This window comes from Flavobacterium poyangense (assembly GCF_011751075.1).
In the GTDB taxonomy this organism is placed as follows: Bacteria; Bacteroidota; Bacteroidia; order Flavobacteriales; family Flavobacteriaceae; genus Flavobacterium; species Flavobacterium poyangense.
This window is the reverse complement of sequence record NZ_JAALLN010000016.1, coordinates 57672-110874: the sequence shown is the minus strand read 5'-3', so window position 1 is coordinate 110874 and position 53203 is coordinate 57672. Positions and strand designations below refer to the sequence as shown.

Sequence of the window (53203 nt, the reverse complement as noted above, 5' to 3'; positions counted from 1 at the left end):
CCAACTCCTGCGACACCTACAATAAGTTCTACTGTACCAACTTGTTTGGCAGCAGGAACCAGTACCATCAGCAATTATAGCGCAGTTAATACTTATACTTTCACACCAACAGGACCTACAGTTGGAGGATCAGGACTCGTATCTGGGATGACAATCGGTACTTCTTATACTGTAACCGCATCTAATGGAGGTTGTATCTCTGGAGTTTCTGCTTCTTTTAGTAATTCTGATATACTGCCAACTCCTGCGACACCTACAATCAGCGCAACTATACCGACTTGTTTGGCAACAGGAACCAGCACCATTAGCAATTATAGCGCAGTTAATACTTATACTTTCACGCCAACAGGGCCTACAGTGGGTGGATCAGGACTCGTATCCGGGATGACAATCGGTACTTCTTATACCGTGACTGCATCTAATGGAGGTTGTATCTCAGGAGTTTCTACTTCTTTTAGTAATTCCGATATACTGCCAACTCCTGCGACACCTACAATCAGCGCAACTGTACCGACTTGTTTGGCAGCAGGAACAAGCACCATTAGCAATTATAGCGCAGCGAATACTTATACTTTCACCCCAACAGGACCTACAGTGGGTGGATCAGGGCTGATATCAAACATGACAATCGGTACTTCTTATACTGTGACAGCATCTAATGGAGGTTGTATCTCTGGAGTTTCTGCTTCTTTTAGCAATTCCGATATATTGTCAACTCCTGCGACACCTACAATCAGCGCAACTGTACCGACTTGTCTGGCAGCAGGAACAAGCACCATTAGCAATTATAGCGCAGCGAATACTTATACTTTCACGCCAACAGGACCTACAGTGGGTGGATCTGGACTGATATCCGGGATGACAATCGGTACTTCTTATACTGTGACCGCATCTAATAGAGGTTGTATCTCTGGAGTTTCTGCTTCTTTTAGTAATTCTGATATACTGCCAACTCCTGCGACACCTACAATCAGTTCTACTGTACCAACTTGTTTGGCAGCAGGAACTAGCACCATTAGCAATTATAGCGCCGTTAATACTTATACTTTCACGCCAACAGGACCTACAGTTGGAGGATCAGGACTAATAGCAAACATGACAATCGGTACTTCTTATACTGTGACTGCATCTAATGGAGGTTGTATCTCCGGAGTTTCTGCTTCTTTTAGCAATTCTGATATACTGCCAACTCCTGCGACACCTACAATCAGTTCTACTGTACCAACTTGTTTGGCAGCAGGAACAAGCACCATTAGCAATTATAGCGCAGCGAATACTTATACTTTCACGCCAACAGGGCCTACAGTGGGTGGATCTGGATTAATCACTGGGATGACAATTGGTACTTCTTATACTGTGACAGCATCTAATGGAGGTTGCATTTCAGGAGTTTCTGCTTCTTTTAGCAATTCCGATATATTGCCAACTCCTGCGACACCAACTATAAGTTCTACTGTACCAACTTGTTTGGCGGCAGGAACAAGCACCATTAGCAATTACAGCGCAGCGAATACTTATACTTTCACGCCAACAGGGCCTACAGTTGGAGGATCAGGACTCGTATCTGGGATGACAATCGGTACTTCTTACACCGTAACCGCATCTAATGGAGGTTGTATCTCTGGAGTTTCTGCTTCTTTTAGTAATTCTGATATATTACCAACTCCTGCGACACCAACTATAAGTTCTACTGTACCGACTTGTTTGGCAGCAGGAACAAGCACCATTAACAATTACAGCGCAGCGAATACTTATACTTTCACACCAACAGGACCTACAGTTGGAGGATCAGGACTCGTATCTGGGATGACAATTGGTACTTCTTATACCGTAACTGCATCCAATGGAGGCTGTATCTCAGGAGTTTCTGCTTCTTTTAGCAATTCTGATATACTGCCAACTCCTGCGACACCAACTATAAGTTCTACTGTACCGACTTGTTTGGCAGCAGGAACCAGCACCATTAGCAATTACAGCGCAGCCAATACTTATACTTTCACACCAACAGGACCTACAGTGGGTGGATCAGGACTAATCTCTGGGATGACAATCGGTACTTCTTACACTGTAACCGCATCTAATGGAGGTTGTATCTCTGGAGTTTCTGCTTCTTTTAGCAATTCTGATATACTGCCAACTCCTGCGACGCCTACAATAAGTTCTACTGTACCAACTTGTTTGGCGGCAGGAACTAGCACCATTAGCAATTACAGCGCCGTTAATACATATACTTTCACACCAACAGGACCTACAGTAGGTGGATCTGGACTGATATCCGGGATGACAATCGGTACTTCTTACACCGTAACCGCATCTAATGGAGGTTGTATTTCTGGAGTTTCTGCTTCTTTTAGCAATTCTGATATACTGCCAACTCCTGCGACACCTACAATCAGTTCTACTGTACCAACTTGTTTGGCGGCAGGAACAAGTACAATCAGCAATTACAGCGCCGTTAATACATATGTCTTTACTCCAACAGGGCCTACAGTTGGAGGATCAGGACTGATATCCGGGATGACAATTGGTACTTCTTACACCGTAACCGCATCTAATGGAGGTTGTATCTCAGGAGTTTCTACTTCTTTTAGCAATTCCGATATATTGCCAACTCCTGCGACACCTACAATCAGCGCAACTGTACCGACTTGTTTGGCGGCAGGAACAAGCACCATTAGCAATTACAGCGCAGTTAATACTTATACTTTCACCCCAACAGGACCAACAGTGGGTGGATCAGGACTGATATCCGGGATGACAATTGGTACTTCTTATACTGTGACCGCATCTAATGGAGGTTGTATCTCCGGAGTTTCTACTTCTTTTAGCAATTCCGATATATTGCCAACTCCTGCGACACCTACAATCAGCGCAACTGTACCGACTTGTTTGGCGGCAGGAACAAGCACCATTAGCAATTACAGCGCAGTTAATACTTATACTTTCACCCCAACAGGGCCTACAGTTGGAGGATCAGGACTCGTATCTGGGATGACAATCGGTACTTCTTATACCGTGACTGCATCTAATGGAGGTTGTATCTCTGGAGTTTCTGCTTCTTTTAGCAATTCTGATATACTGCCAACTCCTGCGACACCAACTATAAGTTCTACTGTACCGACTTGTTTGGCAGCAGGAACCAGTACCATCAGCAATTATAGCGCAGTTAATACTTATACTTTCACGCCAACAGGACCTACAGTTGGAGGATCAGGACTAATAGCAAACATGACAATCGGTACTTCTTATACCGTGACTGCATCTAATGGAGGTTGTATCTCTGGAGCTTCTGCTTCTTTTAGCAATTCTGATATACTGCCAACTCCTGCGACGCCTACAATCAGCGCAACTGTACCAACTTGTTTGGCGGCAGGAACCAGTACCATTAGCAATTATAGCGCAGCGAATACTTATACTTTCACGCCAACAGGACCTACAGTTGGAGGATCAGGACTAATAGCAAACATGACAATTGGTACTTCTTATACTGTGACAGCATCTAATGGAGGTTGTATCTCTGGAGTTTCTGCTTCTTTTAGTAATTCTGATATACTGCCAACTCCTGCGACACCAACTATAAGTTCTACTGTACCGACTTGTTTGGCAGCAGGAACCAGTACTATCAGCAATTATAGCGCAGTTAATACTTATACTTTCACGCCAACAGGGCCTACAGTTGGAGGATCAGGACTAATATCCGGGATGACAATTGGTACTTCTTACACCGTAACCGCATCCAATGGAGGTTGTATCTCTGGAGTTTCTGCTTCTTTTAGCAATTCTGATATACTGCCAACTCCTGCGACACCTACAATCAGTTCTACTGTACCAACTTGTTTGGCAGCAGGAACCAGTACCATTAGCAATTATAGCGCCGTTAATACTTATACTTTCACACCAACAGGGCCTACAGTTGGAGGATCAGGACTCGTATCTGGGATGACAATCGGTACTTCTTACACCGTAACCGCATCCAATGGAGGTTGCATTTCAGGAGTTTCTACTTCTTTTAGCAATTCTGATATACTGCCAACTCCTGCGACGCCAACTATAAGTTCTACTGTACCGACTTGTTTGGCAGCAGGAACAAGCACCATTAGCAATTACAGCGCAGTTAATACTTATACTTTCAGGCCAACAGGGCCTACAGTGGGCGGCTCAGGACTAATAGCAAACATGACAATTGGTACTTCTTATACTGTGACCGCATCTAATGGAGGTTGTATCTCTGGAGTTTCTGCTTCTTTTAGCAATTCTGATATACTGCCAACTCCTGCGACACCAACTATAAGTTCTACTGTACCAACTTGTTTGGCAGCAGGAACCAGTACCATTAGCAATTACAGCGCAGTTAATACTTATACTTTCACCCCAACAGGGCCTACAGTTGGAGGATCAGGACTCGTATCTGGGATGACAATCGGTACTTCTTATACCGTGACTGCATCTAATGGAGGTTGTATCTCTGGAGTTTCTGCTTCTTTTAGCAATTCTGATATACTGCCAACTCCTGCGACACCAACTATAAGTTCTACTGTACCGACTTGTTTGGCAGCAGGAACCAGTACCATCAGCAATTACAGCGCAGTTAATACTTATACTTTCACACCAACAGGACCTACAGTTGGAGGATCTGGACTGATATCCGGGATGACAATCGGTACTTCTTATACCGTGACTGCATCTAATGGAGGTTGTATCTCAGGAGCTTCTGCTTCTTTTAGCAATTCTGATATACTGCCAACTCCTGCGACACCAACAATAAGTTCTACTGTACCAACTTGTTTGGCAACAGGAACTAGTACCATCAGCAATTATAGCGCAGTTAATACTTATACTTTCACGCCAACAGGACCTACAGTGGGTGCATCTGGACTGATATCCGGGATGACAATCGGTACTTCTTACACCGTAACCGCATCCAATGGAGGTTGCATTTCAGGAGTTTCTGCTTCTTTTAGCAATTCTGATATATTACCAACTCCTGCGACACCTACAATCAGCGCAACTGTACCAACTTGTTTGGCGGCAGGAACTAGTACCATTGGCAATTACAGCGCCGTTAATACTTATACTTTCACACCAACAGGGCCTACAGTTGGAGGATCAGGACTAATATCCGGGATGACAATTGGTACTTCTTACACCGTAACCGCATCCAATGGAGGTTGTATCTCCGGAGTTTCTGCTTCTTTTAGCAATTCCGATATATTGCCAACTCCTGCGACACCAACTATAAGTTCTACTGTACCGACTTGTTTGGCGGCAGGAACCAGTACCATTAGCAATTACAGCGCAGCGAATACTTATACTTTCACGCCAACAGGACCTACAGTGGGTGCATCTGGACTGATATCCGGGATGACAATCGGTACTTCTTACACCGTAACCGCATCCAATGGAGGTTGTATCTCTGGAGTTTCTGCTTCTTTTAGCAATTCCGATATATTACCAACTCCTGCGACACCTACAATCAGCGCAACTGTACCGACTTGTTTGGCGGCAGGAACTAGTACCATCAGCAATTACAGCGCAGCGAATACTTATACTTTCACACCAACAGGGCCTACAGTTGGAGGATCAGGACTAATAGCAAACATGACAATTGGTACTTCTTATACTGTGACAGCATCTAATGGAGGTTGCATTTCAGGAGTTTCTGCTTCTTTTAGCAATTCCGATATATTGCCAACTCCTGCGACACCAACTATAAGTTCTACTGTACCAACTTGTTTGGCGGCAGGAACTAGTACCATCAGCAATTACAGCGCAGTTAATACATATGTCTTTACTCCAACAGGGCCTACAATAGGCGCATCAGGACTGATATCCGGGATAACAATCGGTACTTCTTACACCGTAACCGCATCTAATGGAGGTTGTATCTCCGGAGTTTCTACTTCTTTTAGTAATTCTGATATATTACCAACTCCTGCGACACCAACTATAAGTTCTACTGTACCGACTTGTTTGGCGGCAGGAACTAGTACCATCAGCAATTACAGCGCAGCGAATACATATGTCTTTACTCCAACAGGGCCTACAGTTGGAGGATCAGGACTCGTATCTGGGATGACAATCGGTACTTCTTATACTGTGACCGCATCTAATGGAGGTTGTATCTCCGGAATTTCTGCTTCTTTTAGCAATTCTGATATATTACCAACTCCTGCGACACCAACTATAAGTTCTACTGTACCAACTTGTTTGGCGGCAGGAACTAGTACCATCAGCAATTACAGCGCAGCGAATACTTATACTTTCACGCCAACAGGACCTACAGTGGGTGCATCTGGACTGATATCCGGGATGACAATCGGTACTTCTTACACCGTAACCGCATCTAATGGAGGTTGCATTTCAGGAGTTTCTGCTTCTTTTAGCAATTCCGATATATTGCCAACTCCTGCGACACCAACTATAAGTTCTACTGTACCAACTTGTTTGGCGGCAGGAACTAGTACCATCAGCAATTACAGCGCAGCGAATACATATGTCTTTACTCCAACAGGGCCTACAGTTGGAGGATCAGGACTCGTATCTGGGATGACAATCGGTACTTCTTACACCGTAACCGCATCCAATGGAGGTTGCATTTCAGGAGTTTCTACTTCTTTTAGCAATTCCGATATATTGCCAACTCCTGCGACACCAACTATAAGTTCTACTGTACCAACTTGTTTGGCGGCAGGAACTAGTACCATCAGCAATTACAGCGCAGCGAATACTTATACTTTCACACCAACAGGGCCTACAGTTGGAGGATCAGGACTAATAGCAAACATGACAATTGGTACTTCTTACACCGTAACCGCATCTAATGGAGGTTGCATTTCAGGAGTTTCTGCTTCTTTTAGCAATTCCGATATATTGCCAACTCCTGCGACACCAACTATAAGTTCTACTGTACCAACTTGTTTGGCAGCAGGAACCAGTACTATCAGCAATTATAGCGCAGTTAATACTTATACTTTCACCCCAACAGGGCCTACAGTTGGAGGATCAGGACTGATATCCGGGATGACAATTGGTACTTCTTACACCGTAACCGCATCTAATGGAGGTTGTATCTCAGGAGTTTCTGCTTCTTTTAGCAATTCTGATATACTGCCAACTCCTGCGACACCTACAATAAGTTCTACTGTACCAACTTGTTTGGCAGCAGGAACAAGCACCATTAGCAATTATAGCGCCGTTAATACTTATACTTTCACCCCAACAGGGCCTACAGTTGGAGGATCAGGACTGATATCCGGGATGACAATTGGTACTTCTTATACTGTGACCGCATCTAATGGAGGTTGTATTTCTGGAATTTCTGCTTCTTTTAGCAATTCTGATATACTAGTTAGTCCTGGAGCGCCAATAGCTGCCATTCCTGTTCAACCACAGTGCCCTTTAACCACAGGAAGTGTTGTGTTAAGCAATTTACCATTAGGAAGTTGGACTATTAATCCGGGAGGAATACAAGGTAATACAGCAACAGCTCAAGTTACAGGCTTAAATCCAGGCACGTACAACTTTACAGTTACCAATGAAGATGGTTGTATCTCATTGCCTACAACAGATGTTATTATCATTAACACTGTGTGTTCTGAATGTTCTGAAACTAATCCGATAAAAGTATTCAATGCGGTATCCCCAGGAATCATAGATGGAATAAATGATTTCTTCTTTGTCAAAGCTTTAGATGATTTCGACTGCTACCCAAACAATACGGTTCAGATTTACAATCGCTGGGGTGTATTAGTTTTTGAACGCAATCAGTATACAAATGATATGGATAAAGGATTTGTTGGAATGTCTGAAGGACGAACAACAGTTAACCGAAACGAAAAATTACCTGAAGGGACCTATTACTATATAATCAATTACACAGACAAAAAAACAAACGCTTATAGTTTAACAGGTTTCCTCGAATTGAAGTGGAATTAAGATGTAAATAAAATAGATTCTTCCATGCTTCTTGTCTTCGATAGAGATTACTTAAAAAGTATGAATTAATATGTTTTACACTTAAATAAAATCGTTGAGATGTTACACAGCCTTAAATGAAAGATAAAAAAAACTTCACATGAAAACAAGAATTATAGTATTAGTAAATATGTTTATATCCGTTATAACATATGCGCAGAATAGAGAGCAATTCACTCAATATATGTACAACACAGCACTTGTTAATCCTGCTTATGCAGGTTCCAGGCCAGCAATAAACTTTTTTGGATTGCATAGAAATCAGTGGATTGGACTTGAAGGAGCACCAGTAACAAATTCATTTTCTGTAAATGCTCCAATCACAGGGAGTAATATAGGTCTGGGATTGTCAGTAGTAAATGATAAAATTGGAGTTTCGGAAGAAAATGATATTTCTCTTGATTTTTCTTTTACTATTCCAGCTGGTGACAATTACAAATTAGCCTTTGGTCTTAAAGGAACCATCAATATGCTGAATGCTGATTTCACCAAACTTACGCAACAATCCGGAGATCCTGTTTTTCAGAATAATATTAACAATAGGGTTTCTCCAAACGTAGGTTTGGGATTTTATCTGTATTCTGATAAAGGCTATTTAGGATTATCAGCTCCCTATCTTATAAAAACCGATCATTATGTACAGGGAACATCCACAAGTAAAATTGTTACGTCAAAAATTAACTACTTGCTTATCGCAGGTTATGTATTTGAGATCAGCTCAGATGTAGATTTTAAGCCTTCTTTATTAACTAAGTATGTACCGGGAGCACCGTTACAGGTCGATATATCAACCAATTTCCTGGTCAATGAAAAATTTGCTGCTGGTTTATCTTACCGATGGAGCGCAGCTTTGAGTGCCATGGTTGGTTTTCAAATCAATAAATCCTGGTTTATAGGTTACAGTTATGATTTTGACACTACATCATTAGGGAATTACAATTCCGGATCTCATGAAATCTTTCTGCGTTACGAGTTATTTACCAGATACAACAGAATAATATCACCTAGATTCTTCTAAATCCAGTACAAACTATGAAAGCAAAAATCCTCCTATGCAGTATCTTTTTCAGCATTTTGACTTCACAAAGTTATGCGCAAAAAAACAGAGTAGAAGCAGCTGATAAAAAGTATGAACGATACGATTATATTGACGCCATCGCGACCTATGAGCATGTTGCCAAAAAAGGGTATAAAGATGAAAAGATGTTTCAGAAACTGGCCAATGCCTACTACTTTAATGCTGAATTTGACAAGGCCGAAAAATGGTACAAGGAACTTTTCGTAATGAATCAGGAACAAGAACCGGAATATTATTACCGCTATGCACAGACTCTAAAATCGATAGGGGACTATCAAAAAGCTGATAAACTGATGGAGGAGTTCAACAAAAAATCCGGCAATGATCAAAGAGCAAAGCTATATACGGAGCAAAAAAACTACCTCAATGAAATCAAAGCCAATTCCCGACGTTATGATGTAGCTGACGCAGGAATCAACTCAGAGTATTCAGATTATGGAAGTTCATTTTTAAATAACAAATTGATATTTGCATCAGCAAGAGATACTACCGGAGCCTTCAAAAAGGTATTTAAATGGACGAATCAATCCTATACCAATCTATACAGTTCAGAAATAAGCCCAACTGGTCAAATGGGAAAACCGGAACGTTTGAGTACCGTCATTAACTCCAGATTTCACGAATCGACGCCGGTCTTTACCAGAGACGGTCAAACCATGTATTTTACAAGAAATAATTATTCTAATGGAAAAAAAGGAAAAGATTCTAAAAATTCAACTTTACTAAAACTCTACAAAGCAGTATTGCAGGAAGGGAAGTGGGGCAATGTAACCGAATTGCCTTTTAACAGCAACGAGTATAGCATTGCGCATCCGGCATTGAGTATAGACGAAAAAACGCTTTATTTTGCTTCAGACATGCCTGGCACATTGGGGCAATCTGATTTATTCAGTGTTAAAATTAATGATGACGGAAGCTTTGGAAATCCAATAAACTTAGGAGCGATTATCAATACTGAAGGCCGGGAAACCTTCCCATCCATATCCGCTGATAATGAGCTTTACTTTGCCAGTGATGGCAGACCGGGACTAGGAGGGTTAGATATATTTGTTTCTAAAATAAGAAGTGATGGCCGTTTTGAAGAAGTAAAAAATATCGGAGAGCCCATAAATGGGCCACAGGACGATTTCGCTTTTTTAATAGACACTAAAACTAAGAGCGGTTTTTTTACTTCAAATCGAAATGGCGGCAAGGGATACGATGACATCTACCGCTTTAAAGAAATAAGTATATGTGAACAAGAATTATCTGGAATAATCAGTGATTTGGAGACAGGGGCACCGTTGAACACTTCGAAAGTAAGCTTGTTTAACGAACATTTTGAGTTGATAAAAGAAACAATTACTAATATAAAGGGAGTCTATGTTTTTGAAATAGACTGCGGAAAAACCTATTATGTAAGAGCCGAAAAAGCAGAATACGAAACCAAAGAAGGCAAAATTACTTCGGAGAACACTACAGGAAAATCAAACTTACCTTTACAGTTAGAACAACGCATAAAACATATCGGAAAAGGAACTGACTTAGCAAAAACCTTAAACATTCCGATCATTTACTTTGATTTAGATAAATCAGTTATCCGTGAAGATGCGGCTTTTCAATTAGAGAAAATATTAGCAGTAATGCAACAAAATCCAAAAATAAAAATTGATATACGCTCACATACAGATAGTAGACAAACTCATTTATATAATGAAAAATTATCCGACAGAAGAGCTAAATCCACTATGGCATGGCTTGTAAAAAACGGCATAGCTGCAAGTAGATTAACCGCAAAAGGTTATGGAGAAACAAAGTTAGTGAATCATTGTTCTGATGGTGTAATATGTAGCGAAAGTGAGCATCAAGCCAACAGACGAAGCGAATTTATAATTATTAGTATGGAATAATTTAATAAATCAATCCCTGTTTTAAAAAAGTTAGGACGAAAAGTTAAATAGATTTATTTGCTTTATAAAGTTATAAAATCTAAAACTGATAAGCCCAAACTCAAATTCGACAAACCTTGTCAATGCAGGTCTTTTTTAAGTTCTTCCATTAATTTAGCAAAATTAAACTCTTTTTTAGCTGACAAAAACAGATCAATGAAATAAACATAGAAGTAAAAAAAGCTAAAACTTTCGTTTTAGCTTTTTTTTAAGAGTAATCTCGATTTTACTTTCTACGCTTCTTCTGCAATCTCTCCGGATAAAAAACAAGCTGAATCAAATTATACTCCAATTGTTTGAAACTAAAATTTTGCCCATCGACATCAAATTCTGAAAGCGGATACCATCTGAGACTGGTTCTTAAAATTAAGGCTTCATCCGTTTTCCCGGGAACAATATCCCAACCAACGGTTAGACCCGGTTCTAACTTTCCTTTATATTTGATAGTACTAGTTAAGTCATCCGTTTTTAGTTTGTAGCTAAGTTTATCATACGCAAGGTTAACTCCAATATAGGGCGCAAAACCATTATAATCTGTTATGAATTTATTTACTTCTAATGCTAAAGAAGTTTTTTGGATAGTTTGTTCCGTGCCATATCCTTTGGTTTGAAACTTCGGATTTCGGAATGAAAGTGCTGTAAACAGATTGGCTTTATTAAAATGATATCCTACAGCAATATCAAAATAATTTTTAGAAACTAGTCTGTCTTTTAAATAGGGGAGATTCATCTTATTGTAATCTGATTTACTTAGCGAAAAAGACAAAGAAGGACCAACACCTATAAAAAAGTCACCTGTCCTGGTTGCGTGGTCGGATAATCTACTTACAGTAGGATAACTATTCCATTTATCAATGTTTTCTTTTGCAGTATCTTTTGAGGAATCAAAAGAATACAGTAAACCTAAAGAAGCGCTGATTGGTGGAGTTTTAATTTTTGCTTTTTGGACTTTGTCTAAAGGGTATTCCCACTGATTATCGGCATTGTAAAGCACTGCAAAGCGTAATCCGAAGTTTTTATAGTTATATAACAGACCGGTTTCAAGGTTTAAAAGAAAATCTTTTGCCAATTTAGTGCTACTTTCATCAGAATCGATACTTTGTTTAAACTCTAATGATTCCCAACCAATGCCTATAAAAGGTCTTAATTTTCCTTCCTCTATTGCCCAGGGATATATTCTTGCTCCGGTAACAACGGATTGCTCCAGTTTATAGGTGTCTTTTGGTTTTTCCTTCAGATAGAACTGGTTGAGCGGAAAAGTCACATAAAATTCGGCATGACCCCAAAAATGGAATCCTCCCCAGGTAAGATATTGATTAATAGTCGCAGCATGATCAAACGTTACAATTGTATTATCCTGATTTTTTTTCCCTTTAAACGGACTTACATAAGTACCACCAACCTCAAAATAAGTCTTTGCGAAATTCAATCGCTGTCTGTTAGTCTTTGCTGGAATGGAATCTTGAGCTAATATCTTTGAAGTGTACGATATTAGTAAACTGAGTAGAATTTTTTTAAACATACTTTTGCTTTTATCTTTAATTGTTCCCGACAAAAGTATTGACCTGAAAACACAGAAGAAATCAGCAATTGGTATGAAAAATAAGCGATTTTAAATTTCATACAAAAGTATGAGCCTTGATTATTAACAGAATACGATTTTAATGAGCCCGTATTGTAAAAATTATATTTAACACATAGAAACATAGATTTCGCTTCTTAAAAAGTTTTCACGCAGATTTAGCAGATTGTTTTTATCTGTACACAAAACAAATATCGGCTTAATCTGCAAAATCTGCGTGAAAAAGACTTTGCTTTGTGCTAATACTTTACTGGCTTTGCAATCAAAACAAGCAAAAATCCTTGTGATCTATGTGTTAAAAAACAAATGCACCAAACAGGTTTGATTATTAATAAAAAACAATTTTCATGAGCTCGTATTTGCTTTTTATATTGCATTTTCGGTAGATATTACTCGTATGCGTTTTTACAGTTGGGATAGAGATAAACAATTGCTCTGAAATAGACTGATAACTCAATCCCTGTGATAATAATTGTGCCACTTCCGTTTCACGATCACTAAGTCCATAACCGGTTAGATTCTGTTCCAAATTTCCTGTATTATTCTTTAAAATGGATAAGCGATTAACATCATCAATTATTTTATTAATTGCAATAATTGAAAACAATAGAGGAAGCAGGAAACCTATTGAAGGATCCGGGCAAGAGACACAAAATTTAAACTGCAAAATTAAATAAAGAGGCACGGTCACTAACAATACTATTGCAAACAAGCGATCAGAGTCTGTTTTTGGATTCAGTTTAATTTTTGGTTCAGAGGTTCTGGTGATAAGCATTGAAACCAGGATAGAAAAGATCAGATAACCTACAGCAAGCCACTCAGCATATTTTGTTATATGAAAAAATGAAACAACATTAACAATGAAAAGTATAGCTATCCCCAATCCCAAACAGAGCTCTTTAACAATATTGCGAAGTTTATGCTGACGCTCTTTTAAAGTATTTAAAAGTGTGGTAGTACCCACTATAACCATAGCCGAAATCGTAAAGAGATTGGAAAAAAAACCGTGCCCCGACCTTTTTAATAATGGAGAAACTGATATCGAAATAATGAGAAGTAACAAAGAGATAATAAGAGCGAGAGTCTCCTGTGTTTCCATATTACGTTTGTAACAAATAAAAGCAAACGTTAAGGAAATACTTAGGGTAGTATAGGCTATAATGAATAAAATGATTTCTAATTCAAACATGGCTTGTTAGTAGTAAATTAATATTATTTCTCAAAAATGGGTATGTAATTAGACCAAAAATACAGAACAAGATCATATATAACTAATTAAAATTCAATTAAATAACACTATTCAAAATAGGTAGAAACACTTATAATTAGTTGCTTTTTTTTCTGTAAACTTGTTATAGTCTAACTTTTAAATAACTGGTTATGAGATATTATGCTATTAAAAATGACATACCGGAAAGCAGACGAAAGTTTGTTGTAGACAACCTAATTACGCTGAAAAATGATTTAGGCACAAAAACCCCTCCGAAAAAAACAGACAAAAACCTGCTGATTGCCACCTGGAATATTAGAGATTTTGATTCGAACAAATTCGGATACGGGTACAGATTAGATGAATCGTACTTTTATATCGCTCAGATTCTATCTTCTTTTGATCTTATAGCGGTTCAGGAAGTCAATAAAAATCTGGCGGGACTGAGTCGACTAATGTACGTGTTAGGTGAGGAGTGGGACTATATCTGCACAGATGTCACAGAAGGACCGAGTGGGAACGGGGAGCGAATGACCTTTATTTATGATACAAGAAGGGTTAGTTTTAAAAAAATTGCCGGAGAGATTGTGCTTCCAAAGACGAGTCAAATTCAGGGAGATGTACAGTTTGCACGGTCGCCATTTTTAGTTTCGTTTCAGTCGGGTTGGAGCAAATTCAGTTTATGTACGGTTCATATTTATTATGGTGCCGATAGCGGAGCCCAGTTAGAAAGGAGAAAAAATGAAATTGCAGCCATAGCTAAGTTTCTAAAAAAACGTGCAGATTCTGATTTAGAGAACTTAATTGTTTTGGGGGATTTTAATATAATAGACCGCCAGCACGAAACCATGCAAGCCCTTGAAAAAAATGGTTTTGAAATTCCCGCAGTACTTAAACAAAAGCCCGAAAGCGAAACAGCAACAAATGTTTCAAAAACCAAGCATTACGACCAGATTGGAATTCGTTCAAAGGGTAAAAACTTTTTACTGGGGGATGAAGCAAACAGCGCAGGTGCTTACGATTACTATGAACATGTATTTAGTAATTCTGATTTCAGTTCCTATGAGAGCATAATTACTGCCTATTTACAAAAACAGATTGCAGAATTATCACAGGATATGGCATTAGAAACCAGCGATGAAAAAAGAAATGACTATCAGAAACAAATTACTATCCTGCAAAAGACCCTAGCAACACAAGATAACCTGAAAAAATACTATGACGATTGGAGGACTTTCCAGATGTCAGACCATCTTCCAATGTGGGCAGAACTAATGATCGATCACAGCGAATTGTACCTCAAAGGCTTATCAATGTAATTGGCAGTTACCAATTGCAATTGACAAACAACTCCCTTGCCTATTCGTGATAAGAAGACAAAGTTTTTCACGCAGATTTAGCAGATCAAGCAGATAATTTTATAAAAAAACACAACAAGAATATCAGCTTAATCTGCTAAATCTGCGTGAAAAAGACCTTTCTTTTGCGGTTAAACAAACGCATAAAACAGCTTTAAATCATTCTGTAAATTGACAATCCAACTTTTAAAACTTAATTTTTTATACTTGACTCTTACAGCTGCGACAGAATGATACTTTGTAAGATTCCTTTTTTAACTTATCTTCGCTCATTATACATTTCTAAATACATCTAACTCTTTTAAAATCGAATCTGTGAAAAAAAATCATGATGCTGTAGAAGACAATCAGCTTAAACGTGGACTAACTAACCGTCACATTCAGTTAATTGCCTTAGGCGGATCTATAGGAACTGGTCTTTTCCTCGGCATTGGTCCAGCGGCCGTATTAGCAGGACCTTCTGTTATTTTAGGTTATGCTATCGCCGGAATTATCGCTTTTTTTATTATGAGACAACTTGGCGAAATGGTGGTTGAAGAACCCGTTTCAGGAAGTTTTAGCTATTTTGCCTATAAGTATTGTGGTCCATTTGCAGGTTTTGCATCAGGTTGGAATTATTGGATTTTGTATATTTTAGTCAGCATGGCCGAACTTACAGCCATTGGAGTTTATGTACAGTTTTGGTGGCCTGAAATTCCGCTTTGGGCATCCAGTTTATTTTTCTTTCTGGTTATTAATGCTTTAAATTTTGCCTCAGTAAAAGTCTACGGAGAAACCGAATTTTGGTTTTCAATCATAAAAGTGGTTGCCATTATCGCCATGATTCTTTTCGGTACTTATCTATTGGTAAGTGGAACAGGAGGAGAGCACGCTACGATTCATAATTTATATAACGATGGAGGTTTCTTTCCAAAAGGTTTCTTTGAAAAAACGGCTACTGGCAGCTACCAAGGTTTATTATCTGCAATGGCACTAATTATGTTCTCCTTTGGTGGTTTAGAACTCATTGGAATTACCGCTGCAGAAGCAGAAAATCCGGAAAAAAACATTCCAAAAGCAACCAATCAGGTTATTTACAGAATCCTTATATTTTATGTGGGTGCCTTAGTCATTTTATTTGCTTTATCGCCTTGGCAGCAAATTACTACAGACAGCAGCCCGTTTGTAATGGTTTTCCAGAATTTAAACGGAATGGAATTTGAGCTCTTTGGTCACAAAATATTTTTCACAAGCCTTATAGCCAATGTACTTAATTTAATTGTATTAACCGCCGCTTTATCCGTATACAATAGCAGTGTGTACAGCAACTCACGCATGTTGTTTGGTTTAGCAGATCAGGGTAGTGCCCCTAAGTTTTTAAAGAAACTGAACAAACAATCAGTACCCGTTAATGCCATTTTAATTTCTTCCTGTTTTGCCGCTATCTGTATTTTAATAAATAAAGTAATTCCCGAAGAAGCTTTTAGTATTCTAATGTCTTTGGTAGTGTCTTGCTTAATTATTAACTGGGTCATGATTTCGTATACACATCTACAATTTAGACGTGCAAAAGACAGGGAAAACACAAAAACTAAGTTTGCCTCTATATTTTATCCGGTTAGCAATTACATCTGTTTCGTATTTTTATTGGGTATTTTAGCCATCATGTGGATTACTAATATGAAGATATCTGTGGAGTTAATTCCTATTTGGCTTGGGATTCTTTTTGGGTTTTATAGAGTTTTTAAAACGAAAAATTAGATAGGTTTTACTGTATTATTTTATAACAAAGATATTGCCTTGTATCCATAGAGCATCAATAGAAAATTAAGAGGAACTATCGGTTGTTGTTGATTTGTTAATAAAATCGCTAGGAGAATCCACTTAAGGAAAGTTTTTTTTAACCCTTAAACACTAAATTGATTTAAACATTTAAAATAAAAATAACATACATGGAACCAATTACTTCAATTACGATTGCAAGTTATGTCAGTCTAAAATTTCTTGACCAGTTCACAAAAGAAGAAGGATATGGGAGAATCAAGAACTTTCTTTTCCCAAAAAGGAAATATAAGAATCAATTAATAAAAATTATTCTTGAAACTATAAAGGAATTCCACCAGCATTATCCAGAAAGAAATGACCGTTCTAAATTTTACTTTTTTCAGTCTCAAATTATATTTGAAGAGTTGAATAAATATCTTTTGTTTGCAAAACAAACCATTAATTATGAAGATTTGCTTTGTAGGTTTCAAGAAAATCATAGCATAATAGTTCCTACTAATGAAGAATTGGAATTCTTTTACGACAGATTTACTTCCAAAATAAAAGAAGACAAAAAACTGAAGTCTTTGTTTTTTGATGAAAACTACAAAGCCAAAATATTTAAGATTACTGAAAAGTTAAATGATATTGAAGTAAAAGTTGATGATATTCTCGAAAAAGTCACGGTCTTAAAATCCTCATTGAGTTTTATTCCAGATGAAGCTTGGTTCAAAAATCAGTGCGAAAAATCAATCCTAGTTTTAGGAAAACGATATACTCCCAAGCTTAATTTCATTCTTGAAGTGTCAAGAATTTTTGATGCACTTGGTCGCACTTCTAATTTTAAAAAATCTATAGCTGATAACGTCGATGAATTGTTAATTAAAGGACGAAAAGTATTAAAAAAGAAAGAGGAAGTAAAAGCCGAGATTGAATTATTAGAACAGAAGTTTGATGAAATTTATCAGCTATTCTCTACAATAGATTTAGAAAATAATGAAAAAATTGCATTTACTGATTTTATAATCATTTTGGATTCAATTGAAGAAATTACGCATAAATTAAAACAATATTATAATCATGAAGAGCATAAACTGCAAAAGGAAAAAAATGATTTTTCGCATTATCATAAATATGGAACGGAGCTGAGAAATCTTAGAGATTTTGAAAGCAATATTTATAATTTTAGAGATTTCATTGAGGATGGTTTATGTGAAACAGCTAATAATCCATATTTAATTTTAGAAGGCGAGGCAGGGATTGGGAAATCTCATATGCTAGGAGATATAGTGACTAAAAGGATTAAAAATAATTACGAAAGTGTCTTCCTTCTAGGACAACAATTTACAACAGAGGACAACCAATGGAGTCAAATTTTTAACTGGTTGCAGATAAAAAACACAACCTCAGAAGAATTTTTAAACATTATTAATGACAGAGCAAAAAAAACAAAAAAAAGAATTATAATTTTTATTGATGCAGTTAATGAAGGAAGAGGAAAATACATTTGGCCAGAGAATATAAAGAGCTTTATTTCTGAAGTAAAAAAATATGAATACTTAGGTTTGGTTCTAAGCGTGCGCTCTTCTTATAAGGATTTAATATTCCCAAAAGAAAGCATAAAAGAATTAGAACTCATCGAGAATAAGCTCCATGGATTTAGAAATGATGCATATGATGCTTGTAAATTGTTTTTTTCTAATTATAAAATCCAACTTCCTAATATACCACTCTTACATCCAGAGTTTCATAATCCATTATTCCTAAAACTTTTTTGTGAAGGTATATCTAAATCTGGTCAGAATAAAATACCTGATGGGGTTCAAGGGATTAGCTCAATAATTAATTTTTTCATAAAGAATGTGAACGCTGTATTGGCAGATTCTAAAAGATTTGACTACTCAACCGGTATTAATTTAGTTGATAGATGCGTAGAAGCTGTTGTACGTTACAAATTAGATAATGAATTACGATATGTCAATTATGAAAAAGCAATAGAAATTGTTGAAGATATTGTTTCAAAGTTTGTTACGAAAAAAGGTACTTTTTTGGATGAATTAATTTCGGAAGGAATCTTTGCTAAAAATCTTTTCTGGATTGACAAAGATACTTATGAAGAAGGTATTTATTTGGCTTATGAAAGGTTTGAAGATCATCTAACATGCAAATATTTATTGAACACAGATTTAGATTTGGAAGCTGAATTTAAAGAAGGTGGAAGTTTCTATAAATATATTGAAGACGAAGATGCTTTATATTTTAATAAAGGTTTAATCGATGCGTTTTCTATTCAGATTCCTGAAAAAATTAACCGAGAATTTTATGAGTTAATTCCTCATTTAACAAATGAATACACAATAGCTGATTCATTTGTAGAAAGTCTTCTTTGGCGAAAACATGAAACTATAAATGAAAATTCAGCGGGTTACATCAATGAAGTTGTGTTTTCTTACGATGAGACTCATGATTTATTTTGGGAAACAACTATCTCGATAACCTCGGTTCCAGAACATTTTTATAACGCATATTCACTGAATAATCATTTATCAGGCCTCAGCATGGCAAATCGAGATGCATCATGGACTAGGATATTAAAAGATAAATTTAAAGACGACTCTTCTTTTAAAAGACTTATTGACTGGGCGTGGAATCAAGAGGAGAAACTTCATATCTCCGATGAGTCAATTAAATTAACAAGTATTACGTTAGCTTGGTTTCATACGTCTACAAACAGAGAATTAAGAGACAGTTCTACAAAAGCATTAATTAATTTGCTTCAAAACAGAATAGATGTATTAATTGAGGTCTTAAAAATTTTTGAGAAAGTTAATGATCCATCAGTGTATGAGAGACTTTTTGCCGTTGCTTACGGATGTAGTTTAAGAACTAGGCAGATTGAAAAACTTACGGATTTAAGTGAGTATATATACGAGACAATATTCAATAAAAAAGATGAAGTTTATCCACATATCTTATTACGTGATTACGCAAGAGGAGTCATTGAATATACTTATTCTTTAAAGATGAATTTATCTTTCGATATTATGGATGTTAAACCTCCCTATAAAAGTAATTTTCCAGAAACAATTTTATCAAATGAAGAATTAGATGAACTGTATAAATTTGATTACGAAAGTCCTAATTTCAAAAAAATATATTGGTCCCAGAATGAGATTTTAAGTTCTATGACAACCGAATATGGAAGAGGGACTGGTGGTTATGGCGATTTTGGGAGATACACTTTTCAGAGCGCTTTAAGAACTTGGGACGTGAATCCAAATGACCTTAGTAATATTGCAGTCGAATGGATCTTTAAAAAGTACGGTTATGATGTTGATAAACATGGCGGATATGATAACAATCTAGAATATAATGGAAGAAAAGCCGCCACTATAGAAAGAATTGGTAAAAAATATCAATGGCTTGCTTTATATGAAATCTTAGCGAGAGTGTCTGATAATTTTAAGAAATTCGAAAGGTGGGCCAATGACGAAAAGGAAGAACCATATCAAGGTCCTTGGAATCCTTATGTAAGAGATATAGATCCTACAATTTTAATAAAAGCGACAGCAACTTACCAAGAAGACGAAAAAAAAGAATATTGGTGGACAAGTAAAGATGAATTTAACTGGGATTGTTCTTTTGAGGATTGGATAAAGAAAACCGATAATCTACCAGTTATTGAAAACTTAATCAGTTTAAATGATACTGACGGTAATGAATGGCTTGTTTTAGAAGGTCATCCTGAATGGGCAGAAGAAAAAAAAATCGGACAAGAAAAATGGGATAACCAACATAAAAGAATGTGGTGTCAAATTAGAAGCTATATTTTAGAAGAAAAGGATTTTGAAAACTTTACGAGCTGGTCAATGAATCAAGATTTTACAGGAAGATGGATGCCCGAGAACAGAGAAAAGTATGAAGTTTTTAATCGGGAATATTATTGGTCACAAGCTTATAAAGACATTTGTTTTGAAGATAATGATGATTATAAGAGAGATATACATGACAGAAAGACGGGCAAATTAGTTTCTGAAGTAGTTATACCAGTAGAAACGTACATGTGGGAGGAAGAATTTGATAAATCTAAAGAAGAAACAATCACTTTTATGAAGCCAAGTGTCGGAATTTTTGAAGGAATGGGACTACAGTACTCTAATAAAGAAGGTGAATTTCTTGATTCAAATGGTGATCTAATTTGTTTTGATACAAGCGTTAATAACAACTCTAGAGCTATTTTTTTAATTAAAAAAGAGCCATTTTTAAAGTATCTTGAGGAAAATAATTTAAGAATTGCTTGGACAATTCTGGGTGAAAAACAAGTTATTGGGGGTAGCACTTTTGGAAAAGAATATCTAGGGATGTTAGAGTTTAGTGGAGCTTATTATATTAAAGAAAATGAGCTATTTGGAAACCTTAAAACTAAACAGCGTTAATATATAAAAGCTAAAGAAGAAGCTTTAGTTTTTTAAGATTTACTCGCTCGCTGAAGATTTTTTGTAAAAAGATGTGCGATAGCTCTTGACTTCACACTAAAAGTGCTTTTAAAACAAAAAAGAGACTTTCGAGTCTCTTTTTTGTTTTAATATATCTTTAGACTATTACTTACTAATAATCTTCTCAAGCCTCACTATCATCTCATCTTTCTCTTTCAACATCCTTTCATATAAAGCAATCTTCTCTTCATGAAGTTGTATCAATTTATCGATTGGATTAACATTAAATGTTGCACTATTACCAGTATTCAAGAAAGCTCCGTTATCAAAAGTATTAGAAATAATATTTATTGCCTGCTCTTCATCAAAATTCTGAAAAGCTTCAACAGGAATTTTCAATACTGCTGAAATTTGTTTCAGCAAACGCTCTTCAATTACATCTTTCTGCTCCAGCATAGAAATTTTCTTCTGATTCCAGTCTTCGCCCAGATCATAAGCCAATGCTTCTTGCTTTATGTTAAGCATTTCTCTAAAACGTTTTACGTTTCTTCCCTGATGTATTTTCTGTTCCATAATGAGTGTCAATTTTCTAAAGGCTCAAAGATAAAGCTATTCGGATTAAAAATCCTGAGTTTCAAAGATAGAAAAATATCTGCTATTAAAATTCCAATTTTTCAAAATTCCAAATTCCAATGGTTAACTTATCTCTTTTTGTTTAATCCTCAACTTTTACTCTTGATCCCATTTCTTTTATCTTTTTTGTAAGATAATATATCTTTTTTTCAGAATAGATTATCCTTTTGAAAAGATGGAATTTAGCCGAAATATTTTAAATCTATTTATTATGAAAAAGAATAAAACATCCTTCGAAACCAGCTTTTGGGCGGGGTACGAGGCAAAGAATCCATTTAAGGTAATTAATGCCTTTTTTGACTTTGCCCATCTTGATGATTACAAACAGAATTTAAACGAGGCGGTGCTGTACTGCTATAAAACAAAAGTCTACAAACAGGACAATCCTTCTGATGTTTTTATTTTGTATACTGTTGTCCGCTCTTTGCTCAAAGCGTGTTACTGCCTGCAAGAGAAAAGTAAAAAATGGAAGATAAAAGAGTCTTTACACTCCGAAACAGCTTTTGAACTCACTTCCCTGACAAAGGAAGAATACAATAATCCGTTTAGTGTATTCCAAAAAGCATTTAATGAAAAAACGCTTGAAGAATTTGATTTTTTTCTTTGTCAGGTGCTTGAACTTTCATTGTCTCCCCATCCCGGAGATCCCGATCCTGATTTTGCGACGCCCTATATGCATTTAATCAAAATGCTCGATGCCACAGAACTTCTAAGAGAAAGGGGAGTTGAGAAAATCAAAAAAAGCAAACTGATTGATGCTGTGATGGAATAAAATATCCGGTATATACGATAACATCAAATTTTTACGCAAATCTTCTACGCTAACAATGAAACTTTTTCACGCAGATTTAGCAGATTTATTCAGATTGTTTTTATCAAAATAACAAAACAAAATATCAGCTTAATCTGCTAAATCTGCGTGAAAAAGACTTTGCGAGCAAATATCAACGCTTATTTTATTTCATTACGATTCTTTCCGTAATTGTTTTATTTGAAGAAGTATCTATTCCGGTCACTTCAGCATACTTTACATTGGGTAACCAAAAAGAGCCTCCCTCAATGCGCACAAATATTTTTTCGAGCTCTATTTTTTTCTGATTTACATTTACAAAAACATGATATTTCTGATCTGAATCTATCTTTTTCAAGGTTAGGGATAACTTTTTATAGGATACAAATTGAAGTTCAAATTCCTCATTATTTAAGGCTTTGCTTTCTATTCCGTAGGCAAATTTGCGTTGTACATAATTAAAATCTTTTTTCTCTCCCTTCTCAGCATATCGAATCCAATAGGCTTTTATAGGATTGCTTTTGTCTATTTTTCCATTTTCCTGGTAGTTTATGGCATAAACAGCAGTATTTGTATTGGGATCTCGCTGAATGTAAAACACCATATTATCAATATTTTTAGGCGTTGGAAAATTTAATGGCGATGGATTTTTGTGTTGTGCCAATAGATTTTCAGAAAATATAGCTACTAAGATCGTTATAACGATTAGTGATTTTCTAAAATTTTTAAATGATAATTTATTCATAATAAGATATTTATACAGCCCGTTGGGTGTAATTATTTTTTAACATGTAGAAACATAGTTTTGAAATCGAAAAAAGGCGTTTCATTTATTTAGATCCCAGGTCTAGGATACATTAATTTGATTTGATTATATTCTTTTTTCTTTTGCCTTAAAAACCCAATATTTAATCAACGGATAATTAAATCCATAAGAAACAAAACTATCCGTGATTAACCTTCCGATTCTATAATCGATTTGAAATATTTTTTGCAAAATAAGCGTACCGAATGATTTTAAGGAAATACTTCCCAATACAACCAACGCAAATTTAAAAAGCTGACTATTGATGCGGCTGTTATAACCACATTGACTTTTAAAAACCCAAAATCTATTGATACTGAAATTGATAATCGCACCAACGGTTCCGGAGATTAGAATAGAAAAGGTAAAATGCAATTTGACTACTTCCGTTAATAAAATCATTAAACCATAATCTGTAAGACCGCCTAAAAATGCCGCAACTTGTGCCTGTAGAAAAGTCAGAATAGATTTTTTCCTGAACATATCAGACTTGGTTTTTGTCTTTTAAATCACCCAACCTTAAAAGTTTTACGCTATCAATAGTATTGATTATAAATAAGACAATAGAGATTAAGCCGGACAAATAGGTAATAGATCCAATAAATAAAACTTCTATGATTAAAATGAAAGCAATAATAAACCTAAGTTCTGTTGGACCAACAAAACCGGAATCTATGCGGTATTCATTTGTGATTTTGTAACGCAACTGGCTGATGATGATAGACCAGCCATACAATGCAACAAAAGCAAAGGCTACTATTTGCGTACCATTTTTAGCATAAATGTAATAGACAAAACCTATAAGTACAATACCAATCCAATCGGCAATAATATCGAGTACAAAACCATACCAACGACGTGGAATATTTCTATAATACGCCAATCTTCCATCTAAAGAGTCGCCTAGCCAGTTTACCACCAATCCGATAATACCCAAAAGCAAATACCAATTGGCAAAATAAGTCCCCAAAACAAAAGCTGAAAAAATTAATCCGGAACCAAACGTCCCCATTAAAGTGAGCACGTTTGGCGAAATGAATTCAGGCACTTTTGGAAGCAAAAATACAATCGTTGACTGTTCTGCTCTTTTTAAAATATTAGTTCGCTTACGGTCAGAAAATGTTCTTTGTGTAATTACACTATACGTTTCAATTTGAATTTCTTTCCCCATTAATTGCCCAATATTTGTAAGCCTGACAGTATAGCCAATTCTACTTTTCTACCTTTTAGTTTTACTTTTCTTTGTGTATTTCTTAAAAAATAAGAGACACTTTTTAGCTTACCTGATCTAACCAGATAACTAAACGCGAGGATAAACAGCATAATTATTTAACAATACCGGCAAAACGTTGATAGAAAACCGTTGGACTGTTCTCATTTTTGGGAGCATATTTTCCCGCTATAATCGGAACATAAATAACTCTTCTTCTGCTTTCTTCGCCAATAATAGAAGATTCTGCGACTCTGTGCCACAAACGGCCATCGTGAATGGTCAAATCTCCGGCTTCCGGAATGATGGAAACTTCCTCCGGATCAGGTTTATTGTCTAAAAAGTACTTTTTGCGGAAAAGCATTTGGTAAACACTTTGTTTGTGTGTACCCGGAATGATTTTAAGACCGCCATTTTCGGGTTTTAAAGTACTTAAATGGATCCCCACATTTAACATCGGGTTTAATTTTGCGCCATAAAAAATATCTCTCAAACCATCTGTATGCCAGCCCATTTTAGTAAACTTACTTTCCGGTCCGTTGATATAATGATTAAAAACCATTCCGTCTTTTTCTTCGGTTCCTAATCTCGCGCCATCGCCGGCCAGTTGCAACAAACTATTAAATCTTGGATCAAGTAAAAGACCACTCAGGGTTTGATGATGTTGATTGATAAAGGCAAAACGCTGTACAATAGGAGAGCCATCTAAATCTTTTCCGTATTTAATTGGAACACCGTTTACTTTTTTAAGATCATTGTCAATCCAGTTTTGTTGTACTTGTTTTGAAGCATCAATGATTGAGGAAACAGTTTCCGGATTTATAAATTTTTTGAAATGGATAAAGCCATATTGGTTAAAAAAATCAATTTGCTCATCAGTTAATTGCTCAGTAAGGGTAAAAGTTTTATAAGAAGATACCATGATAAATATATTTAATAAATGAAAAAATAGTGTTTGTAATTTTATCTAAAAGATTAGCAACAGCAACAGCAGCAACAACACATTCGCATATTTGCGTGCATTTGATCTTTAGGAAAATTAAACATTTTTCTTTTATTATACATATTCTATCGAATTAGTAGATATTAAAGCGAAGATAATATAATTTCTTTATTGCAAAGAATATTTTTAATTTATTTTCAAAAAAAATTAAATCTTGTAAATCCCGACTGCCGTTTTTTCTATAAATGCCTTTGGTAGTATACGATTAGCATAAACCGAAATAATATTTGTAAAACCCGGAATAACTTCTGATTTTTTGTTAAACATGGCTTTTACAGCAATTTTTGCCACTTCGTCAGGTTGCATATTAAACTTTTCAGCCATTTTACTAAAAGCATTTAAACCGGCTCTTGCAGCAAAACCGGTATCAACCGGCCCCGGACTAAAACAAGTTACCGAAATTGAAGTTTGGGCGAGTTCGAAACGTAAGGCTCGCGTAAATGATAAAACAAAAGCCTTTGTAGCCGAATAAACAGCTAGGGTAGGTACAGCCTGGTAAGCAGCCGTACTCGATATATTTAAAATGTAGGCTTGTTTTTCTTGTGAAAGTACAGGTATTAATAAATGTGAAAGCTCTACAACAACATTCATATTAAGTTGCATCATCCCAAGCTGATCGGTTAGAGAAGATTGACTAAAATCGCCCCACAGGCCATAACCAGCATTGTTAACCAAAATACCAAGCGGATAATTATTCGTTTTTACCCAATTAGCTACTTTTAATGACGCACCATCTAGCGAAAGATCAAGCGATAAAATAGCAGTATTGATACCGTATTTAACTGTAAGATCATCAGATAACTCTTTTAATTCCTTGTCAGTTCTTGCAACAAGCAATAGTGAATAACCCTGTTTAGCCAATTCATAAGCAATAGATTTACCAATTCCCTTGCTGGCACCGGTTATTAAGGCATACGGTTTCGTTTTTTCGCTCATTTTAGTATTTTACGCATCAAATATAGAGATTAATTGTACTTGAACATCATTTAAACAACAAATCTGACCCGTTTTAATGTCCCTTGTCTAAATCTCAACATCGATTTTCTTTGGGAAGGCCCCACAAAGACTCACAAAGAAAGCGCAGAGATTCGCAAAGATTTAGAGTTGGCTCCGTGCTTCTTTGTGTTTTCTTTGTGAATCTTTGTGAAATAATACACGTAATCCGAGATAATTAATTCATTTGCTAACGAAAAATGAAGATATAGCTAAGAACGCATTTTTTACAACACACAGACGCATTAATAGTATTAATTACTCTTTAGCATTTTAAAAACATACTCTTTGTAACTAGCTCCAATCGGAATTTCGATCTGGCCGATTTCAACATCATAAGCTGTAAATGCTGTGATGTTTTTTAAATTGATGATAAACGAGCGATGTATACGCAGGAAGTTTTTGTCCTGCAATTCCATTTCGATATCGCTGATTTTATATTTAGCATTGAGTTTTACCCCGTCTTTTTGATGCACAATAATGTAATCTTTTATGCTTTCGATATACAATATAGAATCAACATTAATTTTATTAAATTTTGGTCCGTTTTTGATGTAAATAAAATCTTCTTGCGTGGGAGTAATAATTTTATTATTGACAGGAGCGCTGATTCGTAAATAACGATCTGTGGCTTTAAAAAAACGGTCAAAAGTAATGGGTTTTAAAAGATAATCGACAATGTCAAGCTCATAACTTTCTAATGCATATTCGCGGTAAGCGGTAGTAAAAATAACAGAAGGCGGATTTCGTAAAGTCTTTAAAAAATCGATTCCGGTAATTTGAGGCATCTTAATATCCAAAAACATAAGGTCAACGGTAGTAGTTCTTAAAACTTCAGCCGCTTTTAACGCATTTGGGCACGTACCAACAACTTCTAAATAATCTAATTTACTGATATGATTTTGCAGTAAACTGATTGCCAGCGGTTCGTCGTCGACTAATAAACACTTTATTTTCATCTCTAAGCTAAGTTATATTGCGATGCAAGATTTATTTTTAGTACTGCAGTAAAATCGTCATCTGTTTTGGTAACATTAAAAGTATAATTTTCCGGATAAATTTTATCTAGCTGTTGTATAATATTGTTCAGACCAATTTTGCCGCTTTCGGCTTCAAGTTCTGTTTTACAGATTGTATTTCGAATCGTAAATTCGAAATTATTGTTGGCCGATTTTAAATCAATTTCAATTTTTGGTGCACTTCCGATGTCTTCTCCAGCTCCGTGTTTAAAGGCGTTTTCTACTAAAGAAAGCAAAATAAGAGGAGCAATCATTCCGTTTTGATCTATTTCATGATTGAAAACCACACTCAGACGATCGTCATAACGTAATTTTTCCAGCGAAATATAATTTTCCAATAATGTGATTTCTTGCGTAAGAGGCACATACGTACTGCTGCAGCGGTATAAAATACAATCTAATATTTCGGATAAAACCGCAATAGACTGCGATGTTATAGGAGAATTTACAACAGAAAGCGAATAAATATTATTAAGTGTATTGAACAAAAAGTGCGGATTTAATTGTGCTTTCAGAATTTTTAATTCCGTTTCAGCTTTTTGTTTTTCCAATAATAAAGATCTTTTTTGAATGATGTATTGATCTTTTATCAGCTTTATAAAAATGAAAAATATTGATAAAGAAAGTATATGCAGTGAGTAGGCGATAAACAAGGTTGGCAAATCTGTGAGAATCTCTTGTATAGATTCCTGAGGAAAAGGCGGTGTGCGTGTAATAGGTTCGACACCATAAACCATTGTTATTCTGGCAACGGCAGAAATAATGTAAGCTCCTAAAAAAAATTCTGCCCAAACCCAATTGTGTTTTTGAGGCGTCATTAAACGAGGCAGGATTCTATAAGATAAAAAATAAGCTCCTATCATCGAACAGATCTCGTAATATACCGTATATAATACATCAACCCATAATCCTTCGGGATCTGAAGAAGTATTTTTACTAAAAAACATAATAAAAATAAACACCCAGAAAATAACATGAGTAGTTATTCTGTGAGCTGTAGCGAAGTTTATAATTTTTTCAAATGGTGTCATATAGTCAAAATTACGATTTATTTGCAAAGAGAAATTGATTGTCGACGAACAAGTAAAAAAAAGATGCAAACAGATAAAAACCACTCCTAAACACAACTTAAAGCCGTTTTTTGATTATTTATTGCTCATAATTGCCCGTATATCATGCGTGAAAATTTTGATCGGATTTATTAAAGAGTTTTGCTTCAAATTTTAAAATCAATCAAAATGAAACCATTCAAATTACTAATAGCATTATTATTATTCGGATTCGCTGCTTTTGCACAATCACCAGAATTTACAATCAAAGGAAAAGTTGTAGACGCTAAAACAAAACAGCCTTTGCCATATGTAACAATTACTTTGTTATCATCATCTCAAAAAGTAAAAGAAACTGCTTCTGATGAAAACGGAAATTATAACTTAAAAAGCATTTCCGGAAATTACCAATTAAACGTTGAGTTCCTATCTTATAAAACCTTTATTTCAGAGAGTTTTAAAATGAATCAGGACTTGGTTCAAAATGTTTCTTTGGATGAAGAAGTTCATCAATTAGAAGAAGTAAATGTTGTGGCCGAAAAATCGGCCGTCGATCTTAAATTGGATAAAAAAGTATTCAATGTTGGAAAAGACATTTTGTCTCACGGAGGTTCTGTCAACGATATCTTAAATAATGTTCCTTCTGTAAATGTAGACGTTGCCGGCGTTGTAAGCCTTAGAGGAAACAACAGCGTTACGGTTTTAATTAACGGAAAACCATCGATTTTGGCAGCGAACAATGGTTTGTCGCAGATTTCGGCTGCGAATATCGAAAAAGTAGAAGTTATCACTAATCCGTCTGCGGCTTATGAAGCACAAGGAGGCGCCGGAATTATTAATATTATTTTGAAAAAAAATAGTTTAAAAGGTTTTAACGGTTCACTTCAAGCTGCAATCGGACATCCTGAAAACTATAATATGAATGCCAATGTGAGTTATAAAACAGAAAAAATGAATCTTTTTTCGAATATCGGATATCGTGACCTGAATGTTTATGGCTACAATAAGCAATTTCAAATAAACAACAATAATGGTGTTACGACATTTTTAAATCAATATGATGATAATAAGCGAAACTATAGTACAGTAAGTTTCTACGTTGGAGGAGATTATTACATCAATGATAAAAATACTTTGACAGGAAGTTACTATCGTTCTAAAAATACCAACAGAGAAAATACTAAATACAATTACAATTATTCTGATGCAAACAATGCAACAGATAGTATTATTTCGAGATCTCAAAAATACGTAGAGCCTCAGATTTACAATGTTTTAGAATTGAATTATGCTAAGACATTTGACAAAAAAGACAAAAAATGGACTTCAAGTTTACAATATGTTTTTTGGAATGATGACGAAAATCAATACATCGACCAACAAAGAATGCTTCCTGACCGATCGCCGGTTTCTAATTTGTATACCAATGATATTGAAAGCAGTAACGATATTTTTATAAAATCAGATTTTGTAAATCCGATTAGTGAAAACTCTAAAATTGAAATGGGAATCAGAAGTGATTTGAGAGCGATAAGAAGCGATTATTATACTATTTTGGATGATATGCTTGAAGAGCAATTCACAAATAAATTGAAATACGACGAAAACTTATACAGCGCTTATTTTCAATTTGGAAGCAAAATAAAAAGATTTAATTATTTATTGGGTTTACGTTCTGAATTATCAGACATCAAAATTTCTGATCGAAAAAACACTTTCAATAACAGTAAAAATTATATCAATTTGTTTCCGACTGTACATTTGGTTTACAACTTAACGTCAAAAACTGACTTGCAATTAAGCTACAGCAAAAGAATAAACCGACCTAGATTTTGGCAGCTGAATCCGTTTTCCGGACTTTCAGATTTAAGAAACTTAACTGTTGGAAACCCAGATCTTAACCCAATGTTCACCGATTCATTTGAGTTTACTATTTTAGCAAAACCTGGAAAATTCAGCATCAATCCGTCAGTCTACTACAAGCATACAACCAATTTTTTTGAATACATTCTAGAACGTACTGATGAAAATTATTTTGTAAATACTCCCATAAATCTTGGTACAGAGAATCGTTACGGCGCGGAAGTTTCCACAACTTATAACCCGGCAAAATGGCTTCGTTTGTCTTTAGATTTTAATTATTATCAATTTAAACAAAACGGAGAATATAAAGGTGTAAGTTACAATGCCGAAGATCAGACTTGGTTGTCGAATTTTCGTTCTGTAGTCAAATTTCCTAAGATTATTTCAGGAGATTTTAGTTTCAGATACCGCGGAAAAAATCAAGGCGTGCAGACACTTACAGAACCGCAATACAGTGCAAATTTAGGTTTGAGTAAAGATTTTCTTCAAGAAAAAATGTCTGTAACTTTAAATGTAAACAACCTTTTTGATTCTCAAATCAGAAAAAGCCAAACCAAAACGTCATCGTATTATTTGGAATCAGAATTTAAATCGCAAGGAAGATATGTAAACCTAACTGTAATTTATCGTTTTAATCGTAACAAAACTGAAGCTGACAGATTGCCAAGTTCAATGTAATTCAAAATTTGGATCAACTTGTCATTTCGAGGTACGAGAAATCACATACGTAATTCGACAGTGATTGGTGACATACTGTGTGGAATTTCTAGTGTGATTCTTCATTCTTCGGAATGACAATCTTTTTGCCTAATCCCCAACTTTTACACCTGATCCCTGATCCCTGTGAAGGCTTGAAAAGTCTACATATTTGTACATAAAAAAAGAGACAACTATTGTCTAGTTGTCTCCTTTAGTGACCTCTAACGGGCAAATTTCAAATCATTTTATGGAAGATTTGAAGATATTGGCTTACTATTTGTAAAGTCTGTCTTTGAATGGCTTTAGTATTTTGGTTTGGATGTCCTGTTGGGGATTGATATCTTTTTTCGGACATATCAGCATGATGATTGAAAACTCTTTCTGTTCAAAATTTATTTGCTTACTTTTTCAAATGTCCAATTATAAAATTCAAAATATGGATGATTTAAAGTATTCCTAAATTTCTTGTATAAAACATTAAAAGCAGTATAAATACGTATTGTTGTTTATTTTATTTATCATAATTTACAGTCAAATTTTCAATTTATTTGTATAGATTAAGAATATATAATCATTTGCTCCAAAAAACATATGAGTTTAAAAGAAAAATCTGAAAAACTAAAAGAATTAATTTCAACTTATGATGCGCAATGGCTTTTAGGTGATTTGTCATCCTTAATACACAGCGGAAGAGAAAGAGCCCCAGATCAGCTTGGAAAGCTTTCATCTCCAATGAGACAGCTTTATTATTTGGCGGGACTTTGTATTTCTACGAATAAAGAGAATGGCAGTGACCAATACTATAATAAGGGAAAATGGGATGAAATTGTAAAACTTCTGAATGAAATAGAAAATGAATATTTCGTTTCACTTATTGAATATGATGAAAACACCGATGCTGTTGAATGGAAAAAAGTAAGAGGCGTAGCCATTCCCTCGTTTTTGTCATATTTCAATCAAGGGCCATTAAATTTTGAAGAACAAATAATGAATTGGGTAATTGATTTATTTACCAATTTTGATACTATTCTAATTGATGAATATGGCTTAAGGACTAATGATTTTATCTTGTTTTATGAAAGTTTAGACAAAGTTGTTCAAAATAATTTTCAAGGTTTTAGCACCAATCCGGAATTACTTAGAAAAGATTGGGATAAGTATACTAAAATAAAATCTGGAATGGACGAAAGTCTTCCGGATTTTTTTAGACAAAGTATACCTCCACATTATGAAGTAATGTCTAAATACATGATTGATAATGGAATGAAGGACCGATTTTATCCTGAAGAACTTGTAACGGAGGATTTGTCACTTGATACAATTAACAAGTTACTCGAAATCTTTTCAATACAAAGAGAAGAAAGATCATTTTTATATTATACAGAAACTAACCCAGGAAACCCTCTTTATGATTTTCCAATACTGGATCTTGAGAATGGAATGTATCAGGTTTTTGAAGTAAAGCAAGTAATTCATTCAATTAACAACTGGCTTGAAAAACAAGTTACAAAATTACCCGAAAGACTAGATAAGTATTTAAAGGTAAAAGGAAAATTGCTAGAAAATAATATAATAGATTTATTTAAAAAATTTCTCGGAGATGATGTAAAAGTTGTTGAAAGTTATTTTATCGATGGATGCGAGCAGGACATATTAATCATCTGGAAAGATAATGCATTTATAATTGAAGCAAAAGGATACAATATTAGGGAGCCTTTTAGAAATCCTGAAAAAGCCTTTACAAGAATTAAAGACGATTTTAAAAAAAGTATTGGTTATGGTTATGAGCAAACACTTCGCGTTGAAACCATTATACTTGAAAAAAAGCCATTAGTAATTCAAAATAATCAGGGTAAAACGATAGAAACAATTGATACAGCAAAAATAAAAAATTGTTTCTCGATTATAGTTAACATTAACTCATTTGGATTAGTACAGAATGATTTATCGTATCTATTAAATATCCAAGAGGACGATATTTATCCTTGGGCAGTTAAATATGACGACTTAGAGATTTTTATTTTAACACTGATAGCACAAGAAATGAATCCTCAAATATTTATTGATTTCTTATTATTAAGAGAAGAACTCCATGGTAAAATAACTTGTTCAGATGAATTGGAAATCTGTGGTGGTTTTCTAACAAAACAAATCATTCATAAAAGAATAAAGTATATGGGTACTTTAAAGACATCTCCAGAATTTGGTGATATTTTTGATCAGCAATATAATAAGACAATGGGATTCAAAAACGAGAAAAACCTTTATGAAAAACAAAGTGGGAAATACATGTTTTGGTAGTTATAGAATCAAATTTTAAATTGGAGTAGAAAAATTTAAATTCAGAATAAAATTAGAGTTGATTGTTAATCAACATGTTAAAGCAATGGAGTAATTCAATATCTGCAGGAAAGTAAATGGAGACAAAATAAAATTAAAGAAATAATGTTAATCTTAAAAAGAAAGGCCGCCATTAGGCAGCCTTTGATATTTTGAAAACTATGCATGAACTTCGACTGTACTCTTAGCTGTTGTAATTGTTGCAGGTTTTAACTGACCGGCTGCAGTTTCTCTGTTTGTAGTGTGTTTTTCCATCTTCATTTCAGGTTTTAGAGTAATATTATGCATTGTTTTGGCTTCTGCCTGGTATTGTTCTGTTGGGCTATGATGTCCTTCAGGATTTAAAAATTTGTATGCGTATACAATTCCTAGATTAAAGTAAGAAAAGGCTGCTAAGAGTACAATAAGTTGATGAACGTTCAGGACAAGTTTTTTGTCTCATGATTTTATATTACAAATGTACGAAAAAAACTCCATATATGCAAGTTGCTTAAATTTTTTGTAATCATATATACTCAATAATGCTTTACAAACCTCAGTTATCATTGACTTTGGATATAATTTTTTTAAATAAATCTTTTATATGATTTATTTCCTGATTATGGGTAGTTTTTTTGTTACAAAATAAAACGCATTTTTTAACTTTTTGTCCTGTTGTATTTTGTCACTTTTTATTTCTATCTAAGCATGATTAAAAGCCCCTGTGTACAACAGGGACTTTTTATTATTATTTAGGTCTACTAAATGATATTTAATTTATGATAAACTCAATTTTATGTAGGTAAGTCATTGTTTATAGTATTATAATCATTCCTTTTTCTCTTTCTTCCCCAAAAAATGCAATACCTGAATATCAGCTAACTTTCGAAGAAAGTATAATATTTCTTCTGCTTTTTCAAGTGTTACATCCATTCCTTCCTCTTTAAGTATCTTTTGTGCTTTTTTTGGTGAAATTTTTCCTGTATAATCTTTTTGGTTATATTCCATTTTGTTATTAATTATTGTTAAAATAAATATAACAAAAAAAAATACTATTAATTGTAAATCAATATGTTATGTATGGTTTGAATCCTGAGTAGTCACTCCAACAGGACATCCAAACCGCTTAAAATTATAAGTTAAAACTTATAAAACGGAAGAAAAAGGTATAAAAAAAACGCTAAAACTGATGTTTTAACGTTTTTTTAAGAGTGACCTCGACTGGATTCAAACCAGTAACCTTCTGAGCCGTAATCAGATGCGCTATTCAGTTGCGCCACGAGGCCTTTTTGTTTCTCAATTCACCTAAATTTACTAGCTTTGTTGAGCGCTTATTTCGGGTGCAAAGATAGATATAAATGTGAGATAAACAAGGAAAAAATAACATAAAAGCAAAAAAAAATGAAGATCGAAAGTTATATACGTGATATTCAAGATTTTCCCAAAGAAGGAATTTTATTTAAAGATATTACACCACTATTAAATGATCCCGTTGCCAGAAAAGAATGCTTGTCTGTTTTAGTAGCATCACTAAAAGGACAGGCAATTGACAAAGTAATAGGAGCAGAAAGTCGTGGCTTTTTCTTCGGAATGTTGCTGGCTCAGGAACTGAATGCGGGTTTTGTACCCGTTCGCAAACCTAAAAAACTGCCCTATTCAACAATTTCGGCTTCTTATGATTTAGAATACGGTACTGACACCTTAGAAATACACACAGATGCCATCAAAAAAGGAGACCGGGTTCTGATACATGATGATGTTTTAGCGACGGGAGGGACAGCGAAAGCACTCGGAGAATTGGTGGAGGAACTTGGTGGCGAAATTGTACAGTTCAATTTCCTCATGGAACTTTCGTTCTTAAATGGCAGAGATAAAATCGCAGGAAATCCTATTTTTGCAGCAATAACCTATTAAGCTAATTCTAAGCGTTAAGTTAAACCACAATTAGAAAAAAATCCTTTAAATCAGTGCAATCTGTAGCTATTTTCTTTTTTGGCACAGATTAAAAGAATTAAAATGATTATTTCTAAGTTTTAAAAAAAATAATTCGTGAAAATTCATGAAATTCGCGGCAAGCTTTTTTTGCCATAGATCAAAAGAAGTAGAATGATTATCTTTTAGTTTACTAACTTAACATCATAAACCCGAACCTAAAATGAAATATACTTTGGTACTAGTCGCTTTATTGTTATTTTCCTGTAAAAACGAAAAAACGACACCATCTGAAACCGCTTTAAAAACGAATACCAATAAAGAAAAGCAAGTTGCAACGCCTTCTCAGCAAGAGAATTTTTCTAGTGCTATTCGTCCGGGAGAGCAGTTAAATAAAGGAAAAGAATATTCAGATGAAGTAGAGTATGTTGAATATGATGACAATGGCGATTATAATTTGTTTACGATAAAAAAGGGCAAAGAAACAGTAGCATTGCATACTAATTTTGAAGGGGCTGATAAATTCCTTAGAGGCGACATTCTAGAAATAACCTGGAAAATAGATTCAACATATAGTGCAGGGGATGGGGAAAAACTGGATTTCACAGCATGGCTGATAAAGTCTAAAAAAATAAAAGACGGAAGTGTAAGCCTCTTTAAGAAAAAGCACAAAAAGCCAATTAAGTATTATTGGGCAGAGGAGCAGGAGTATTCTACAAGTTTTAAAGACTATCTGTATACTTTGGTAGAATATTATCTGGCAAATTCAAAAAAAGAGCTTGTAAAAGTAAACCTTCAAAACCCGGATGCCAATTTGGTTTATTCGATAGAAAGCGGAGATAAAGACGGTCGATCGTATACCATTTTGGGCATTTCTAATGAGTTCGAAAACCATACCAGTATAATTCAATGGTTGTACTTAGATACTGAAACCAGAAAATTATATGAGTATGATTTGCCAAACGATCAATTAATTGAATTTAAATAGTCCTTAAACCAAAACAATTTTGTGTTTAATGGCATATAAAACTAAACCAATTCTGGTTTTGATTTCGAGTTTGTCAAACAAACACTCTCTGTAACCATCAATTGTTTTAGGGCTGAGACACATTTCAGAAGCAATTTCCTTATAGGTTTTCTCGCTGCAGGCATGTCTTATGAAAACAATTTCTTTTTCTTTAAGATTTACTTTTTTAGAATCGTCATTAGCTTTTTTTACCAGCATGCCGGACACCAGCTCTGTGAAGTAAAAGCCTTTGTCGATAACACATGACATGGCTTCTTTGAATATTTCAGGCGAAGTATCCTTAAGCAAATATCCTCTGGCACCATTGGTAATCATTTTGATGATAATTTCCTCATCATCATTGACAGACAGTGCTATAACTTTTAGTCCGGGCCTGTTTTCTTTGATCCATTTCATTGTATCAAGACCGTCTAAAACGGGCATATTGACATCTAATAGAATTAAGTCTATTTCTGAATCAATGTTTTCCTGAAGATAGGTTATAAAAACTTTGCCATTTTCAAAGCGATCGACCACGTCAAATTCTTTAAAACTATTGATCAGAAGCTGTAAGGACTGCGAGAACAGCGAGTGATCATCGACAATGATAATTTTATTTTTAACTTTTGCTTTCATCGGATGTGTTTAAAGGATATTCTAAAGTTATATTTGTTCCGGATGTATTCGATTCTATAATTAGTTTGGCACCAATTAGTTTAGCTCTCAGTTTCATATTGTTTAAACCAATTCCGGAAGTGACTTTTTTGGTGTCGTAGCCAATTCCGAAATCCTTCATTTCTAACTGAAAAAGATCTGCAGTGGTTGTAATATTCACTTCGTATAAATCACTGAGTGAATGTTTTAAACTGTTGTGCAAAGCTTCCTGAAAAATACGGTAAATAAACAAATCATGTTCTTGGTTGATTTTAGGAATTTCTCCTGTAAATTTATAATTATAGTGTATATGTTTTAACTTTTTTATACGTTCCAGATCTTGTTTTATCGCCTCTATAAAGTTAGATTGCAATAAATTATCCTTGTTTATGATTCTGGATAAAATTCTAATCTCGTCCAATGATTTGGCTAAAACATTCTTAAGATCAGCCAGTTCTTTGCTTTTTATTGATTTTCCGGTTTGTATGTACATATTAAGCTGCATAATACCCACCGAAACAATCTGACCGATATTGTCGTGCAGTTCTTTGCTGATTTCACAAAGTGTCTGATCCTTAATCTCGATCCGGGTTTTAACCAGCTCGGATTGAAAGTACATTTCAGATTCCATTTTTTCAACCAAATACTTGTTCTTTTTCTTCAAAAAATAAAAAAAGAGCACCAGTAACGTGACCAGTAAAGTAAAAAAAACAATACCTAAGGAAATGACTAATAATTGTATTTCTTTTCGCTCCATATAAATCCGATTACAAAACAACTGTGTGCCAGAAAGTTTAAAATAAAAACGACTAAACTAAAAATAGAGTCATCCTGTTTAATTAAGAACCAGTTCAGCGCTAACATAAAAGGCAAAAAAGGAACGTGAAAAACCAATATACCTAAGATGTACCAAAAAAAAACGGATTTCTTAAAGTTTAATATTTTGTCTGAATTAAAGATCTCTACCAAATAGAGACAAGCCAATATCATAACGACTATAACCCCTGTTGCAAAACTATAGGTATAGGAGTGATTGAAATTTCCTTTGAAATACAGAATATTCAAAAAAAAGGAAACCACAAACAACCCTAGAAAAAGTACCGCAGAAATTCTGTTCTCCCGCTTCAGTAAAAGGCTTCTGAGCAATAGAATATAGGCTGAGAAACTAACGAACATGTAAAAATTATAAACATAATAATTTAACAAACCCGTCCATTGCGTAAAATAATAGCCAACTATTTCTATTGGTACTGAAAACCAGATTAAAAGTACTAAAAATTTAGCTTTATTACTAGGAAGCTTAGGTAACGAGATTAACCCGACGATTCCTGATAGCAAAGCTAAATAGACGATATAAGATCTTAAAAATTCAAACATAATTTTTTTTAGTAGGTTAGGCTAGGTGGTCTTCCTATGTTGCCATAGTTCATTGGTGAAATACTTTCGATATCATGGGAATCTTCTTCCGGGGCCGAAGCAAAACTTTGCATTTTCCCTGCACTGCGGGTGGATACTGATGAACTTGTTTTTTTGCCTGTTGGTGCCAGAAAGAGTGTCGTAAGGCCCGCTTTTTCGCCATGTTTTTCATCTTCGGGATATACTCCAAAGTAAAATCGGATTCCATCTACTTCATAACCGCTCTCAACTCCTTGTTCTTTAATGTATTGTATATAGCTTTCTAATGCTTCTAATGAATACCAAATGGCATTTGCATCGTCTTTTTTAGTTGATTTTCGGATTATTTTCGCTCTTTTATTAGCATAGTTGGAGTTCAGCTGCTTGGCGAACTCTCTTGTTATTAACTGATTAGGTTTGGTTGGAAGGTTTTTCATGTTTTTTAGTTTTAAAGTGATAATTAGTAAAATTAGTATTAATTAATGTTTATCCATATATAGGTGTTAAAAACAAATACACCCAATGGGTTCATGTTTTTAAAAATCTCATCTACAAAATTATTTCAAAAGGAAAGACGCAACAAGGGGGAATTTACCCTTTTTTGCGCAGGTAATTTTATTTGAAAATTTGGGTTAAAGTGCTGTTACGTTCTATTTTATAATGATACAATTTTACACCGTTCCTTTTTTCGAACAAATGAGCCAGGCGAAACTCAAAAAATGAGCCAATCAAAAATGTAAAATTTTAAATTATTTAATTATGTCACAACCAACACCTCTAGGTTACCCACATGCAGGAGCCGGAACAGTAGAAATTCTTTTAGAAAAAGAAGATGGAGCAGATTTTGCAGTCCTTTTTTCACCAGATCCCAACAATATGTTATTGAGAGACGCTGGATTACCAATGCAGTTTTATTATTACCCAAAGGCGCCACGCCTTGCCAAACATCCTGATGGAAGATTCAAATTCTCTATGCAGGTTTTTAAATCAGAAGGAGATTCCTCTACCGTAATCGGAGCAGAAGGACTGGAAGAAGAAGCGGGAGCTTATACCACCTTAACAAGTACAATAGATTTACCGGAAGCCCAGTTAAAAAAGGCTATTGATAAATTGAAAACAAAATTACACACCAGCTATAACAACCAAAGAACTTCAAAACTTTTTGGATTGTTTTCGTATCTAAAAGGTGTTGACAGGGATTTTGACGAAACAAACGTTAGACCGATACAGTTAACTGAGAACAAAATTGCGATGCATATAGTAGGAGAGAAGTCTCCAAACAATCCTTTTGGAGGTGCTAATCCGTGGACTTTTAACATTCAGGGGGAAGGAAACGGAAGTACTTTTGGACTAGGAGACAACGCTTTGTCTGTATTAATGGGGCGTAACAGTGCTTCATTAGTAAAAGGAGCTCTGGAAACCGGGGCAAACAATTTGGTGGTAGAGAACAGCATCAAATACAAAGGTTATATGCCAACAACTACCATTAAAACCACTGTAGATGTCAAAAAAGTACACACTTACTTTTCTGCAAAAGTAAATGTAAGCTGGTCTTTTGTGGATGTAAATTGGGAACATGAGTACGAAAAAATCTTAACACAAGGCGGTATTGTCAGCGAAATCATTACTGATAGTCAATTCTCTAACGAAGAAAGAAAAAAAGTGGAAGAAGCGCTTTTGACAAAACAAAGAGAGTTTGCTTTTCAAATCGTTCAGAAACATATTTTTGACGCTCCTGAAAAACAATTCACGCCGGCATCAACTCCTGAAAAGCCGAGTGGATTCTTTAGAATTTTTTCAGGATCAGGTAACGTTGGAGTAAGTTTAAAATCAGGAACTCAAATCAGAGAACTGCAATTTACAGATGAAATTAAATTCTCTGCCATTGAAGTTTTGGATTCAAAAATTAGTGGTAGTTTAACTCCTTTGACTTTAAAATCAGGTGCCGAAGCAAAAGAAGATCTTAAAAAGTATATTTCTGAAGTTCAGCTTGATGAAGATTTTTCTAAAGTACAAGTAATTGCTTCTTTAAATGGAGATTTGATCAAACTGGACAAAGACAGCGATATTGTAAATGACAGCCCTGTAAGCCAGGTTTCTATTGAAGTTGGTTATCCGGATTCAAAAGGAAAAATGATCTGGAAAAGCTCCGGAAGAATGATTGCACCGGAGGGTACGCCGTATGTGAAAAATACCAGTAAATCCGGAAAAGAAATTGATGCCATTTTCCCTGCAACCTGGAACGATAAATCTAAAGAAAAAAATGCTTTTGTATTTGATTTTGTAAAAAACAACGGTTCAAGCAAAATTAAAGTAAGACAAGAGGTAATGTACGAAAAAGACAAGAGAATCAAATTAAAAGACACTGTCAGAGAATTTGAATTTGAAGGAACCAAAGTTTTCGTACCGCTACCGGTTATGAATATGACCAACTACACATTGTCAACTGAAGAACTTTACGAATGCGACACCTTAGAGGTTACTTTGAAAGTAGATAAAATGTCAAGCAAAAAATTCAAATTTACGGCTGACAATTTTGAAGACGCAATACCATACAGATCTTGGTATGAATCAGATTACACCATAAAACCAACCGAATACAAGGTAAAATACACCTGTAGCGGAAAAATTGGCAAAAAAGCTAAAAAGGTAAGTGTCTCTACCGATTTTCAGAAAATTGATTATCTGGAAGGTGATGTTTTATTCGAAATTCCAGCAGGAACCGCTGCTCAAAAAGCGGATATAGAAAAAATCAGAGCTCCATTTATGGAATAGTTTTTTTCTTAACAGACAAAGGGGACATTTCGTCCCTTTTGTTTTCTAAACACAATTAATCGTAAAAAAAACATCATGCCGGATTTAAATACATTCAAACTTGAAGGAACAAAACTGGTTCCCATTAACAGATTTAATCTCGAGCCCGCAAAGCCCAGCACCTCATTTACAGAATCATCCAGTATAAAAGCTGACGATTTTGAGGTTATTGAACACCCCATAATCCATTCGATAAACATAAGGCCGGATATCCTGACAGGCATAGATTCTTACTCTCCATTTATTGAAAACAACACAATCATAAATGAAAAATCGACTTTTAAAAATCACAACAATCCGGATATCGAATTGTTTTTCCCTGAAATAGAACTTATGCCCAACAACAATACGGTCTTCTATTACGAAAATGTGTTGGATAAATTCGGAAACAAGAGCGGCTTGTTAGGCAGTGTCACTTTGAAATACAACATCAAAGACAAACCAGTAAACAATAATCAAAGAAATATTGACTTAAATTTAAGAGAAGCATTACTTAATCTAAAAGTAAACGGTGACCTTATCAGGATCAATGGTACAATCAATACCTATAACAAAGAAATACAGTTTGACCTAAAAGACGAAGCCGTAAAAATTGCCTATTTTAATCTCATCTCACAAATTGAAAGCGCAAAATGCAATATTGATTTATTTTTTGACTTTAAAGGATATTCGCGAAACAAAAGAAATTTTTTGTACGCAAGAGATATTTCAATGGTCAATGCTAAAATGAGAACCCAAAGTGATTTGATGACTTCAAAAACCGCTTCCTCAGAAACAAATTTAATAAGCAGCCCTTTGATGGTAAAATCCGATCCAGTAAAAAGTACGGCTGCCAAAAAATTATTTCTTCAAATTCAAAGAGAAGATGATACTGATATTATTGTTCAGACAGAATACGTAAAAAGTACTTTTTTGTTAAAAGTAAACAAAACTATAGGGTATCCTGTTTCTAAAGACGCCTCAGCCAGTCTTTACAAAACTTCTGATGGGGGATTTATAGGCAATCCATTTAATTTAAACGAAGAATTTTCTCAGTTCAAACAAATATTTGTCGCCGGAGTAAATTTCAGTAAACTTTCGATTTATAAATCGATGGTTCAGCCTAATACTTTTTTACTGATTTCTAAAATGTACAGTCTTTCTAAGGATTTAGATACTTTAAAACCTTGCATTTCTACCATATTCCATGCGTTTGAAGACGGTGTGGGTTCTTCGGAAGAAATCTCAAAAATCAGTTTTCAATTTGCAGTTGGTCCAAATCTATCTGAATTTGATTTGGCAAAACTAAAAATAGCATTACTCAACAATAATTTTATTGATGGTGATACAAGCGATTATTTCAATAAAATTCAATTTCTGTTTCCCAATGATATTGATGCTGACTACGAAATAAGCGGAAACTATTTTCTGCAAAAATCAGACATCAATAGAGACGGAAAACATTTTCTGTTTAATCTTTCCACAGAAAATCTGGCCGAAGCAAGCATTATGATCAATGCTTTGAACAACACCATATCGCAGTTTGCCAATATCAATTTCAAACACAAGGAAATAAAAGACACCAGTGTTATTGAATTGAATATTGAAAAAACAATCGGAGAAATTATAGCTGTTTCAATAGACAATAACGCTAAGAAAGTACAAATTAAAAACCAATCCTTTTCCAATTGCAAACTCAATTCGATTCTCTTGGTTTACAATCAAAACTCCACTTATTTTAACAGTACGTTTTTTAACAGCTATCCGCAGTTAATTAGTAACGACAGTAAAATTTTAGACAATGCTGTTTTGAATCCCGCTAATGCATCCGGAAATCTGGAAAATGTATTTTTTGACTTTGAAAACATAGAGAATATCAGTTCTGAATTCAGTCAGATCGTTTCGCAGTCTACAGATTACAACCGCTACATTCAGATTGAAATAAAAAAACAAGCTACAGCGACCAGCAAAATTACGGTGGAATTAACGGTTCTGGAATCGGGAAGTACATTTAGTATCGAGCGTTTGAAATCGGAATTTTCAACCCCGATACTATTCAATTTTATTGTAAAAAACACGACGGTTAGTTCTACGCTTATCTCGTACAAAACAAACTACTTTGACAAAAACGGCAATTTGGTAAAATCTAAAAATGAAGTTTTTGACTTTTCGGCTTCTTCAAAAATAACCATAATAAAGTAAGGTCATGAGAACTATTAAATTCGGACTAACATCGAGCGAGGTCTATTACTTAAATGAATTACTCATCAAACTCAACTACAATGTTATTGTTTCAGACTATTTTGGCATTGAAACGGATACCGCAGTAAAAGATTTTCAACTAAAAAACAATTTGGTTGTAGATGGAATTGTCGGACTAAAAACATGGTCGACACTTTTTGAAAAGAGCAATAATGGATTGTTACCCAATAATAAATTGCTTTCAGAACAAGATCTTATTGATTTTTCCAATAATCATGATCTTGAATTAGCAGTTGTTAAATCGGTTAACGAAGTCGAAAGCAACGGAAAAGGTTTTCTGGTAGATGGCAGACCGAAAATTTTGTTTGAAGGACATGTTTTCTGGAGAGAATTGAAAAAAAGAGGCGTAAACTGTCAAGCCTATGTGAATTCGAATACAGCAAACATTCTCTACGAAGACTACACCAATGAATTTTATGTCGGCGGAGCAGGTGAATATACTCGTCTGGAAAAAGCGAATAGTCTAAATACCGATAAAGATTTTAGCGACGCAGCAAAGTGTTCTGCTTCCTGGGGACTTTTTCAGGTCATGGGATTCAATGCTGTTCCTATTGGGTACGCAAACATAAACGAATTTGTAGAGAAAATGTATCTAAACGAAGGAGAACATCTAAAGGCATTCGGATTATATCTGAAAGAAAGAAATCTTTTTCCCGCTCTAAGAAACCATAAGTGGGCTGAGTTTGCTTTAAAATACAACGGCAAAGGCTACAAAGCAAACAAATACGATGAAAAACTGGAAAAGGCTTACGAAAGATTCGCATCCTAATAAAAATATAAAACCCGACAGGTTTTTGAAACCTGTCGGGTTTGAATTATTTAATTCTACTTTTTTTATCGTAAACTTGCTCCAAGTTCTGTTTCGAATACATTTTGCAATTTCGACATGATTTTATCAATCTGAACATCTGTCAGTGTTTTAGTATGATCCTGAATGGTAAAACTCAAAGCATATGATTTTTTACCTTCCGGAAGATTTTTACCCTCATAAACATCAAACAAATTAACATCTTTTAGGAGTGTTTTCTCTGTTTGTTTAGCCAGATTATAAATACTTTCGTAAGTTGTTTTCTGATCAATCAATAAAGCTAAATCTCTACGAACTTCAGGATATTTTGGAATTTCGGTGTATTTAATTTTTCCGGTAATAATTTTCAAAACCAAATCCCAGTTGAAATCAGCAAAATAAACATCTTGTTTGATTCCAAAATGTTTTAAGATTGGTTTCTTTATAACACCCATTTCCACCAATACGTCATTGTTGTAACAAATAGCCGTTCCTTCAGAGAAAATATCTGATTGCACGGGAGCATTCGATATCTTATCGATTCCTAGACGTGACAAAATAGCTTTCACATAACCTTTCAGTAAAAAGAAATCGGTCGCTTTTTGCGGATTTGTCCAGCTTTCTTTATTTCTGTCTCCTGTTACAGATAATGTTAAGTGTTTGTGCTCTTCATAACCGTTAAGGAATTTATGGTAGGTTTTTCCAAATTCAAACAATTTCAAATCAGAACTTTTTCTGTTGATGTTGTATGAAATAGCTTCCAACGCAGAGAACAATAAAGATTGACGCATTGTTGCCAAATCACTACTTAACGGATTAAGCATGGTAACATTGTGCTCTTCTTTTAACATAGCCGATAGTTTTGTATAAGCAGCTGTTGTCAAAGAATTTGCCATCATCTCATGAAACCCTTGCGAGTTTAACTGTGAACCAATTAGATTCTGTACTTTATAGTCTTCTGTTCTTGGCGAGTTTGCAACTGTCGCATTAAACTTCTTTGAGAACTCGATATTGTTATAACCATAAACTCTTAGAATTTCTTCGATTACATCAATTTCACGTTGCACATCTACACGGTAAGCCGGAATCGTTAATCCCAAACCGGAATCAGAAACACTGTTTACTTTAATATCTAAAGAAACCAGTATTTTTTTGATCGTATCTTTTGGAATCTCCTGACCGATAATCTTGTAAACATGACTAAAGTTTAATAAAACAGAGAAATCCTCTACTTTTTTAGGATACACTTCAATCACATCTGATGTGATTTTTCCACCCGCAACTTCCTGAATTAAAAGAGCAGCACGCTTTAAAGCATATTCTGTAATAGTCGGATCGATTCCTCTTTCAAATCTAAACGAAGCATCTGTATTCAATTGATGTCTTTTGGCAGTTTTACGAATGCTAACAGCATCAAAATAGGCACTTTCTAAGAAAATAGAAGTAGTTCCTTCTGTTACACCCGATTTTTTCCCACCAAAAACACCTGCAATGCAAAGAGGTCCTTTTTCATCACAAATCATCAGGTCTTCTGCATGCAATGTTCTCTCAACATCATCTAAAGTGGTAAATTTTGTACCCTCAGCTAATGTTTTTACACTTATTTTCCCGTTGATTTTTGCAGCATCGAAAGCATGCAAAGGTTGTCCCAATTCATGCAACACATAATTGGTAACGTCAACAATATTATTTTTTGGAGTTAATCCGATAGCTTTTAAACGATCTTGCAACCAAGCCGGAGATTCTTTAACAGAGATTCCGGAAATGGTAACACCACAATATCTTGGCGCTAGAAGAGGCTCATCAACCACCACGTCTATTTTAAGTGTACGCATATCTACTCTGAAATTGCTCACAGAAGGCGTAATTAATTCTATGTTTACACCACGTTGCAACATTCCGGCTCTTAAATCACGTGCCGTCCCAAAATGGCTCATGGCATCTGCACGATTTGGTGTTAATCCAATTTCAAAAACTTCATCACTTACGATATCAAAAACTTTAGAAGCAGGAGTACCCGGTACTAATTTTTCATCTAAAACCATAATTCCGTCATGACTTGTACCAAGACCTAATTCGTCTTCAGCACAGATCATTCCGTGGCTTTCCTGTCCGCGAATTTTTCCTTTTTTAATGGTGAATTCTCCACCATCTTTATCGTACAAAACTGTTCCGATAGTAGCAACCGGTACTTTTTGTCCGGCAGCAACATTGGCAGCTCCGCAAACAATCTGAATAGGGGCTTCCAAACCAATATTTACTGTCGTAACGTTTAGTCTGTCAGCATCGGGATGTTTTTCACAGGTTAATACGTGTCCTACAACAACTCCTTGTAAACCGCCTTTAATGGATTCATATTTTTCAACAACTTCTACTTCCAGACCTAAATCTGTAAGTAATTCTGATGTTTGTTCAGAGGTCCAGTCTGTTTTAATGAATTGTTTTAACCAGTTGTAAGATATTTTCATGTTAACTTTTTTATTCTTGAATAAGGGTGTAAATATAAGGATTGATCGGCTGAGTTGGAAACATTTTTTTTGTTTTATGACGTAAAAATTTGCCGTTCAACGTTATAATACTATCACCTAATTAATGTAAGGGTTTATAATTACTTTGTAATGAGCTGCTATTGTACTTTGTAAGACGATTTAGATCAGTTCTTCAACATGTTTTTTGATGTTTTCCGAAATCTTTTTGATTGGCAAATCATTTTCATCTAATCCGAACGGATCTTCAATTTCTTCGGCAATAAGCTCTAAACTGGCTAATACGTAAAAGATAAAAACCACCACCGGCGCCACATAATACCCTAGGCTTACAGCGTACCCAAAAGGCAGTGTCATCGTATAAAAAAAGATAAATTTTTTGATAAATGCACTGTAAGAGTAGGGAATAGGGGTGTTTTTTATTCGCTCACAAGCACCACAAATATCAGTAAAAGACTGTAGCTCCTCGTTTAAAGTAATCAACTGATCTCCCGTAATTTTTTTGGCATCATACAAATCATTGATTTTATGATACATGATTCTTTTTACTTGATTCGGTTTGTGTTTTTGGTGGTCGATTACCAAATCAACATCTTCAAAAAGCTGTTTTCCGGTTTCCTCATCATTTAAATGCTTCTGCAAAATTGAGGCATAGGTTGGTATAATCTTGCGAAAGAATTTTCTATCGTTTTCATCTTTTAAGATCGCCGAAAGCTTAATAGCCAAATTACGACTGTTATTTACCAGTGCTCCCCACAGTTTCCTTCCTTCCCACCAGCGATCATAAGCCGTATTGGTTCTAAAAACAAGCAACAAGGAAATTACAAAACCAAGCATTCCGTGCATAATCGGAATGTTTTGAATGTAGTCATTTTTAGTAACTTTAAAATATTCAAGTTCAACGTACCCAACCGCTCCGGCATAAATCCCGATGGCCGCCATAATTGGTAACAGTTTTCGAACCGTATCTGATTTGTGGAAATGAAAGATAAAAGAGAACCACTCTTTGGTATTGTATGAAATCATTTAAGTTTGTTTTGAAACAAATTTAAATTAAAAATTCATATTTCCCGCCAATTCTTTCAAGGCAATTTCAGATAATTTTGCCTGATACTGGGCATTACTGTAACGCACTTTTGCATTTACATAATTAAGCTGAGCCGTTCTGAAGTCAATCGTTGTGATCGTTCCAATTCTAAATTTATCCAACGTAATCTCTAAGTTTTGTTTAGCGATCGCTTCGTTGTTTTCTTCCAGATTAATCAATTCTAAATTCGTTAAATAAGTCTGAAAAGCAGTGTTTAATTGCGTTTTTAAAATCATATTTTGCTGGTCGATAGCAATTTGAGAGTTCTCAATTTGCAGTTTAGCAACTTTCTCATTTCGATGTTGGTTAAAACCGTCAAAAACATTTAGAGTAGCATTAAAACCATAGTTCAAACCTCGGGAAGAAGTAGCACTCGTAAAACCTAAACTGGATTCACTTTCATTAAAATTATAACCGGTCGTTAATCTCACCACCGGATAACGATCTGCTTTTACCTGTTTTAATTGCAGTTCTGCAATACGTTTGTTTATAATCTGTGTTTCAAGTGCCGGATTTTGCTTTTGAGCCAAATCTACTAAATCACTTAAAATCAATTTATTGTCAACAGCCACCACATCTGTTACCTTAAAGTTAATTTGCACATCACGCGCGAGATATTGGTTCAGCAAAATTTTGGCATTGGCGTACGATTCTTTCTGTCTCAACAAAGCCACCTGATCTGAGTTTAAATCAACCTGAGCATTTAATACCTCTAATTTGGAAGCTTTACCAATACTAAAACGGTTTTTGGCTAAAGTTAATCTTTGGTTGGAAATTACAATTGTCGTATCTAATGCAGCTAATTGTTGTTGTTGCTGCACCAGGTCATAATAAGCCGAATTTACTTGCCCGATTTTTACCAATATGATTCTTTTTAGCTCCGAATCACCTTGTTTTTGAAGCTCTTTTAACTGATCCAGCTTCGCGAACATTTTCATTCCGTCAAAAACAGTCCATCCCAAACTTACGCCATAACTTAAACTGTTGTTTTTGGCATTTTTTAATGATGTTGAAGTTCCGTCCTGGCGGGTCTGAGACGAATTCTGAATGTTATTATTGTCTGTAACCGTAGCAGTTGCATTGGGTAACATACCTGCGTTTCCAACAGTTACATTGGTTTCGCTTATTTTGGAGTTATTCTTGGCAATCTTAATTTCAAAATTATTTTCCAATGCTATTTTCATAGCATCTTCTATAGTTAAAACTTCTTGCGCCTGCATTTTTGTGAGGCAGAAGAAGCACAGTAACAGACTACTGAATAAAATTTTAGTACTCATATTTGTTTTTCTTTTGACAGGAATTCATCAGTTTAAGTTCTTACACCAGTGAATTCCTGACTAATAAATTATTTACTTTCTCTTTCGTATTCGTCAATGTGGTCGAACTCAGGGTAGTGTTTTCTCGCTTTAGACCACATCAGATAAATTGCAGGAATCACAAAAAGGGTCAATGCTAAAGAGAAAATAGTCCCACCAACAATAACAACTCCCATTCCGATTCTACTTGTTGATGCTGCTCCAAGAGACATTGCAATTGGTAAAGCTCCTAAAGCAATAGCCAAACTCGTCATCAAAATTGGACGCAAACGCGCTTCTGACGCCTCTAAAATAGCTTCCATCTTCGGTTTTCCCTGTTCTCTTAACTGATTGGCGAATTCAACAATCAAAATACCGTTTTTGGTCACCAAACCAATAAGCATTACAGTCCCAATCTGACTAAAAATATTCCAGGTCTGATTGAACAACCACAAAGAGAATAAAGCTCCAGCAACAGCCATAGGCACTGTTAAAATAATGATAAGCGGATCGATAAAACTCTCAAATTGAGCCGCAAGAATCAAAAAGATCAATAGCAAAGCCAGTCCAAATGCAAAAGAAGTGTTGGAGCTACTTTCAACAAAATCTCGTGATTCTCCACTTAAGTCGGTTGTAAAAGTATCGTCCAAAACTTTAGCTTTGATCTGATCCATCGCCTGAATACCATCGCTGATACTTTTTCCCGGTGCCAAACCTGCGGAAACGGTAGCCGACATATAACGATTATTGTGGTACAATTGAGGTGGATTACTCTGTTCCTCAATGTTCACGACATTATCCATCTGAATTAATTCTCCTTTATTGTTTTTAACAAACATCGAAGTTAAGTCCAAAGGTTTAGAACGGTCTTTTTGATCAAATTGCCCGATAACCTGATATTGTTTTCCGTTTTTAATAAAATAGCCAAAACGCTGGCCACTTAAAGAAAGTTGTAAAGTCTGCGCAATATCAATAATCGAGATCCCCAAACTTTCGGCTTTTGCACGATCGATACTAACGTTGATTTCAGGCTTGTTAAATTTCAGGTTTACATCGGTAATAGAGAAAACATCGCTTTTACCCACTTCTTCCATAAACAAAGGAATTTTTGCCCTTAATTTCTCAAAATTAGGCGCTTGAATAATATATTGAATCGGCAAACCACCACGTCTGTTTACCGCAATAGTAGGTTGTTGGATTACAGATGTTTTAGCGTCGGGATACTTTTTTGTCCACTTGGTTAATTTCTCAGCAATATCTTTTTGAGACAACTTCCTTTCATTTGGTTCTTTCAGAGAAAGTCTGATAAAACCACTATTTGTTGCAGAAGATCCAAAACCCGGTGCGGTAATCACCAAACTTACTTTTTTCTCCGGAATAGAGTCGTCTACCAATCTCGATATTTCCTGCATAAAACGATCAGTATACTCATACGAAGACCCCTCAGGTGTATTCATACGCATCACCACCGAGCTACGATCATCATAAGGAGCTGTTTCTTTCGGAAGAATGGTAAAAAATAAATAAATCAACCCGAAACAGGCAATCAAAATCGGAAAACTAATCCATTTTTTATCCATAAATCGATTTAAAGCATCAGCATAACCACTGTTCATTTTTTCGAAAAAAGGCTCCGTTTTAATATAGAATTTTGACTTTTTCTGTTCGCCGCCTTTCATCAAATAAGCGTTTAGCATTGGCGTCAACGTTAGCGATACGAAGGCCGAAATTAATACTGCGGCACCTATCACAACTCCAAATTCCCTAAAGAGTCGGCCGACAAAGCCTTCTAGGAAAATTACCGGCAAGAATACAGCAGCTAAAGTCACCGAAATCGAAATTACAGCGTAGAAAATTTCGTTTGATCCTTTAATCGCGGCTTCAATAGGAGACATTCCTTCTTCAACCTTTTTAAATATGTTTTCTGTTACCACAATTCCGTCATCAACAACCAGACCGGTAGCCAAAACAATAGCTAAAAGAGTCAATACGTTTATTGAGAATCCAAAAAGCCACATAATAAAGAATGTCGCAATTAAGGATACCGGAATATCAATTAAAGGACGGAATGCAATCGCCCAGTCTCTAAAAAACAAATAGATGATAATAATTACCAGAATAATTGAAATCCCTAATGTTTCAGCAACCTCTAATACCGATTTTTTTACGAAAATAGTGTTATCAAGCGCAATATTAAGCTTGATATCTTTAGGAAGATCCTTTTTTAAGGCATCGTATTTTTTATAGAATTCAGCCGAAATGTCTAAGTAATTGGCTCCGGGCATCGGAACAATAGCCAAACCAATCATCGGAAGTCCCGATTGACTCAGTTTTGTTTCTATGTTTTCCGGACCTAATTCAGCACCGCCAATATCACTTAATCTGACAATTTTATCTCCGTCGGTACGGATAATGATATTGTTGAACTCTTCCGGTTTAGAAAGATTTCCGACTGTTTTTACAGTAAGTTCGGTATTATTACCCGTCAGTTTTCCCGAAGGTAACTCTACATTTTGCGCATTTAAAGCATTTCGAACCTCCGCCACTGTGCAACCATAAGCTGCCAGTTTTGCCGGATCAATCCACAAACGCATGGCGTATCGTTTTTGCCCCCAGATTTGCACACCACTAACTCCGGGAATCGTCTCTAAACGTTGTGAAATCACATTTTCAGCATAATCACTTAACTCCAGAGCACTTCTGGTGTCACTTTGTACGGTCATCGAAATAATAGCATCACTATCGGCATCAGCCTTAGACACTACAGGTGGCGCATCGATATCCTGAGGCAAATTTCTAACTGTCTGAGACACTTTATCTCTTACATCATTTGCTGCCTCTTCGAGATCTTTATCCAGATTAAATTCAATGGTAATATTACTGCTTCCCTGATTACTTGAGGAAGTTATATTTCTAATTCCGTCAATAGCATTTACGGCCTTTTCGAGAGGTTCTGTTATTTGTGATTCAATAATATCGGCATTGGCTCCGGTATAATTGGTTCTGATAGAAACCTGAGCCGGGTCAATAGACGGGAATTCGCGGACACCCAAAAAAGTATAACCAATAAAACCGAATAAAATAATCAAAAGATTCAGTACAATGGTTAAAACAGGTCTTCTTATACTAGTAGTTGATAAACTCATTATTAATTTTAGATTTTAGATTGTTGATTTTAGATTTGGATTGTTACATCACGAATCTGTTTCAAAATCTGCGCTTATTTTACTTTAACTTTTATTGGAGCCTCATTTTTTAACGACATCACACCGCTTGTCAGTAGAGTGTCACCTGCTTTTAATCCGGATAAAATTAAAATCGAAGCATCTGTTCTTGTCGTCGCATCCACCATAACCTCTTTGGCCTTACCGTTATTTGCGATATATACTTTTTTACCGCTTTGAACAGGAACTATCGCTTCAGAAGGCACTACTATAGCGTCTTTAATAATGTTTAATGGTAATTGTACATCGGCAAAAGTACCCGGTAAAAGCTTTCCGTCAGTATTATCTGCAATGGCGCGAATTTGCAACGTACGTGTCGCTACCGCAACCTCAGGTTCAATAGCGTATATTTTCCCGGTATAAACCTTAGTCGAACCTGAGACCGTAAAATCAATATTGGAGCCTGAAGTGACCTGAGAGGCATATTTTTCAGGAATTGAAAATGTAATTTTTAATTTTCCGGTGTTAACTAATTTTGCCACCAAAACAGTAGGAGTGATGTAAGTCCCCGGAGAAATAGAACGCAAACCTATTTTTCCTGAAAAAGGAGCTTTAACTGAGGTTTTTGAAATCTGAGCTCTAATCAATTG

35 protein-coding genes and 1 tRNA gene (1 of these 36 running past the window's edge) are annotated in these 53203 nt (G+C 35.2%); 14 read left to right on the top strand and 22 right to left on the bottom strand.

Annotated features, from left to right (window positions below):
- The first annotated feature begins 45 nt into the window (after window positions 1–45).
- The 3 genes from G3A47_RS18780 (at window position 46) to G3A47_RS18770 (ending at window position 10941) form a co-directional block, all read left to right on the top strand.
- Entirely contained in the window at window positions 46–7935 is a 7890-nt protein-coding gene (locus tag G3A47_RS18780; protein WP_208328376.1) for a gliding motility-associated C-terminal domain-containing protein, read from the top strand.
- 139 nt (window positions 7936–8074) lie between these two features.
- Complete coding sequence (locus G3A47_RS18775; RefSeq protein ID WP_166925161.1) at window positions 8075–8992, top strand: PorP/SprF family type IX secretion system membrane protein; 918 nt, start codon at window positions 8075–8077, stop codon at window positions 8990–8992.
- 14 nt (window positions 8993–9006) lie between these two features.
- A complete protein-coding gene (locus G3A47_RS18770; protein ID WP_166925160.1) occupies window positions 9007–10941 on the top strand; it encodes an OmpA family protein in 1935 nt (644 codons plus the stop codon).
- Window positions 10942–11206: 265 nt separating this feature from the next.
- Here G3A47_RS18770 and G3A47_RS18765 read toward each other — a convergent pair whose 3' ends face one another.
- Window positions 11207–12409, bottom strand: coding sequence for a hypothetical protein (locus G3A47_RS18765; protein WP_166925158.1), 1203 nt, complete (start codon window positions 12407–12409; stop codon window positions 11207–11209).
- A 481-nt stretch (window positions 12410–12890) separates the two neighbouring features.
- On the bottom strand, window positions 12891–13751 hold the full coding sequence (locus G3A47_RS18760; protein ID WP_166925157.1) for a response regulator transcription factor: 861 nt from the start codon (window positions 13749–13751) through the stop codon (window positions 12891–12893).
- A 191-nt stretch (window positions 13752–13942) separates the two neighbouring features.
- Here G3A47_RS18760 and G3A47_RS18755 point away from each other — a divergent pair, with 191 nt between their 5' ends.
- From G3A47_RS18755 to avs2, 3 genes are all read left to right on the top strand, one after another.
- The gene (locus G3A47_RS18755; RefSeq protein ID WP_208328375.1) at window positions 13943–15091 is read left to right on the top strand and encodes an endonuclease/exonuclease/phosphatase family protein; all 1149 of its coding nucleotides are present in this window, start codon (window positions 13943–13945) and stop codon (window positions 15089–15091) included.
- Between the two features lie 354 nt (window positions 15092–15445).
- Window positions 15446–16870 carry an amino acid permease gene (locus G3A47_RS18750; RefSeq protein ID WP_166925155.1) on the top strand — a complete coding sequence of 475 codons (1425 nt, stop codon included), beginning with the start codon at window positions 15446–15448 and terminating at the stop codon, window positions 16868–16870.
- Between the two features lie 191 nt (window positions 16871–17061).
- Window positions 17062–21309, top strand: a complete 4248-nt coding sequence (avs2, locus tag G3A47_RS18745; protein ID WP_166925154.1) for an AVAST type 2 anti-phage system protein Avs2 — start codon at window positions 17062–17064, stop codon at window positions 21307–21309.
- A gap of 165 nt (window positions 21310–21474) precedes the next feature.
- On the opposite strand, the gene G3A47_RS18740 is transcribed toward avs2, so the two are convergent.
- A complete protein-coding gene (locus G3A47_RS18740) occupies window positions 21475–21882 on the bottom strand; it encodes a helix-turn-helix transcriptional regulator (protein ID WP_166925152.1) in 408 nt (135 codons plus the stop codon).
- 271 nt (window positions 21883–22153) lie between these two features.
- On the opposite strand from G3A47_RS18740, the gene G3A47_RS18735 reads away from it, so the two are divergent.
- Entirely contained in the window at window positions 22154–22714 is a 561-nt protein-coding gene (locus G3A47_RS18735) for a hypothetical protein (protein WP_166925151.1), read from the top strand.
- A gap of 184 nt (window positions 22715–22898) precedes the next feature.
- Here the strand turns inward: G3A47_RS18735 and G3A47_RS18730 are convergent, their stop codons facing one another.
- The 7 genes from G3A47_RS18730 to G3A47_RS18700 form a co-directional block, all read right to left on the bottom strand.
- Complete coding sequence (locus G3A47_RS18730) at window positions 22899–23477, bottom strand: DUF4833 domain-containing protein (protein WP_166925150.1); 579 nt, start codon at window positions 23475–23477, stop codon at window positions 22899–22901.
- Window positions 23478–23603: 126 nt separating this feature from the next.
- The gene (locus tag G3A47_RS18725; RefSeq protein WP_166925148.1) at window positions 23604–24020 is read right to left on the bottom strand and encodes a GtrA family protein; all 417 of its coding nucleotides are present in this window, start codon (window positions 24018–24020) and stop codon (window positions 23604–23606) included.
- Between the two features lies 1 nt (window position 24021).
- Window positions 24022–24708, bottom strand: coding sequence for a CDP-alcohol phosphatidyltransferase family protein (locus G3A47_RS18720; RefSeq protein ID WP_166925147.1), 687 nt, complete (start codon window positions 24706–24708; stop codon window positions 24022–24024).
- 154 nt (window positions 24709–24862) lie between these two features.
- Window positions 24863–25669: a phytanoyl-CoA dioxygenase family protein gene (locus G3A47_RS18715; RefSeq protein WP_166925146.1), complete on the bottom strand. Its 807-nt coding sequence runs from the start codon at window positions 25667–25669 to the stop codon at window positions 24863–24865.
- Window positions 25670–25897: 228 nt separating this feature from the next.
- Window positions 25898–26686 carry an SDR family NAD(P)-dependent oxidoreductase gene (locus G3A47_RS18710; protein WP_166925144.1) on the bottom strand — a complete coding sequence of 263 codons (789 nt, stop codon included), beginning with the start codon at window positions 26684–26686 and terminating at the stop codon, window positions 25898–25900.
- Window positions 26687–26997: 311 nt separating this feature from the next.
- Window positions 26998–27702 carry a LytR/AlgR family response regulator transcription factor gene (locus tag G3A47_RS18705; protein ID WP_166925142.1) on the bottom strand — a complete coding sequence of 235 codons (705 nt, stop codon included), beginning with the start codon at window positions 27700–27702 and terminating at the stop codon, window positions 26998–27000.
- 2 nt (window positions 27703–27704) lie between these two features.
- Window positions 27705–28793 (bottom strand): sensor histidine kinase, encoded by a 1089-nt coding sequence (locus G3A47_RS18700; RefSeq protein ID WP_243860510.1) that lies wholly within the window; start codon window positions 28791–28793, stop codon window positions 27705–27707.
- A 207-nt stretch (window positions 28794–29000) separates the two neighbouring features.
- On the opposite strand from G3A47_RS18700, the gene G3A47_RS18695 reads away from it, so the two are divergent.
- Together G3A47_RS18695 and G3A47_RS18690 are read left to right on the top strand one after the other, a co-directional pair.
- Window positions 29001–31352 carry a TonB-dependent receptor domain-containing protein gene (locus G3A47_RS18695; protein WP_166925140.1) on the top strand — a complete coding sequence of 784 codons (2352 nt, stop codon included), beginning with the start codon at window positions 29001–29003 and terminating at the stop codon, window positions 31350–31352.
- 612 nt (window positions 31353–31964) lie between these two features.
- Window positions 31965–33674 (top strand): hypothetical protein, encoded by a 1710-nt coding sequence (locus G3A47_RS18690; RefSeq protein ID WP_166925138.1) that lies wholly within the window; start codon window positions 31965–31967, stop codon window positions 33672–33674.
- A gap of 198 nt (window positions 33675–33872) precedes the next feature.
- On the opposite strand, the gene G3A47_RS23965 is transcribed toward G3A47_RS18690, so the two are convergent.
- The 3 genes from G3A47_RS23965 to G3A47_RS18680 all read right to left on the bottom strand — a co-directional run bounded on the left by G3A47_RS23965 (window position 33873) and on the right by G3A47_RS18680 (window position 34978).
- Window positions 33873–34001, bottom strand: a complete 129-nt coding sequence (locus G3A47_RS23965; protein WP_256371227.1) for a hypothetical protein — start codon at window positions 33999–34001, stop codon at window positions 33873–33875.
- 519 nt (window positions 34002–34520) lie between these two features.
- The gene (locus G3A47_RS18685; RefSeq protein WP_166925136.1) at window positions 34521–34700 is read right to left on the bottom strand and encodes a hypothetical protein; all 180 of its coding nucleotides are present in this window, start codon (window positions 34698–34700) and stop codon (window positions 34521–34523) included.
- Between the two features lie 204 nt (window positions 34701–34904).
- A tRNA-Arg gene (locus G3A47_RS18680) sits at window positions 34905–34978 on the bottom strand.
- A 115-nt stretch (window positions 34979–35093) separates the two neighbouring features.
- On the opposite strand from G3A47_RS18680, the gene G3A47_RS18675 reads away from it, so the two are divergent.
- Window positions 35094–35606 (top strand): adenine phosphoribosyltransferase, encoded by a 513-nt coding sequence (locus G3A47_RS18675; protein ID WP_166925134.1) that lies wholly within the window; start codon window positions 35094–35096, stop codon window positions 35604–35606.
- 241 nt (window positions 35607–35847) lie between these two features.
- A complete protein-coding gene (locus G3A47_RS18670) occupies window positions 35848–36612 on the top strand; it encodes a hypothetical protein (RefSeq protein WP_166925132.1) in 765 nt (254 codons plus the stop codon).
- 3 nt (window positions 36613–36615) lie between these two features.
- Here G3A47_RS18670 and G3A47_RS18665 read toward each other — a convergent pair whose 3' ends face one another.
- From G3A47_RS18665 to G3A47_RS18650, 4 genes are read right to left on the bottom strand one after another with little or no spacing between them, the layout of a single operon-like run.
- Window positions 36616–37266, bottom strand: coding sequence for a response regulator transcription factor (locus G3A47_RS18665; RefSeq protein WP_166925130.1), 651 nt, complete (start codon window positions 37264–37266; stop codon window positions 36616–36618).
- The gene (locus G3A47_RS18660; RefSeq protein ID WP_166925128.1) at window positions 37250–38041 is read right to left on the bottom strand and encodes a sensor histidine kinase; all 792 of its coding nucleotides are present in this window, start codon (window positions 38039–38041) and stop codon (window positions 37250–37252) included. Before G3A47_RS18660 ends, G3A47_RS18665 begins: the two co-directional genes overlap by 17 nt.
- On the bottom strand, window positions 38014–38661 hold the full coding sequence (locus tag G3A47_RS18655; protein ID WP_166925126.1) for a hypothetical protein: 648 nt from the start codon (window positions 38659–38661) through the stop codon (window positions 38014–38016). The genes G3A47_RS18660 and G3A47_RS18655 overlap by 28 nt, the downstream gene beginning before the upstream one ends.
- A gap of 8 nt (window positions 38662–38669) precedes the next feature.
- Window positions 38670–39116 (bottom strand): jacalin family lectin, encoded by a 447-nt coding sequence (locus G3A47_RS18650; RefSeq protein WP_166925124.1) that lies wholly within the window; start codon window positions 39114–39116, stop codon window positions 38670–38672.
- A gap of 322 nt (window positions 39117–39438) precedes the next feature.
- Here G3A47_RS18650 and G3A47_RS18645 point away from each other — a divergent pair, with 322 nt between their 5' ends.
- From G3A47_RS18645 to G3A47_RS18635, 3 genes are all read left to right on the top strand, one after another.
- Window positions 39439–41454, top strand: a complete 2016-nt coding sequence (locus G3A47_RS18645; RefSeq protein ID WP_166925122.1) for a hypothetical protein — start codon at window positions 39439–39441, stop codon at window positions 41452–41454.
- A 75-nt stretch (window positions 41455–41529) separates the two neighbouring features.
- Window positions 41530–43674, top strand: coding sequence for a hypothetical protein (locus G3A47_RS18640; protein ID WP_166925120.1), 2145 nt, complete (start codon window positions 41530–41532; stop codon window positions 43672–43674).
- A gap of 4 nt (window positions 43675–43678) precedes the next feature.
- A complete protein-coding gene (locus tag G3A47_RS18635) occupies window positions 43679–44503 on the top strand; it encodes an N-acetylmuramidase domain-containing protein (RefSeq protein WP_166925118.1) in 825 nt (274 codons plus the stop codon).
- A gap of 65 nt (window positions 44504–44568) precedes the next feature.
- On the opposite strand, the gene pheT is transcribed toward G3A47_RS18635, so the two are convergent.
- From pheT to G3A47_RS18610, 5 genes are all read right to left on the bottom strand, one after another.
- Window positions 44569–46989 carry a phenylalanine--tRNA ligase subunit beta gene (gene pheT / locus G3A47_RS18630; RefSeq protein WP_166925116.1) on the bottom strand — a complete coding sequence of 807 codons (2421 nt, stop codon included), beginning with the start codon at window positions 46987–46989 and terminating at the stop codon, window positions 44569–44571.
- Between the two features lie 180 nt (window positions 46990–47169).
- On the bottom strand, window positions 47170–48033 hold the full coding sequence (locus tag G3A47_RS18625) for a bestrophin family protein (RefSeq protein ID WP_166925115.1): 864 nt from the start codon (window positions 48031–48033) through the stop codon (window positions 47170–47172).
- A 27-nt stretch (window positions 48034–48060) separates the two neighbouring features.
- Window positions 48061–49371 carry a TolC family protein gene (locus G3A47_RS18620; protein WP_166925113.1) on the bottom strand — a complete coding sequence of 437 codons (1311 nt, stop codon included), beginning with the start codon at window positions 49369–49371 and terminating at the stop codon, window positions 48061–48063.
- Between the two features lie 68 nt (window positions 49372–49439).
- Window positions 49440–52535 carry an efflux RND transporter permease subunit gene (locus G3A47_RS18615; RefSeq protein WP_166925111.1) on the bottom strand — a complete coding sequence of 1032 codons (3096 nt, stop codon included), beginning with the start codon at window positions 52533–52535 and terminating at the stop codon, window positions 49440–49442.
- A 74-nt stretch (window positions 52536–52609) separates the two neighbouring features.
- Window positions 52610–53203 carry the 3' portion of an efflux RND transporter periplasmic adaptor subunit gene (locus tag G3A47_RS18610; RefSeq protein ID WP_166925109.1) on the bottom strand. The gene runs 465 nt beyond the window's last position, so the window shows 594 of its 1059 coding nt (coding positions 466–1059); its start codon lies off the right edge, out of view — the gene reads right to left on this strand; the stop codon is at window positions 52610–52612.

Bases quoted from the DNA above. Each gene is read 5' to 3' on its own strand.
- G3A47_RS18775 (WP_166925161.1), top strand. From the start codon at position 8,075: ATGAAAACAAGAATTATAGTATTAGTAAATATGTTTATATCCGTTATA.
- G3A47_RS18770 (WP_166925160.1), top strand. From the start codon at position 9,007: ATGAAAGCAAAAATCCTCCTATGCAGTATCTTTTTCAGCATTTTGACT.
- G3A47_RS18760 (WP_166925157.1), bottom strand. From the start codon at position 13,751: ATGTTTGAATTAGAAATCATTTTATTCATTATAGCCTATACTACCCTA.
- G3A47_RS18755 (WP_208328375.1), top strand. From the start codon at position 13,943: ATGAGATATTATGCTATTAAAAATGACATACCGGAAAGCAGACGAAAG.
- avs2 (WP_166925154.1), top strand. From the start codon at position 17,062: ATGGAACCAATTACTTCAATTACGATTGCAAGTTATGTCAGTCTAAAA.
- G3A47_RS18740 (WP_166925152.1), bottom strand. From the start codon at position 21,882: ATGGAACAGAAAATACATCAGGGAAGAAACGTAAAACGTTTTAGAGAA.
- G3A47_RS18735 (WP_166925151.1), top strand. From the start codon at position 22,154: ATGAAAAAGAATAAAACATCCTTCGAAACCAGCTTTTGGGCGGGGTAC.
- G3A47_RS18730 (WP_166925150.1), bottom strand. From the start codon at position 23,477: ATGAATAAATTATCATTTAAAAATTTTAGAAAATCACTAATCGTTATA.
- G3A47_RS18725 (WP_166925148.1), bottom strand. From the start codon at position 24,020: ATGTTCAGGAAAAAATCTATTCTGACTTTTCTACAGGCACAAGTTGCG.
- G3A47_RS18720 (WP_166925147.1), bottom strand. From the start codon at position 24,708: ATGGGGAAAGAAATTCAAATTGAAACGTATAGTGTAATTACACAAAGA.
- G3A47_RS18715 (WP_166925146.1), bottom strand. From the start codon at position 25,669: ATGGTATCTTCTTATAAAACTTTTACCCTTACTGAGCAATTAACTGAT.
- G3A47_RS18710 (WP_166925144.1), bottom strand. From the start codon at position 26,686: ATGAGCGAAAAAACGAAACCGTATGCCTTAATAACCGGTGCCAGCAAG.
- G3A47_RS18705 (WP_166925142.1), bottom strand. From the start codon at position 27,702: ATGAAAATAAAGTGTTTATTAGTCGACGACGAACCGCTGGCAATCAGT.
- G3A47_RS18700 (WP_243860510.1), bottom strand. From the start codon at position 28,793: ATGACACCATTTGAAAAAATTATAAACTTCGCTACAGCTCACAGAATA.
- G3A47_RS18695 (WP_166925140.1), top strand. From the start codon at position 29,001: ATGAAACCATTCAAATTACTAATAGCATTATTATTATTCGGATTCGCT.
- G3A47_RS18690 (WP_166925138.1), top strand. From the start codon at position 31,965: ATGAGTTTAAAAGAAAAATCTGAAAAACTAAAAGAATTAATTTCAACT.
- G3A47_RS23965 (WP_256371227.1), bottom strand. From the start codon at position 34,001: ATGCATAATATTACTCTAAAACCTGAAATGAAGATGGAAAAACACACT.
- G3A47_RS18685 (WP_166925136.1), bottom strand. From the start codon at position 34,700: ATGGAATATAACCAAAAAGATTATACAGGAAAAATTTCACCAAAAAAA.
- G3A47_RS18675 (WP_166925134.1), top strand. From the start codon at position 35,094: ATGAAGATCGAAAGTTATATACGTGATATTCAAGATTTTCCCAAAGAA.
- G3A47_RS18670 (WP_166925132.1), top strand. From the start codon at position 35,848: ATGAAATATACTTTGGTACTAGTCGCTTTATTGTTATTTTCCTGTAAA.
- G3A47_RS18665 (WP_166925130.1), bottom strand. From the start codon at position 37,266: ATGAAAGCAAAAGTTAAAAATAAAATTATCATTGTCGATGATCACTCG.
- G3A47_RS18660 (WP_166925128.1), bottom strand. From the start codon at position 38,041: ATGGAGCGAAAAGAAATACAATTATTAGTCATTTCCTTAGGTATTGTT.
- G3A47_RS18655 (WP_166925126.1), bottom strand. From the start codon at position 38,661: ATGTTTGAATTTTTAAGATCTTATATCGTCTATTTAGCTTTGCTATCA.
- G3A47_RS18650 (WP_166925124.1), bottom strand. From the start codon at position 39,116: ATGAAAAACCTTCCAACCAAACCTAATCAGTTAATAACAAGAGAGTTC.
- G3A47_RS18645 (WP_166925122.1), top strand. From the start codon at position 39,439: ATGTCACAACCAACACCTCTAGGTTACCCACATGCAGGAGCCGGAACA.
- G3A47_RS18640 (WP_166925120.1), top strand. From the start codon at position 41,530: ATGCCGGATTTAAATACATTCAAACTTGAAGGAACAAAACTGGTTCCC.
- G3A47_RS18635 (WP_166925118.1), top strand. From the start codon at position 43,679: ATGAGAACTATTAAATTCGGACTAACATCGAGCGAGGTCTATTACTTA.
- pheT (WP_166925116.1), bottom strand. From the start codon at position 46,989: ATGAAAATATCTTACAACTGGTTAAAACAATTCATTAAAACAGACTGG.
- G3A47_RS18625 (WP_166925115.1), bottom strand. From the start codon at position 48,033: ATGATTTCATACAATACCAAAGAGTGGTTCTCTTTTATCTTTCATTTC.
- G3A47_RS18620 (WP_166925113.1), bottom strand. From the start codon at position 49,371: ATGAGTACTAAAATTTTATTCAGTAGTCTGTTACTGTGCTTCTTCTGC.
- G3A47_RS18615 (WP_166925111.1), bottom strand. From the start codon at position 52,535: ATGAGTTTATCAACTACTAGTATAAGAAGACCTGTTTTAACCATTGTA.